The organism is Capnocytophaga sp. oral taxon 863 str. F0517, assembly GCF_000466425.1.
In the GTDB taxonomy this organism is placed as follows: Bacteria; Bacteroidota; Bacteroidia; order Flavobacteriales; family Flavobacteriaceae; genus Capnocytophaga.
The window spans coordinates 1-57,671 of sequence record NZ_KE992129.1; the positions used below are offsets into that span (position 1 = coordinate 1).

Annotated in this window: 50 protein-coding genes and 2 pseudogenes (1 of these 52 running past the window's edge); 11 read left to right on the top strand and 41 right to left on the bottom strand. The window is 43.6% G+C overall.

Translation table 11 applies throughout. The annotated features are described in order from the left end of the window. Positions 1–790 (bottom strand): annotated as a pseudogene (locus HMPREF1551_RS05585) (heat-shock protein Hsp70); the annotation flags it as partial. 321 nt (positions 791–1,111) lie between these two features. Between HMPREF1551_RS05585 and HMPREF1551_RS05590 the strand changes: the two are divergent. After that, positions 1,112–2,368: a toxin-antitoxin system YwqK family antitoxin gene (locus HMPREF1551_RS05590; protein WP_021628089.1), complete on the top strand. Its 1,257-nt coding sequence runs from the start codon at positions 1,112–1,114 to the stop codon at positions 2,366–2,368. Here HMPREF1551_RS05590 and HMPREF1551_RS05595 read toward each other — a convergent pair. After that, positions 2,365–2,829, bottom strand: a complete 465-nt coding sequence (locus HMPREF1551_RS05595; RefSeq protein WP_021628090.1) for a DinB family protein — start codon at positions 2,827–2,829, stop codon at positions 2,365–2,367. The genes HMPREF1551_RS05590 and HMPREF1551_RS05595 overlap by 4 nt on opposite strands. A gap of 211 nt (positions 2,830–3,040) precedes the next feature. Here HMPREF1551_RS05595 and HMPREF1551_RS05600 point away from each other — a divergent pair, with 211 nt between their 5' ends. The 3 genes from HMPREF1551_RS05600 to HMPREF1551_RS05610 all read left to right on the top strand — a co-directional run bounded on the left by HMPREF1551_RS05600 (position 3,041) and on the right by HMPREF1551_RS05610 (position 9,507). Continuing rightward, complete coding sequence (locus HMPREF1551_RS05600) at positions 3,041–4,576, top strand: hypothetical protein (protein WP_021628092.1); 1,536 nt, start codon at positions 3,041–3,043, stop codon at positions 4,574–4,576. A 315-nt stretch (positions 4,577–4,891) separates the two neighbouring features. Further along, complete coding sequence (locus HMPREF1551_RS05605) at positions 4,892–8,023, top strand: SusC/RagA family TonB-linked outer membrane protein (RefSeq protein ID WP_021628093.1); 3,132 nt, start codon at positions 4,892–4,894, stop codon at positions 8,021–8,023. An 11-nt stretch (positions 8,024–8,034) separates the two neighbouring features. Continuing rightward, positions 8,035–9,507: a RagB/SusD family nutrient uptake outer membrane protein gene (locus HMPREF1551_RS05610; RefSeq protein WP_021628094.1), complete on the top strand. Its 1,473-nt coding sequence runs from the start codon at positions 8,035–8,037 to the stop codon at positions 9,505–9,507. A gap of 178 nt (positions 9,508–9,685) precedes the next feature. Here the strand turns inward: HMPREF1551_RS05610 and HMPREF1551_RS05615 are convergent, their stop codons facing one another. The 14 genes from HMPREF1551_RS05615 to HMPREF1551_RS05680 all read right to left on the bottom strand — a co-directional run bounded on the left by HMPREF1551_RS05615 (position 9,686) and on the right by HMPREF1551_RS05680 (position 24,228). Continuing rightward, the gene (locus HMPREF1551_RS05615; RefSeq protein ID WP_021628096.1) at positions 9,686–10,183 is read right to left on the bottom strand and encodes a hypothetical protein; all 498 of its coding nucleotides are present in this window, start codon (positions 10,181–10,183) and stop codon (positions 9,686–9,688) included. 6 nt (positions 10,184–10,189) lie between these two features. Further along, positions 10,190–10,660 carry a hypothetical protein gene (locus HMPREF1551_RS05620; protein WP_021628097.1) on the bottom strand — a complete coding sequence of 157 codons (471 nt, stop codon included), beginning with the start codon at positions 10,658–10,660 and terminating at the stop codon, positions 10,190–10,192. Between the two features lie 67 nt (positions 10,661–10,727). Then, a complete protein-coding gene (locus tag HMPREF1551_RS05625; protein ID WP_021628098.1) occupies positions 10,728–10,937 on the bottom strand; it encodes a hypothetical protein in 210 nt (69 codons plus the stop codon). A gap of 34 nt (positions 10,938–10,971) precedes the next feature. Beyond that, positions 10,972–11,544, bottom strand: coding sequence for a methylated-DNA--[protein]-cysteine S-methyltransferase (locus HMPREF1551_RS05630; protein ID WP_021628099.1), 573 nt, complete (start codon positions 11,542–11,544; stop codon positions 10,972–10,974). A 12-nt stretch (positions 11,545–11,556) separates the two neighbouring features. Then, the gene (locus tag HMPREF1551_RS05635) at positions 11,557–12,966 is read right to left on the bottom strand and encodes an SMI1/KNR4 family protein (RefSeq protein ID WP_021628100.1); all 1,410 of its coding nucleotides are present in this window, start codon (positions 12,964–12,966) and stop codon (positions 11,557–11,559) included. A gap of 12 nt (positions 12,967–12,978) precedes the next feature. After that, entirely contained in the window at positions 12,979–13,500 is a 522-nt protein-coding gene (locus HMPREF1551_RS05640) for a hypothetical protein (protein WP_021628101.1), read from the bottom strand. Between the two features lie 2 nt (positions 13,501–13,502). Next, positions 13,503–14,687, bottom strand: a complete 1,185-nt coding sequence (locus HMPREF1551_RS05645; RefSeq protein ID WP_021628102.1) for an AAA family ATPase — start codon at positions 14,685–14,687, stop codon at positions 13,503–13,505. Positions 14,688–14,824: 137 nt separating this feature from the next. Beyond that, on the bottom strand, positions 14,825–15,001 hold the full coding sequence (locus tag HMPREF1551_RS13640; protein WP_231374961.1) for a hypothetical protein: 177 nt from the start codon (positions 14,999–15,001) through the stop codon (positions 14,825–14,827). Between the two features lie 43 nt (positions 15,002–15,044). Beyond that, the gene (locus HMPREF1551_RS05650) at positions 15,045–16,097 is read right to left on the bottom strand and encodes an ankyrin repeat domain-containing protein (RefSeq protein WP_021628104.1); all 1,053 of its coding nucleotides are present in this window, start codon (positions 16,095–16,097) and stop codon (positions 15,045–15,047) included. A 448-nt stretch (positions 16,098–16,545) separates the two neighbouring features. After that, positions 16,546–19,071, bottom strand: coding sequence for a S8 family peptidase (locus tag HMPREF1551_RS05660; protein WP_021628106.1), 2,526 nt, complete (start codon positions 19,069–19,071; stop codon positions 16,546–16,548). 6 nt (positions 19,072–19,077) lie between these two features. Continuing rightward, positions 19,078–20,031 (bottom strand): AAA family ATPase, encoded by a 954-nt coding sequence (locus HMPREF1551_RS05665; RefSeq protein ID WP_021628107.1) that lies wholly within the window; start codon positions 20,029–20,031, stop codon positions 19,078–19,080. Between the two features lie 162 nt (positions 20,032–20,193). Further along, on the bottom strand, positions 20,194–21,585 hold the full coding sequence (locus tag HMPREF1551_RS05670; protein WP_021628108.1) for an RtcB family protein: 1,392 nt from the start codon (positions 21,583–21,585) through the stop codon (positions 20,194–20,196). 48 nt (positions 21,586–21,633) lie between these two features. Then, complete coding sequence (gene prfH, locus HMPREF1551_RS05675) at positions 21,634–22,335, bottom strand: peptide chain release factor H (protein ID WP_021628109.1); 702 nt, start codon at positions 22,333–22,335, stop codon at positions 21,634–21,636. A gap of 420 nt (positions 22,336–22,755) precedes the next feature. Then, positions 22,756–24,228, bottom strand: coding sequence for a vWA domain-containing protein (locus HMPREF1551_RS05680; RefSeq protein WP_034544369.1), 1,473 nt, complete (start codon positions 24,226–24,228; stop codon positions 22,756–22,758). 207 nt (positions 24,229–24,435) lie between these two features. On the opposite strand from HMPREF1551_RS05680, the gene HMPREF1551_RS05685 reads away from it, so the two are divergent. Beyond that, a complete protein-coding gene (locus HMPREF1551_RS05685) occupies positions 24,436–25,743 on the top strand; it encodes a hypothetical protein (protein ID WP_021628113.1) in 1,308 nt (435 codons plus the stop codon). On the opposite strand, the pseudogene HMPREF1551_RS14425 reads toward HMPREF1551_RS05685, so the two are convergent. The 9 genes and pseudogenes from HMPREF1551_RS14425 to HMPREF1551_RS05725 all read right to left on the bottom strand — a co-directional run. After that, positions 25,718–25,849 (bottom strand): annotated as a pseudogene (locus HMPREF1551_RS14425) (Crp/Fnr family transcriptional regulator); the annotation flags it as partial. The gene HMPREF1551_RS05685 and the pseudogene HMPREF1551_RS14425 sit on opposite strands and share 26 nt — an antisense overlap. Positions 25,850–25,919: 70 nt before the next feature. Then, positions 25,920–26,822: a gliding motility protein GldN gene (gene gldN, locus HMPREF1551_RS05690; protein WP_021628114.1), complete on the bottom strand. Its 903-nt coding sequence runs from the start codon at positions 26,820–26,822 to the stop codon at positions 25,920–25,922. Positions 26,823–26,839: 17 nt separating this feature from the next. Beyond that, a complete protein-coding gene (gene gldM, locus HMPREF1551_RS05695; RefSeq protein WP_021628115.1) occupies positions 26,840–28,417 on the bottom strand; it encodes a gliding motility protein GldM in 1,578 nt (525 codons plus the stop codon). A 40-nt stretch (positions 28,418–28,457) separates the two neighbouring features. Then, complete coding sequence (gene gldL, locus HMPREF1551_RS05700) at positions 28,458–29,165, bottom strand: gliding motility protein GldL (protein WP_021628116.1); 708 nt, start codon at positions 29,163–29,165, stop codon at positions 28,458–28,460. Between the two features lie 57 nt (positions 29,166–29,222). After that, on the bottom strand, positions 29,223–30,608 hold the full coding sequence (gene gldK, locus HMPREF1551_RS05705) for a gliding motility lipoprotein GldK (RefSeq protein WP_021628117.1): 1,386 nt from the start codon (positions 30,606–30,608) through the stop codon (positions 29,223–29,225). Positions 30,609–30,920: 312 nt separating this feature from the next. Beyond that, positions 30,921–31,439: a PAS domain-containing protein gene (locus HMPREF1551_RS05710; protein WP_021628118.1), complete on the bottom strand. Its 519-nt coding sequence runs from the start codon at positions 31,437–31,439 to the stop codon at positions 30,921–30,923. A gap of 247 nt (positions 31,440–31,686) precedes the next feature. Beyond that, on the bottom strand, positions 31,687–32,643 hold the full coding sequence (locus HMPREF1551_RS05715; RefSeq protein WP_034544364.1) for an alpha/beta hydrolase: 957 nt from the start codon (positions 32,641–32,643) through the stop codon (positions 31,687–31,689). Position 32,644: 1 nt separating this feature from the next. Continuing rightward, positions 32,645–33,994, bottom strand: coding sequence for a DUF4374 domain-containing protein (locus HMPREF1551_RS05720; RefSeq protein ID WP_021628120.1), 1,350 nt, complete (start codon positions 33,992–33,994; stop codon positions 32,645–32,647). 107 nt (positions 33,995–34,101) lie between these two features. Beyond that, positions 34,102–36,453, bottom strand: coding sequence for a TonB-dependent receptor (locus tag HMPREF1551_RS05725; protein ID WP_021628121.1), 2,352 nt, complete (start codon positions 36,451–36,453; stop codon positions 34,102–34,104). 175 nt (positions 36,454–36,628) lie between these two features. On the opposite strand from HMPREF1551_RS05725, the gene HMPREF1551_RS05730 reads away from it, so the two are divergent. Together HMPREF1551_RS05730 and HMPREF1551_RS05735 are read left to right on the top strand one after the other, a co-directional pair. Then, positions 36,629–38,815, top strand: coding sequence for a glutamine synthetase III (locus HMPREF1551_RS05730; protein ID WP_021628122.1), 2,187 nt, complete (start codon positions 36,629–36,631; stop codon positions 38,813–38,815). Between the two features lie 60 nt (positions 38,816–38,875). Further along, positions 38,876–39,757, top strand: a complete 882-nt coding sequence (locus tag HMPREF1551_RS05735; protein WP_021628123.1) for an NAD kinase — start codon at positions 38,876–38,878, stop codon at positions 39,755–39,757. Between the two features lie 58 nt (positions 39,758–39,815). Here the strand turns inward: HMPREF1551_RS05735 and HMPREF1551_RS05740 are convergent, their stop codons facing one another. The 12 genes from HMPREF1551_RS05740 to HMPREF1551_RS05795 all read right to left on the bottom strand — a co-directional run bounded on the left by HMPREF1551_RS05740 (position 39,816) and on the right by HMPREF1551_RS05795 (position 50,323). Then, positions 39,816–40,514, bottom strand: a complete 699-nt coding sequence (locus HMPREF1551_RS05740; protein ID WP_021628124.1) for a 3'-5' exonuclease — start codon at positions 40,512–40,514, stop codon at positions 39,816–39,818. Between the two features lie 17 nt (positions 40,515–40,531). Continuing rightward, positions 40,532–40,825 (bottom strand): type II toxin-antitoxin system RelE/ParE family toxin, encoded by a 294-nt coding sequence (locus HMPREF1551_RS05745; protein WP_034544365.1) that lies wholly within the window; start codon positions 40,823–40,825, stop codon positions 40,532–40,534. Then, positions 40,803–41,069, bottom strand: a complete 267-nt coding sequence (locus HMPREF1551_RS05750) for a hypothetical protein (RefSeq protein WP_021628126.1) — start codon at positions 41,067–41,069, stop codon at positions 40,803–40,805. Before HMPREF1551_RS05750 ends, HMPREF1551_RS05745 begins: the two co-directional genes overlap by 23 nt. A 264-nt stretch (positions 41,070–41,333) precedes the next feature. Beyond that, positions 41,334–42,440 carry a DNA-processing protein DprA gene (gene dprA / locus HMPREF1551_RS05755; RefSeq protein WP_034544372.1) on the bottom strand — a complete coding sequence of 369 codons (1,107 nt, stop codon included), beginning with the start codon at positions 42,438–42,440 and terminating at the stop codon, positions 41,334–41,336. Beyond that, positions 42,440–43,792: an adenylosuccinate lyase gene (purB, locus tag HMPREF1551_RS05760; protein ID WP_034544366.1), complete on the bottom strand. Its 1,353-nt coding sequence runs from the start codon at positions 43,790–43,792 to the stop codon at positions 42,440–42,442. The genes dprA and purB overlap by 1 nt, the downstream gene beginning before the upstream one ends. Before the next feature lie 93 nt (positions 43,793–43,885). Continuing rightward, positions 43,886–44,704, bottom strand: a complete 819-nt coding sequence (locus tag HMPREF1551_RS05765) for a ZIP family metal transporter (RefSeq protein ID WP_021628129.1) — start codon at positions 44,702–44,704, stop codon at positions 43,886–43,888. A gap of 309 nt (positions 44,705–45,013) precedes the next feature. Beyond that, positions 45,014–45,760: a 23S rRNA (guanosine(2251)-2'-O)-methyltransferase RlmB gene (gene rlmB, locus HMPREF1551_RS05770; RefSeq protein ID WP_021628130.1), complete on the bottom strand. Its 747-nt coding sequence runs from the start codon at positions 45,758–45,760 to the stop codon at positions 45,014–45,016. 4 nt (positions 45,761–45,764) lie between these two features. Continuing rightward, positions 45,765–46,142, bottom strand: a complete 378-nt coding sequence (locus HMPREF1551_RS05775; RefSeq protein ID WP_021628131.1) for a hypothetical protein — start codon at positions 46,140–46,142, stop codon at positions 45,765–45,767. After that, the gene (locus tag HMPREF1551_RS05780) at positions 46,139–47,137 is read right to left on the bottom strand and encodes a pseudouridine synthase (RefSeq protein WP_021628132.1); all 999 of its coding nucleotides are present in this window, start codon (positions 47,135–47,137) and stop codon (positions 46,139–46,141) included. The genes HMPREF1551_RS05775 and HMPREF1551_RS05780 overlap by 4 nt, the downstream gene beginning before the upstream one ends. Before the next feature lie 39 nt (positions 47,138–47,176). Further along, positions 47,177–48,178, bottom strand: coding sequence for a UDP-N-acetylmuramate dehydrogenase (gene murB, locus HMPREF1551_RS05785; protein WP_021628133.1), 1,002 nt, complete (start codon positions 48,176–48,178; stop codon positions 47,177–47,179). A 30-nt stretch (positions 48,179–48,208) separates the two neighbouring features. Next, a complete protein-coding gene (mutL, locus tag HMPREF1551_RS05790) occupies positions 48,209–50,038 on the bottom strand; it encodes a DNA mismatch repair endonuclease MutL (RefSeq protein WP_021628134.1) in 1,830 nt (609 codons plus the stop codon). 12 nt (positions 50,039–50,050) lie between these two features. After that, entirely contained in the window at positions 50,051–50,323 is a 273-nt protein-coding gene (locus HMPREF1551_RS05795) for a hypothetical protein (RefSeq protein WP_021628135.1), read from the bottom strand. Positions 50,324–50,571: 248 nt separating this feature from the next. Here HMPREF1551_RS05795 and HMPREF1551_RS05800 point away from each other — a divergent pair, with 248 nt between their 5' ends. Both HMPREF1551_RS05800 and yidD read left to right on the top strand, forming a co-directional pair. Beyond that, entirely contained in the window at positions 50,572–51,312 is a 741-nt protein-coding gene (locus HMPREF1551_RS05800) for a hypothetical protein (protein ID WP_051317850.1), read from the top strand. Next, positions 51,305–51,526 carry a membrane protein insertion efficiency factor YidD gene (yidD, locus tag HMPREF1551_RS13405; RefSeq protein WP_021628138.1) on the top strand — a complete coding sequence of 74 codons (222 nt, stop codon included), beginning with the start codon at positions 51,305–51,307 and terminating at the stop codon, positions 51,524–51,526. Before HMPREF1551_RS05800 ends, yidD begins: the two co-directional genes overlap by 8 nt. Here yidD and HMPREF1551_RS05805 read toward each other — a convergent pair. From HMPREF1551_RS05805 to HMPREF1551_RS05815, 3 genes are all read right to left on the bottom strand, one after another. Next, complete coding sequence (locus HMPREF1551_RS05805) at positions 51,477–52,442, bottom strand: 2-hydroxyacid dehydrogenase (protein ID WP_021628139.1); 966 nt, start codon at positions 52,440–52,442, stop codon at positions 51,477–51,479. The genes yidD and HMPREF1551_RS05805 overlap by 50 nt on opposite strands. Before the next feature lie 34 nt (positions 52,443–52,476). After that, positions 52,477–53,301, bottom strand: a complete 825-nt coding sequence (locus HMPREF1551_RS05810; RefSeq protein WP_021628140.1) for a thymidylate synthase — start codon at positions 53,299–53,301, stop codon at positions 52,477–52,479. Positions 53,302–53,396: 95 nt separating this feature from the next. Further along, positions 53,397–54,530, bottom strand: a complete 1,134-nt coding sequence (locus tag HMPREF1551_RS05815) for a trans-sulfuration enzyme family protein (RefSeq protein WP_021628141.1) — start codon at positions 54,528–54,530, stop codon at positions 53,397–53,399. A 216-nt stretch (positions 54,531–54,746) separates the two neighbouring features. Here HMPREF1551_RS05815 and HMPREF1551_RS05820 point away from each other — a divergent pair, with 216 nt between their 5' ends. Together HMPREF1551_RS05820 and HMPREF1551_RS05825 are read left to right on the top strand one after the other, a co-directional pair. After that, positions 54,747–56,321 (top strand): phosphoethanolamine transferase, encoded by a 1,575-nt coding sequence (locus tag HMPREF1551_RS05820; protein WP_021628142.1) that lies wholly within the window; start codon positions 54,747–54,749, stop codon positions 56,319–56,321. Between the two features lie 135 nt (positions 56,322–56,456). Beyond that, a complete protein-coding gene (locus tag HMPREF1551_RS05825; RefSeq protein ID WP_021628143.1) occupies positions 56,457–57,236 on the top strand; it encodes a class I SAM-dependent methyltransferase in 780 nt (259 codons plus the stop codon). Positions 57,237–57,319: 83 nt separating this feature from the next. Here HMPREF1551_RS05825 and HMPREF1551_RS05830 read toward each other — a convergent pair whose 3' ends face one another. After that, on the bottom strand, positions 57,320–57,671 hold the 3' end of the coding sequence (locus HMPREF1551_RS05830) for a hypothetical protein (protein WP_021628144.1). 533 nt of this gene lie beyond the right edge of the window; only the last 352 of its 885 coding nucleotides appear in the window; its start codon lies off the right edge, out of view; the stop codon is at positions 57,320–57,322.

Consider the following 57,671-nt stretch of genomic DNA (forward strand, 5'->3'; position numbering starts at 1 on the left):
CATCCTTATAAAGGTCATCCATAATCAAGACATCTACCGGCTCTCCTGTCAAGGAGCCACCTACGCCGATGGTCTTAAAGCTACCTTGATAGCCGACGATCTCGCATTCGTCCACATTGCGGGCGTAGTTGCGGCTTTTGGAGGTTGTGGAATTAGAACTTGAGGAAATTTGCCCAGAGAGGAGCGTTTGTGGAAACAGTCTGTGATAGGTATCGTCGTCGATGATACGTTGGAGTTCGCGGTTGAACTTTCTTGCCTTAATGGCATTATAAGAAACAATTGCGATGCGCTTATCTGGTTGGTGGCCTAAGATAAAGGCAGGGAGACGACGGGTAGCTCCTTCACTTTTCCCATGTTGGGGCGGCATGGTGATCATGAGTTTTTTGATATGCCCATAGGCAAATTGGGTGAGTTGGTCGTAATAGACTTCGTGGAAGGGGGCTGGCGTAAAGGTGGGGAGCGTACTACGGGTGAAGGAGAGGAGTGTCTCCCTTTCCCTCGAAGGGGGAAAAACTGATAAACTATCTTGCGGAGGAGCTGTATTTTGCTTTTCACCGACATACCCAAGCTCTATGTATTCGCTTGGCTTTACTTTTCGTTCTTCACTTTTTTCGCTTCGCTTTTCACTCTTCCCTATTCTCTTTTCACTTTCCTTCTCCCATCCTTCCAAGCGGGAGAGGATACGGATAGCGGCAATACTATTATTGACGGTAGGGACGATGGTCTCTCCGTTGCTATCCAAGGGTTCGCGGCGTGCGTAGCTCCAAAGTATTTCTATAGCCTCTTCCATGATTAAAGTGAATAATGAATAGTGAAAAGTGAAAAATTAATGGTCAATTGTTAATGGTTAATGATTAATGATGACCCCTAAAAACTAACCACTAACAACTAACTCTGCAAAATTACAACATTCGAGGGGCTGAAGTCAAGGAAAAGAGGGGGGAGAAGTAAGAATTTGTACGAGAAAAAGATTTGTTAATTACTTTCTGCTATCGTAATAGTTGTTCATCACCTTGGCAGAAAACTTGCTATCGGGGGTTTTGACTACGATTTTTGGATGCTTTGCTGATTGTCAAATTATCCTTATCTTTGCGGCACTAACTAGAAGTTTATGAAAGCATTTGTTTTTTCTTTTGCTGTCTTATACTCCTTGGGGGGATATGGACAGAAATTGATTAGTGAGGGTGATATAGAGGAAAAGAAATTCGGTAAAGAGAGTGTCTTTTCCCTCTATGAGGATAAGTCGCCCCTATCAGGCGCTTACAAAATCGCTCAGGGCAATGGTGAATACTATGAGGCCTCTTTTGTCGATGGTAAGCTCCATGGGGTGGCCAAATACTACGATCGTGAAGGGCGCATCATGGGAGAGAAGACCTATAAGAGTGGGCAGCTTACAGGGGTGAGCAAGGAATACCACCCCAACGGCAAGGTGAAAAAGGAAGCCGAACTCACCCAAGGTGTTTTCAGTGGGTTCTATCGGGAGTATGGGCGCTCCGGTGCCCTCTATCGGGAATACCACTATAAGGATGGTGCCTTAGAGGGTAGGTTCCGTGAGTTCTCCGACGAGAAAGTAACCAAGGACTGCAACTATAAGGCAGGCAAGCCCGATGGCCTCTGCCGGGTATACGACGAGGGCAAGCTTATAGAAGAGGAGCATTACAAAATGGGCGAAAAGGACGGAAAGCAATGGTATGAAACCTACTATGACCGCCGTGGTGGCATTCGCCAATATACTACCGAGTACTATAAGAATGGCACCCCCACCGGAAAATGGGAGACCCGTCTGGACGACGGCACCTTGCGCGAACAGCAAGTCTATAAGGGTGATGGCTCCTGTGTCCGTGAGCGCTATTATGAGAATGGTAAGCTCCGAGAGATGGCTACCCTAAAGGGAGGCAAGCTCCATGGCCCCTACAAGTACTATAACGACTTGGGGCAATTACAAGAGGATAGTGTTTATGAGAGTGACTACCCTACCCATAAAAAAACCTTTTATGACAATGGACAGCTCAAAGAGGCTTTTTTCGCCAAGGGCAACAAGCGGGAAGGAGCGTATGTCTTCTATAACGAGCGCGGTCAGTTTCTACGCAAGGGAGCTTATAAAAAGGGCTATGAAGACGGCCTTTGGCAAGACTTCTCCCTAAAGGGAAACTTGGAAAAGGAAATCAACTACCAAGAAGGAAGCCGAGAGGGTACCTACAAAGAATACCACCTCTCAGGCACCCCCTATATAGAAGGGCAGTACCTCCACAACCAAAAGGAAGGCACTTGGAAGTACTACAACCCCAAAGGCGAAATCACCGAGGAAGTCATCTATAAAAATGGCTATCCAACGAAGACCACCCGCTATGAGCTAAAGAAAGATTAGACGAAATAGCGCAACGCCAAAATGGTTCCTATGTGCATCCCCTCGTGAGTATTGTTAAAAAGAATGGCTTCCTCTACATTGTGAAGCGTATAGCCAAAAGAGGTCTCATAGACAGGGTATTCTTTTGCCTTGAACAAGCCATTTTGGTAGTCCTCGATAATCTGCTGGTGAGTGGAGGTAAGCAGCTGGCGAAGGGTTGTGATTTCCTCTTGGCTTGGGATATGGCCATCGGGGTAGGTACCCTTTTTGTAAGTGGCAATCAGCTCTTCTGAGACATGGGGTTGCACTCCGGCAAGCTTATAGCACAGCAGCTGTTGGGTAACCACACAGTGGGCTATGTTCCATAGGATATTGTTATGAAAGCCCTCTGGTATGAGTGCTAATTGTTCAGGGGTCGCTTCGTCCAAGAAGCGCAACAGACGGGCACGGATGGCTTTGTGTAATTCGAATGCTTTTGTCATGATTTTTATAATTTAGTATATTAGCCAATTTGTTAATTAGCTAATTATGTATTTTTGATCTCTCTTTTATATCCTTCACTTTTGCAATGATAATACATCTTGCAAATATACATAAAATTCTCGAATTATACACAAACAGATAAAAATAAAATCGTACTTTTGGGGCGCGGTGTGGCTTATTACTCTTACCAATCCTAATAATTTCCTTTTTATGAGAAGAATACATCTGTTTTTATTTTTGCTTTGTTCTCTAAGTAGTCTTGCTAAGGTTCCCTTTGAGCAGGGACATGTGGTGTATATCTACGAGGATTATTCACTTAAAATAGAGGGGGATAAGGTTTTTATCATTCGGAAAACCTATAGTGATCGCGATAAAATCTGTTTGTCAAAATATAAAAAGCAACTCCTGCCTTTTAGTAGCCGTGGGGCACATATGATAGGAACTCACGATACCACTGGCAACCTTATTGCCAATGAGCAATATTATTACAAGGTTTATTGGGGTTGGGACGACAAGATTACAACCGTACCGCTCTTCCCTACGGCTATGGTTACAGATCACTTTGGCGAGAATTGTTTTAAGCTCCAAGGCAGGTGGTATCACGTAAGGGTTGAGGAACAGCAGGTAGTCAAAACCTTTCTACCAGGCTTCCCTGAGCACCCCAGTATCATAGAAGAAAGCCCCAAGGGCTGCTTGCTTAGAGATGAACAATTTGTCTATTGGTATGACCGAGAGACCCTCACTACAGAAAAACTCAAAGAACTGAATGTAAAGAACTTACGTTTCCACAAACTCGCCTCAGAATACAGTATGCTCTATGATGAGGACACCTTCTATGCGGTTCGCTATTGGAATGGACAACTCCTCGAATGGAAGGATATCACCCAAGATATCAGAGGCTTAGGGCTAAAGAAAAAATTCACCGAGGGTACCTTTATCATCTCCCAGAAGGAAAGTGGCTACCCTGAATACTTGATAGACTTCAAGGACGAGCGCCTATGGCTATGGGGTAACCATCAGGCTATGAGCGAAGAGAATCTGCTACTTGTCCCCCTTAGTAGCACTTATATCGAAAAACTGGATTGGGTTGAAAAATCAGGCGGGTATTACAAGCGTGTAAGCGATTATCTTGACGGAAGACCGCCCCTTGACCTCTCCCCTATCAAACGCCCTAAAGACTTATACCTTGTCAAATACAAGGATTTTTATGATATTCATCTGGACTTATACCATGATGGAGCGCAGTACTATGCCTATGCGAAGGGCTTTCACCCTATCCAGATAGAAAAGCGATTGGTAGAAGCCCTTACCGCCCCAGAGAAATACAGCAACTATCATCGCAATTTTGACAAGAGAAGCGTCGTACAAATGGCCTTGGTCAGGGACACCTTGGTAGTCTATGAGCTTACCGATTGGTGCGATGCTGCCTATCTGAAACGAGAGAAGCGGCTCCCTTTGCGAATCCTAAAAGAGATTCCCCTAACAGCTCCTCTGAAAGACCTCAGTGTGTGCTATGCTACCCCTAATGAGCTGCTTATAGGAGCAGAAGTAATCCCTCATCAGGCCGACTTTGATAGCCTTACCTTTATCGCTTGTATAGAGAAAACTGACAAGAAGACTAAAAAAACTATTTATCATTGCTATTTCAAGGATAAAAATAACACTTATGAGTATTCTACTGACCGGAAAAGCCTAATCCCCATAAAGCCATTTGACGAAGATGAGATACTATCCATCAAAAAGTAGAAACCATGATTTGTTTTACAGAGGTTAAAGTATAATATAAATTAAACTCATCAGAATAAACGAAACATTTCATTTTATTCTACAAAAACGCTATTTTTTTTAAATTTTCTTCAACACTCTTATTTACTTCCGATATAAATAACTTCCAAAGATCTGTTTTTAAGCAACTTAACAAAATAAGACTTTTATCAGAATTAACAATTTTTCATTCAACAAAGCAATACATTTCTATATATTGAAAAAATATTCGATTTATTTGCTGTATTTTCAAAAAATGATGTATATTTGCAGCTTTCTATTAAAAGACATTCTGATATGAAGCAAAACAAACATTGGAGGTTATTGTTTTTCCTCTTTACCCTTTGCCCCTTATGGCTTGTAGCCCAATCACTCACTGTAAAAGGAGTGGTGAAAGACACTGATGGAATGGAAATGCTCGGTGTTTCTATTATTGTCAAAGGCACCTCAAAAGGGGTCGCCACCGATGGCAATGGCCGTTATCAAATCAAAGTAGCCCCTCATGACGTTCTTGTTTTCTCCAGTATGGGGTATCTCTCCCAAGAGAAAACAATCGAAAAGAGTGGTGTTATTGACATCACCTTGGAGGCTGAAGTGGTGGCGCTCACAGGTACCGAAGTAGTTGCGGTTGCCTATGGTGCTACCGACAAAAAGTCCTTTACAGGTTCCATGACAACGGTCAAAGAGGAAACCATCAAAGGAGCACAGACCAACAATGTGGTAAAGGCCTTAGAAGGTGCCGTTGCTGGGGTACAGATTGCCTCCAGCTCAGGACAACCCGGCTCGAGTGCCTCTGTACGCATACGAGGTATTGGCTCCATCAATGCCTCCAGTAGTCCCTTGGTGATCTTGGATGGGGTACCCTATGAGGGAAGTCTCAATGCCATCAACAATAGTGATGTGGAGAGTATCAACATCCTCAAGGATGCATCCGCAGCAGCCCTCTATGGGGCACGAGGTGCCAATGGGGTGATTATCATCACCACTAAGAGTGGTGCACGAGGCCAGCTCTCCGTACAATATGACAGCCGCATAGGGTTCAACTATCGCGGGGTACCAGAGTATGACCTTATGAGTGATCCGTCCGAGTACTACGAGACCCTATGGCATGCCCTCTATAACCAAAGCCGATTTGGACAAAACCAACCCGATGCGATGGCGCGCTCTTGGGCAAGTCAGCAGCTAATCCCCAATGTAGGAGCGGATTACAACATATATAATGTACCTGACCAGGAGGTTGTCTTAGCCAATGGAAAGCTCAACCCTAATGCTCACATAAAATACTCCGATGCCGCCACTTTCAACCAATGGGAAAAGGCACTTTTCAAACCTGGTATGCGCCAGGAACACAATCTTAGCCTAATCAAAGGCTCAGAAATCAATAACTATTATTTCTCTTTGGGCTACCTAAGCGACGAGGGTTATAATCTCAACTCCTATTTCAACCGATATGCCACTCGTTTTTCCTACAAAGGAGAGATCACCCCATGGCTAAAAGTACACTCCAACTCCATGCTTACCTATACCGAAAAGCAAGGGTCTAATAAGGTTAGCTATTCCAATCCTTTCTCTTGGACACGTTATATAGCGCCCATCTACCCTATCTACGAACATGATGCTTCGGGTCAGGTGCTAAGCAGCTATGACTATGGAGCCACTCGCAAGTATAGTGACAACTCCAATCCCCTTAGCACTCAAAGAGAGAACATAGACCTGACAAGGGATTTTTACCTTAACCAATCCGTGTCCTTGGATGCTACCCTGCTAAAGAACGTACAATTCTCTACCACAGGGAATGTATATGGCAACTTTTACGAATCCAACAACTTTGTCACCCCCTTGGCTGGTGAGGGAAAGCTATATGGCGGAAATGCTAACAAATCGCGCTCGGATGTTGTGGTAATGACCTTCAACCAGTTGCTTCGATACCAAAACACTTGGAAGGACTACCACCTCGAAGCCCTTTTGGGGCATGAGTCCCACAAGGCACGTTCGGGAGCTATGACAGGCGCTAAGCGCAATTTTGTAGACCCTCGCAATAGTGAGTTCTCCAACGCTTCGGTTTTGGCCGCTTTGGACTCCTATACAACTCACTATTTCATAGAAGGATACTTTGGACAGATAAATGCCAACTACAAACAAAAATATTTCCTCTCCAGCAGCCTACGTCGTGATGCTTCTTCGGTATTTGCGCCCGAACATCGTTGGGGTACATTCTGGTCGGTAGGCGGCTCTTGGCTAATGAGTCAGGAAGACTTTATGAAAAAAGCTACTTTTATCAATAGCCTAAAACTAAAAGCCAGCTACGGAATCCAAGGGAATGACGAACTCTATTTGCCCGATGGAGGGCGTTCCTTAGTCCCTTATATGACCCTATATGAGGTAACCTCCAATGGTAACAGTGCGGGAATACAAGCACGCTACAAAGGCAATCGCAACATCACTTGGGAAGAGAGTGGCAACTTCAACACTGGAATAGAAGCCACCCTATGGAATCACCTCCTTACGGTAGAGGCCGATTACTTTGTCAAGAAGACCAAAAACTTGCTCTTCAATATGCCCCTGCCCTCCTCTACAGGCTTTGGCAGCGAACCGAGGAATGTGGCAGATATGGAAAACAAAGGGGTTGATTTTGTCATCCACCTAAATCCTATCAATCGCGAGCACTTCTCTTGGTCTTTGTCTTTCAACGGATTACATTATAAGAACACCATCACTAAGCTCCCTGAGGAACTCAGAGAAAAAGGCGTCTCCAGAGGAGGTTCGCAAATCCTAAAAGAAGGAGGTAGCATCTATGACTTCTATATGGTACGCTGGGCGGGAGTGAATCCAGAGAATGGAGATGCCCAATTCTATATCAAGAACCCAGCCACAGGTGCCTATGAGGTAAAAGGTAGTGCTGCCTACGAAATGGAAAACAGCCGCACCTTCGTGGGCTCCTCCATCCCTGACCTACAAGGAGGCTTCGGTAGCAATTTTAGACTGTACAACTTTGACCTCTCCCTACAGTTCGCCTATCAGCTTGGTGGTAAGTTCTACGACTATCAGTATGCAGGGCTTATGCACTCCGGACAGTTGGGTAGAGGATGGCATACCGACATGCGTGCACGCTGGAGCCCTGAAAACCCTCATACCGATGTGCCCCGCTTGGAGTTTGCCAACCAAAAGCTACTGAGCACCTCCGACCGCTTCTTAACAGATGCTTCCTACCTATCTCTAAGAAACTTCAGTGTAGGCTACAGCCTGCCCGAAGAGGTTTGCCAAAAACTGCACCTGAACAAGCTGCGCTATTATATCACCGCAGAGAATGTATACCTTTGGAGCAAACGCAAGGGGTTAGACCCTCGTTCGAACCTTTCAGGGGTAAATAGCTCCGCCGTATATAGTCCTATACGTACTGTTTCTATGGGGCTTACCCTTAACTTTTAATCCGATACATCATGAAGAAAAATAATCTATACCTCCCATTATTCCTTTTAGGACTGCTTATCAGTGCTTGTTCTAAAAGTGAATTTGACCCTAAAGTAGATGGCTTCCTTACTGAAGAGCGCAAAAAGGAACTCTTGGAAAATGTAGAGACGAAGCTCAGCCTCCTCCAAGTAGAGCTTAATGGTATCTATAACAATAACATACGCTCTCAATCCAATAGCGGAGAGACCTTCGGACTGAAGGCCATTCACTTGGCTACAGACCTCTCAGGCCTGGATATGGTACAACAATCCTATAGCTGGTTTGGCTTCGACTACAACTTTGACATGTGGCGCGCCGAATATGCTCGTACGGCTTTCTTATGGAATTTCCTCTACAAGCAAATCAGCTCTATCAACACTGTACTTACCGAATATTTCCCCGAAGTACCTTCCCAAGCGGCACTGTATCAGAAATATGCGGAACTGAAATCCCTAAGAGGCATCTATTATTACTACCTGATCAATCTCTACCAACACTCCTACAAGGGACATGAGAATGACTTAGGAGTCCCCTTGGTACTCCGCCCTACCGATGCCAAACTTCCTCGTGCTACGGTAGCAGCCGTATACGAGCAACTCTTAGCCGATTTTTCGGTAGTAGATGATGCCCGCTATGTAGTTACTGAAACTAAAACCGATGTAGATAAGGCTGTCGCTGCGACCTACTTGGCCAAGGTATATGCCCATCTTGAGCAGTGGGACAAGGTGATTACCTATACCCGTATGGTACTCAATAGCCCTTATTTCACCTTCACCTCCATGGCAGAGGTACAAGCAGCCAAGTGGGATATCTCCTCCCCCTCTTGGCTCTGGGGGTATGATATTACTCAGGAGACCTCCACCCAATGGAATTCCTTCTATTCCAATATAGACAATACCAACCCTATAAGCTATGCAGGAGGGGGCGCCTTCAAGAGTATCTATAGCCTACTCTATGCCCATATAGCCCCTACCGATGTACGTCGCAACCTCTATATCAACCGCACGGAAGCCCCTACAATAGCCCGTAGATACCCCCAGTTGCCCAATTATGCCAACTTAAAATATGTTACTGACCCCCGCTTCTTAGGAGATTATTGCTTTCTACGTTTGGAAGATCCGTTACTGCTCTATATAGAGGCCTTAGTAGAGAAAAGAGAGCTCTCCCGTGCTCAAAACACCTTGACCTATTTCATGCAGAACTTCCGCGATCTTTCCTATACCCCTACGGCTACAGACCAAGCCTCCATGCGTGAGGAAGTACGTTGGCAACGCCGTATAGAGCTTTGGGGAGAGGGCACCTCTTTCTTTGACTTCAAGCGTTGGGGATTAGGCGCTAACAGAACCCAAGCGGGCAGCAATCATGTCTATGCCATAGATGTTCCTGCAGGAGACAGACGTTGGGTGTATCAGATTCCTATTGGCGAGATAGAAGCCAATCCGAATATGGTACAGAATCAATGAGTTGATGAGTTGATAAGCTGATGGGTCAATGAGCCGATTTAAGGTTCCTTGACCCATCGGCTTATTTTATAATCTACTGCATTCGCCCTCTATACCGCTGTCCCTGACGTCTTCTTCTGCCTCTTTGCCCTTGTTGTAGCCCCCTACAACTGACCCCTGAAAAATTGTTTGACAAACATCAAATGATTTTACCTTGATAATCAATCAGGTAGCTTTCGTAATTGAAATCTATCAGTTCTATTCCTTTGGGGGTAAGGGTAAAAGAGGGGGTACGCTCTGTAGGCGAGACAAAAATATCCTTACCACTGAACTGCCAAAGGATTTCGCCCTGCCTATTAAGTCGTGATATCTCCACCTCTCCATGGGTAATATAATCATCTTGGTAGGGAACAATCTCAAAACAAGTAGCCATATCCACCTGCGTATGCCAAAGGAGTTCTAATGTAGGCAAGAGAATACAGAACACCTCATTACCACAAGCGACAAGGAGTCTATCGCCGTCTAACAGTGTGCTTTTCTCCCACAGACTGCTCACGCTCCCCTCTGCTGTGAGGACTATGCTTTTTATCTCCTCTTCTGCCTTGTAGAGATAGATAATTACTTGTGGTGGATGTGCTTTCTTTTCTCTTATCTCTATCTGATAAGAATCTTTGTAGAGCCAAAGGGTATTTTTCATGGTGTTTTAAGGTCGTGTAATTGTTTCCTCTACCTTTCCTTTGATCATATTCTCAATAGCAGTATAGAGGTCGCCCCCATAGAGATGGTAGTAGGTCTTTCTTGGTATCCAAGAGGTAAGGTCAAGCACTCCCCATACACTGCCTACACTATCGATGCAAAGGAGGATTTCATCGGCATTGATAGCACCAAAGGGAATAAGCTCGGTAATACCTGCATCCGATTCGTAGTATAGCATCTCTTGGCGAGTAGGAAGGTTTTGCGAATATATAAAAACCATATAGCCATCGCGGCGCTTGATATCCTTGTCGTCGAATATGGTAAGGAAAGTGACGAGTTCGTGAGGCAAATTGTCATAACCTGCCTCGCGATAGTGCGCTTTGATAGTTTCCGTACGAGCGCGTCGCTCTTCTTTAGAGAGGGTATTGAGTAAGGCAATACCTTGCTGGGCTAAAAGGTTTTCTAATGATTTTCTCATTTCTTAAACGAATTTGCCACCTAAAAAACGAGTACTAACAACATTTTTATATATTAGCTTATATAAGCTATTCTTGAAGCACCAATTTTTTGTTCTCAAAAGAAGCCCTATTAGTAGTAGGGAGCACAATAGGCTCTCTATTAGATTGTTGTAGACTCGACTTATCCTCTCCTGTCTCTTCTTCCACTTGCTTGAAACCACAAGAAAGTGCTAATTCATAAAGTTCATCGGGATCTACTTCTTTGAAATATTTTTCAATCTTTTCTTTTAATTCCATAGTATTTTTATAATCAAAAACAATTTCCTTTGCCCTATTGACTCGTTGCCTTTGTTTCTAATTCTAGCAAAAATTTTTTCCGCCACAAGCCTCCACCATAACCTGTAAGGGTACCATTGGAGCCAATGACCCGATGACAGGGAATAAGGATGGAGATGCGGTTCATCCCATTGGCATTGGCTACAGCGCGTACACTTTGGGGCGATCCCAAGGCTATGGCCTGCTGCTTATAACTCCATGTTTGTCCATAGTGAATGGTTCGTAAGACTTGCCAAACACGCTGTTGGAAGTCTGTTCCCATGGGGTGGAGCGGTATGGAAAATTCCTCACGTTTGCCCGCAAAATATTCGCTAAGTTCTTGTTCCAAAAGGGCAAAATAGGGGCTTTCACCTTGTTCAACCGTAGTTTTCTCCCGCTGGGCAATATCTTTTAGTTCAGTTTCCAATAGTTTTCTATCTAAAAACTCCAACATACAGATCCCCTTGTCCGTAGCACAGGCTACCATAGTGCCTATGGGCGTTTCTATATGCTTGAGGAGGATTCCCTCGATCCCCCGAAGGGGGACAAAAGGAAGGCTTTCTTCAGTTAGTCTGCTTACCTTTTCCATGCTTTTCGTTTTTCACTTTCTTGCTTCCTCTATAGTGAGACCAAAAGGCTCTAATGCCCATTTGAGATTGGAAAGAATATAATCCTCGTCTTTAGAAAAACGCTTGGCTATCTCTTTGTAATAGGGCAGCAAGCGCTTGTCTTTTACCTTAGATAGTGCTTGTATAACTGTGTGTAACACCTTGTTATCACTCTCTTGTAGCCCTTTGATAAAAGTGTCAAGATATTGCTCTCTTTTCTTGCTTTTGCCCAGTGTATAATAGGCTGTTCTACGGATTCGAGGATTTGCATTATCAGTAAAAGGAAGGATTACTTCCTCGAAATTGTCATCGCCTTCCCTAAGGAGGTAGGTAGCAAAATTAAAGGTTTCCTCATCGGTAATGGTAGGCAAGAGTTCCTTTACAGCAGGCACCCAGTCGGTACAATGGTCTTGAGCATACCACCATATATACTGAAATACTTCCTTGGGCTTCTCGGTTACTAAGGCTTCCAAATAAGGTTGGGCGCGCTCGTAGGAGGATAAGGTGAGTATTTCAATCAGAAAATCTCTATCTTCGTTGTTCAAGGCAATGAGTGCTTCTACTTTGTCCAATACGGCATCAGGCAAAGGCGGTCTTTTGTGATACACTCCGTCAAGACAGTCGGTTTGAGTTTTGCGGTCGGTGGTTTGCTGGTATTCCGTGAGAAGTAACTCAGCAGCTTCGCCCCGGTGGTAACCAAACCAAGTAGGTCGGTCGTCCAAGAGTTGGCCAGAGATCACCTCATCGAGGTAGCGTTCGTACCAATCCAGAAAGTTGGTTTCAAAAGCAAATGTAGGCTGTAGCAAATCCCAATTAACATTGACTACGCGCCCTGCATAAGGGCCTGTAAGCACCAAAGCGTGGTAGTAAGCACAGCCTTGACTTCCCAAGGGCAGCAGTCCGCCAAAGACCTTTCCACACTGTCGGGTATATTCCTCTTCTGTCTCCGTTGTCTCCACTTCTTCCTCATCTTCAAAATCCTCTTCATCTTCAAAATCTTCTTCCTCATCTTCTTCCTCATCCGTTAATAGCGGACTGGAGAGGGCTTCCCATTCCTCTTGGGTCATATCGGGAGAGAGGGCACAAGGGGCTTTGAGGTAGGTTTCTGTTTGGGCATAAACAAGGTCATTCACTTGAGTACCGAAAGCATACAAGCCATAATAAGGCCCTGCCATAGTGTCTAACTTTTGGGCATTGGCATCGCCTATGGTCTGTACAAAAGCACGGTAATCCTCAGGTAGGGATACGCCATATTTCTCTTCAAAGGCAAGGACTTTCGCCTCAGTTACAGGAGGGTTGAGGTGGTACTTGTGTGAGCTGGCACCGAATACTTCCAGGTCTTTATCAGCGGCTTTGGCTTGGGCTAATTTTTGTTGGATACGATGGAGTTGTTCTTGATACATAGGGGGGAGGTTTTAGGGGGTCATATAAGGGATTTTAATTCTGTTTTCTATTCGGAGGGTATAGCCTGTTTCTTGCTGAAATTCTTCCATCCTTGCTACATAACTACGATGTATTTTCTTTTTGTTTGCTATATAAGCTGCTTTAATATTATAATCAGCAATATTACAGCTCTTTTTAAAGTGATTTATTGTCGCTACAAGTTGCAAAGCCGCTTCTTTTAGAAAATCACTTGCATTTCTTAGCTTTCTATCTTTTAATTCTACAAAAATAAGGTTATTCCCATCATACTCAAGCATACCATCACAACGTTTTTCCATTTTTGTAGGGTCATCATCTCGCCTAATTTCAATACAATTATCAATAGCAATAAAGTAAACCTCTTTCTGTTCTTCATTTTCTATTTCTGCAATCCAATTGTCTTGATTATTTACATCAATATAAGCAGGTTTTTGTGTTTCCTCTTCATCACATAAACCAAAAATCTTTTCAGAAGAAACTTGCTGACATTGGTTATTAAAAAAATCTGTTGCCATTGTTATTTTAAATCTAAAAGGTCTGCAAAAAGGTTATTGGTTTCATCTATTTGAAGATTTAGCATATTCTCATCAGAAGGGATACCATTATAATCACCTAACAACTTCACAATACCTTCTTTTTCATCAAGTTCATAAATAGCTAAATCATTACTTTTTATAAGTGCTGAAAGTGGTATGATCTTTCTTATCTGTTCCTTGTTTACCTCGTTTCGTATGTTCCCTGCTTCCACAGCTACTGATATGTAATTGACCAAATATGGGCTATGGGTGGTAATTATCAATTTGTTAGCTGTTATTTCGTTATTGATTTTCAGCAAGCTATAGAGCATATCGCGTTGCGAGGTTGGGAAGAGGTTTTGCTCAGGCTCTTCAACAATATTGATAAAGGAAGTTTTATTGAATTTTTTAGAAAGCACTGAAATAGCAATGTTTTTTTGTTCTTCAGTAAGTTCTTTAGAACTATATATTTTTTCAACTTCCTTCCTGAACCTATCTTTCTCATTCCCACTCATTCCTACCTTTATCTCACTTTGTTTTTCTACTGACTTTGCTAAGTAACGAGATACCATATAAATAGGGGCAAAAGATTGAAAACCGCTCGAAGCTTCAGTCAGTTTTATTTTATAATCATCCCCTTTAAGATTAAGAGTATCATTTAGCTTATCATAATCTAATATAGCATTATTTATAGGCAACTCAAGATTTTTTACTATTCCTTTTGAATTATCAAACTCTGTAAGAAAATCTTTTAGGGCTTCTGATGATAGTTTCAACTCTTTAGGACTTTTTACATAAGCTATAAAATTTCTTTCTGAAGGCACATACATTATTTGGGGTAAAGAATAATTATTGCTTTTCTTTTCCTCAATTTTTAAAAACCCTTTCTCATAAGTAATCATATAAGCTTCCCCTTCATATTGAATAAAAGTATTTTCCTTCAGATAATTTTCAATACGATGATATGGTAAAAATGTATTTTTAAATTTATTTTTCCTTTCAATCCATTTTTTATCATAATCACCTCGTACTAAAGCCTTTTCTATCCACATAAAAGTAGCGATGAGCTTAGCCACGGTACTCTTCCCGCTCCCCTGATTCCCTATGAAGAAGGTTACTTTTTTAATCTCTATAGGAGCACTCTGTTCTTTGATAGCTCCAAAGTTTCGTATGGTAATATTGCTCATTTGATCAATGCTTTGTTCTAAAGAACAAAAATACAACTTTTCAATCCAAAAGTCAAGAGATAATTAGCCATTAACAATCATTTCATTTTAGGCCTAAACGAACGTTTTTTGTCAAAGCTACAAAAAAATCTATAGCTTTACTTTATAACGCTGTCTATCTCCCAGTGTTTTTCTTTCAAACAGCTAATAGCAAGGTAGGCTCCAACAGCATTCCATACTGAATAGTCAAAGATAGCTTTTAGCCCTACGGAGGTGAACATTGCCAAAACAAAACGATCAGCTACTGCTGAAAGCATAGCAATGCTTACTGCCAATCGCAAAAAAAGTTTGATATATTTTGTCGCTATTAAAAGGTTTTTAACACTTATAATTCACTTTCCCCAAAGCGATAGGCTGAGGATTCTGTACGACCCAAGCGGTAGCCAATTCGCATAAGCGTTGGGTGCCAGTGCCGTCGTCTTCCAAAATATGCTTTTGAATATTGGCTACTTCGGCAAGTTCATTTTCTGAAAGAGGATTGCCTTGTTGCAGGTAACCACTAATGGCAGTGAGCATCTTGCGGTATTCCTTATCCCAGTTGCCCATAGCATTGCGTAGGAGTTCATCGTTTACCCTGCCTGCTATACGCACTACCTCTCCCTGCATGGTAGTTGCGCTACCACTACTGGGCACCAAAAGTGTCCACGCCTGCTCATAGCGTTCTTCCCACGTATCCCCTGCCAGTATAATAGCCGATTTGCCATCGTGCTGGATACGGCGAGGTACAGGAGGCACATCAAAGAGTTTGTACAGTTCTTGGAGGGCAGCATCTGCTTCTTCTAACCATTCAGCATCCGTATCAGCACGGCGAAATTCAAAGTCTTCTCCTATGATAGTAAGCCGTTCTTTGGCATATTTGGTAGGCTTCAATCCTGCATTCAAATATATTTTGATAGCCTTCAGGGCTTTGGGCAAATAGCCTCCCCTTGCTGTTATGAGTGTACGCTCTATTACATTATGCCCCTTATCGTCTTTAGCATTGATGTTAGCACCTTTTTCAAGGAGTAACTCAGCTACTTCAGCGTGGTATTCAGCAAAGAGCAGAGGGGTTTTCTTGTATCTGTCCTGCGCCTCTATATCTGCCCCTTTTTCCAATAATAACGCTACTTTTTTTATATTATTTACTTGGGCGTGATAGTGTAATGGGGTGCATTCGTATTCATCTCTCGCATTGACATCTGCTCCTTGGGCAATAAGCCAGTCCATTAGCTCCAGCGGAATCTTATAAAAAGAAAGCGCAGGTGTCTTGAATGAACGACGTTCATAAGCGTTTAGCTCACATTCGTTGAAGACGGCTTTAAGTGCGTCTAAATCTTTGGCTTCTATCAATTCGTCGAAGTTTGCTGGTAGGGTTTTCTTTTTCTTGGCCACTTTCTTAATGGTTAATGGTTAATGTGTGGGGACAAAGATAAGGATTATTTGTTAATTAGCAAGTCAGTATAAAAATGAATAATTACTAAAAATGAACAGATTATCAATAAAACAAACCTCTCCTGCCAAAAATCTTTCTCACTACCCATCGTAACCCTATATAGGGCTGTAATGGGCGAGAATATCCAAGCGAGAATAGTGCGAAGATGTATTTTTTCGTCCATCCTATCAAAAAAGCGACTTAGTAATATAGCGATGAAAAGCAGCGGAAGCAACAAAACATATAGCATATCCTTTATGTGAGAGGAGAATTTCTTTTTCATACAGAAGTGAATATTTTGACTACAAAAATAAGAAGAGATTAGAAGATGAGTAAATTTGTTGTGAGAGGTTGTAGCACGAGCTATAAAAAAGCTACTAAGCAAACCGCTTAGCAGCCTTTTCTATATTAATTGTTTGTAGGAATTTTCACTTCAATAGGAGTTTTGATCATAGTCTCTATCTTTGTTTTTACGACATTATACAAATCTATATTTTCAGCAGGAGTGTCTAAAGAAACTATCAAAGAATATCGCAATTTTTCATTATACTTCTCCAAATTGGTACGTGTTTTCCACCATCCTCCAATAGGATAAACAGCAATCAAGTTGCAAGTAGCTAATTGAGCTGCAGTAAGGTTTAATTCATCAGAATGTATTGAACCTCTATTTCTATTATCAGCTCCTATTAGCCATCTTTTTGAATCATTTTTACTGCGTTCTTCATTTTCTTCAGCTTCAATTGCCCCATTAATTCTTAATTGAAATGCTCTCTGATCCTCAGCCTCTGTATTCACATCGAATCGCAAACCGCAAGATGCATATCTATATTTATCTTTCCAGCCAATTTCTCCAGGGGCTGGTTCAATAAAATATGATAAAGTTACCCGCATTGTAACATTTGTTTCTGCAAGTTGTTCTAAGATCTCACGGGGCCAAGGTAGCTCAAAGAAGTGCATTTTATTCATTTTAGGAGCATTTTTACCTTCCTTAATAAAGGGCTGTATTTCTTCCTGAGCGATATAGGTCAAACCATTTTCAGTACTATAAAAAGCTCTTTCTTCTGATGGTACGCCATAACCACAATGACGTAGTCTTTGTATCATATCAGCTCTATTTCCGTTTCTAACAGGGAACTGCTCTTCCATAGCCGACGTCCATTTTGCAGAATGAACAATTAATCCACGAATACTTTCTGCCCATAAATGAGGATACTTAGCTTGCAACCTACCTGCAAAGTTTGAAGCTAAAGCTGTTGCTGCACTTGTTGCATTGATGGTATCAAAAAAACTACTTATTTGGTAGTTTTTACTTGTTGTCATCAATTCTAAATCTTGATGAGTACTAAAGAGAAGTAAAGAGTCATTAGTTTTATATAAATTTCCTCCTTCAAACATCACTTCTGGTTTTATCAATGCAGTCTTACCCCATAGATATGAAGTTCGTGAAAAAGGGCTAATTCCTCCAACAGGAGCGACACGATCATAACCTGCTAACTCAGGACTATTAGGCGCCACTATATTTGTAAAAGCTCCAATGGTTAAAGCGTTCCATGCTTGTGCTGGATTCTGAATTTTTCGAAGACTATGGTTATTAGGATAAGCATTAATAATATCTTTATCCAAATGATTTATTTCAGCAATATTACCAGCAGAAATTATCAACAAACGACCTTTCTCATTATTGTTGTATGCGATAGAATCAACAGCACCTGACCAAGAGGTAGGTTTTCCTTTTTCACTTTCTTCAGCTGTTATTGCCATACAATAACAAATAGTTTTTTTTGGGAATATAATTTCAGATGTTGCAACTGCTTGTTCTATTAAAAATCCCCATATTTCTTTTGGATTAGAACGACTATGTGGTAACAATTTAACTGAACCTATCTGATTTTCGATTTGTATTTTTTGATTATTGGCAAGATAAGAAGACATATCTCCATAAATGACTGTTCCACACATTCTTGTACCATGACCATTTCCATCTGCAATACCCTCTCCAACGACAGATCCACAATTTTTTTCAGGAATAATAGGTTCTAAAAGAGGATGTCCGTTATTTACACCAGAATCTAAGACACATACAACAGAATCCGTATCATTATTAATTTCGAGTCTACTACGTAAATCATCTACCCATTCTCGTTGTTCATTTCTGTTTTCATTAAATAGAAATCCTGTTAGTGTACGCCCCATACGCAATTCTGCTAATTGGTCTGAACATCCCAATAATTTAGTCAGAGCATCTATATTTGCATATACTAAAAATACAGTCCTTTCTGGAAATGTTAGAATTGAATCCTCTTTGAAGCGAATGTTGAGACTCCGAAGAGAATCTATAAATCTTTTATGTTGATTTTCAATATTTTCTGTTACAGAAGTTCTTATCCAAACCTCATACCAATCATTGTGATCAGTTGGAAAATCTTCATGTCTGTCAGTCCATAATGCTTTCAGGAGAGCTACATTAATATTTTCGATACTTCGGAAAAGATTGTCATTTTTAGGTTTTCCATTACGTAACTCTTCCGTCGCATATTTATGTAGCTTTTCTAAAAGTCTATATTCCTCTCCATGAGGGATATAGATAGTTGCAAAAGTCTGTTCCTGGTCATCTTCTGTTTTTACTTGTCGAATATTTAACAATCGGATACCAGCTTTTTGATCTTCTAAACTTTTTGATGCTAAATCATAAGTGGGAGCACTTGCAAATTCGAGATAAATTCCACTTCTCGCAGGTAAAGAGATTGCTCCCATTTGTTGTTTGACATTTGTATCATCAACTCTGGCAGCATCAAATTTCCTTTGTAAATATTCTGCATGTTCTTGTCGGTTTCTTTCAGGTATAAAAGATCTCCCTCCTCCACTAACCATGGAAGAATAGTCAATATCTCTTTTTATCCCTTGAGGAATAATAATGTGTTCATATTTGCTCATAGTTTTCTACTTTAAGTTATAGGCTGATCTTCTTTCTCTAATGGTCTTTATTACTAAATCAGGAGAAATTTTAACTTCATTTATTACAGCTTCTTTTATAGCATCTAAACAAGCTTGATTAATTTCTGCATGACTTAAGGATGTTAATTCAGGTAAAATCAAATCAATATCCTTTTGTGAAATACTTCCATTAAGTCGGTTTTTAAGTAATTGTATTTTTTCCTGATCAGTTGGGAGTTGGTAGTGAATTACATCATCGAAACGCCTAAATAATGCTTGGTCTAATAATTCTAAATTGTTAGTTGCGGCAATAATTAAACTGTCAGAGTGATCTCTTTCAATAAATTGCAGAAATGAATTTAATACACGACGCATCTCACCTACTTCATTATCTTTCCCACGTTGTCCTCCAATAGCATCAAACTCATCAAAAAGATAGACAGCAGGCACATCTTCTATATAATCAAATATCTGTCGCAATTTGGCACTCGTTTCACCCATATATTTTGTTACTATTTTGTCCATTAGCACAACATATATTGGCAAGTGTAACTCATTAGCTATTACTGACGCTGTCATTGTTTTTCCTGTGCCAGGATGTCCAGAAAAAAGAATTTTCCTCCTATTTTCAAGATTATGTCTAAATAACTTATCTCTATAAGTAAATTCATTAATTATTCTTTCTATCCTTTTTCTAATTTGTGGATCGACAACTAAATCTACAAGATGCTCTTGTGGATGAATTTCTAAAAGTAAACCTTGTAAACTAGGGTCTATATTTCTAAACTTAGGCTTATTAAACTTCTCAGCATCAATAATTTTCCGTATATCATTAGCTAAAATTACATGCCCTAATTTCGCTTCATAAGCTGCAATTTGTAATGCAACAGTATTAAATTTTTCACTATTGTCCTCAAAGTGACTCTTTATAAGCGTTTTTAACTGATTTGCTGTTGCCATATTGTTAATTCGAATTTATGTTTGATTAAAAATAGTTAAGAGCTATTATGTTGAAGTTCTCCATTTATTACAAATACAACTCCAAAGCAAAAATATCAACTCAAAATACAAAAGTACGGACTTATTATCAATATTCAAAAATTATTTTAGTAAAAAATTCTTCTACCTGTCCATCCGTACAATTCTTGGTTGGAAAGTACCGATGATATCCACCAAATCGGTTTGGGAAGCCATGACGGTTTCTATGTTTTTATACGCCATAGGAGCTTCTTCGGCATTGCCCCCGATAAGGGTAATATCTTTGGCTTTGAGGGCTTTTTTGATATCGGAATTGGTAAAGCGGTTCTTGCTCTCATTGCGAGAGAAAGCGCGCCCTGCCCCATGCGAAGCTGAATCAAAGCTCTCGGCATTGCCCTTACCGCGTACTATGTAGCCCGCATCCGTCATCGAGGCAGGAATAATACCCAGTACGCCCTCCCCTGCTGGGGTCGCTCCTTTGCGGTGTACAATCACCTCCTTACCATCGTGAATTTCCTTCCAAGCAAAATTGTGGTGGTTCTCGATGCGTGCTCTCAATCGACCACCTACCGCACGAATGAGTCGGCGGTGGATGTCCTCATGACAAGCCGAAGCGTAATCGCCCGCGAGGTTCATCGCTGTCCAATACTCTAAGCCTAAGTGGGTCGAGAGGTCTAACCAAGCAAACTGTTGGGCTTCTTTGGGTAGCGGACACTGTTCGGCAGCCACGCGTACGTAATACTGCGCTATCTCTGCCCCAAAGCCACGCGAACCGCTATGGGAAAGAATACCGAGATATTTTCCTTTGGGCAAACCTATCTGCGGATCGTCTGCCAAGAGTTCTACCTCTCCAAACTCCACAAAGTGATTCCCACTACCCGAAGTACCCATCTGCTTGATGGCCTTATCCTTCAATCGCTTGAGAATAGGAATCAGCGAAAAAGTATCACGATCAAATAGCTCGTGTTCTACATGCGACTTGTGATGCTCATACATACCAAACTTGGTGTGTTCCATAAGGGCTTTCTCGTACTTATCGCGTGCCCCCGAAAGGTAGGACACAGGGATATCCAAGATACTAAGGCACATACGGCAACCGATGTCCAAGCCTACCCCATAAGGAATGACCGCATTCTCCACCGCCAGCACGCCCCCTATGGGCAGCCCATAGCCACTATGGGCATCGGGCATGAGTGCCCCACCTACCGAAATAGGAAGTTTTAAAGCCGTATAGAGCTGCGTTCTAGCCTCTTCGGTGATGTCCTCGCCAAAGATATGATAAGGGGCGCGTGTAGCGTTGAGCTGTCGCTTTTCGGTTTTGGTAGATGAAAGCAGCGCTTCGGCTATCTGACCAAAAGTAAGATGACCTTCGTACTGCGCAGGATTTTTTAAAATATCCTCAAGTACCGACTTTACATAAGCGGTATTCTTAGTAGCGTAATTGCGCTTCATTACTTCTAACGCTACATTGATAGATTGATTATTCGGGAAACCTAACTTGAGCAGGTCTTTCCCTTTGAGTTTTAAATTTGCCATTTTTTTAGGTGTTAGGGGTTAGGGGTTAGCTAAGCGAATTGCCATTCGTTAATGGGCGAATTGCCATTCGCCCCTACAAAAACGCTTAGCTACGGCGCGTTCTTTCTTATAGCTCTTATCTACATAAGTGCTTTTGAAATCGGTGCCTTTGAAAGTGCGCACAGGGTTGCCACGTTGCACTTGGGTGTGATTGTTCCAATGGTGCTGCGCTTGCTCGGCAAGTTGCTGAAGCTCTATTTCGGTGAGTTTTTCCCTCAGACGGTTGAGGGCGAGTTTCTTATTGTCCAGTTGCGAACGCGAATCTTGTGCCAATACGCTGATACCTGTAGGCAGGTGGGTGGCGCGCACTGCGGAATTTACCTTGTTCACATTCTGTCCGCCATTGCCTTGTGAGCGAGTGGTTTGGAACTGCACATCGCGCTCTGAGAAAGGCTGACGTTGCAGTTGGTCAAGCTCAAAAACGCCTATATACCAGTTACTTCGCTGGTGGAATTTGCGAAAAGTGCTCTTGCCTACCCAGCACACGGTGCCGAGCCAACTTTTCAAAAATGATGCTAACTCCTTGCCTTTGAGTTGCAGGGTAACCGATTTGACAGTGAGATTGGCATCGCCTTCCTCACGGTTGAGAATGATATAGCTGATGCCTGCTTGGGTGGCCTCTTGCAGGAAAGTCTTGAGTACTTTCGCCACTACCCATTGGCATTCTAAAGGACCGCGTCCTGCGGTGATTTGTATGATTTTTTCTTCCATTTTTTCTTTTTATTTATAGTTGCACATATGGCTTGCACTCTAAAAGCATCTCCCCAATTTCCATTGCTGAGGAGTGATACTTAAGGGCTGTGATTTCTTTCAGCGGGGTACGCTTGCGAGAAAGATAATTGATATTTGCTTGGGATTTTTGAGAGAAGGACAAACAAAAAGCCCGAAGCAGTCGCTTCGGGCTTTTGTTGTATGATATGATAATGCTACATCAAGTGGATACGCCACGAAGCGTTACCTTGCTGGCAAGGTAATTCTACGGTAATATGTAACTTGATATAGGTCATTTCTTTGTAAGTTTTATTAAAGGTTAAACAATAGCTGTTTGAAATCGGGGGCAAAAGTAATGATTAATGTTCAATGATTAATGATTAATAACAAATAATTAACGATTTAATCATTCGTCCTTGATTACTTATTTTGGCTCATTAACTTTGCACTTTCTACTAAGCGGACAAACTCTTTTCGGTAGCCCTCTTCATCTCGGCCAAAAGCATTCTTCGCCAATTCTATTACTTGGTCATAGGAGGCTTGGGCTTTGTACTGGGAGTCTCTTAGCAATAGGCCAAACTCCGCTACCGCAGCGGCAAAGCGGAAATCTTCGGAAGCCTGCGGGAGTTGCTTGAGATTAAAGGTGAGTGGCTCTACGACTTCCTTACTGGCAGCGTTGGCTTCTTTAGGGTCTTTGTAGCGGATTTTTAGGAAGGCTACTTCGTTGCCCTTTCCTATTTCATTGAGCTTACTATCTTGATAACGGAGGGAAGAGGTTATTTTCCCATCGGAAGGAACGATCTCATAGATAGCCGTAACGGTATGCCCTGCCCCTACTTCGCCTGCATCCTTCTTGTCATTGGTAAAATCCTCATTGGCCAACATGCGATTTTCGTAACCTAAAAGCTTATATTGCTTGACATACTTAGGGTTGAACTCTATCTGTAATTTCACGTCCTTGGCTACGGTAAAGAGGGTACCACCAAATTCATTGACTAAGACCTTCTTCGCTTCGGTAAGGTTATCTATATAAGCATAGTTCCCATTGCCACTATCGGCTAAGGTCTCGGCCATATCATCTCGGTAATTGCCCATCCCAAAGCCCAACACGGAGAGATATACGCCCCCTTCACGTTGCTTTTCTATAAAAGTTTTCAGATCATTGGCATTGCTAATCCCTATGTTAAAATCACCATCAGTAGCTAGAATAATACGGTTGTTTCCTCCCCTGATAAAGGCCTTATGAGCGAGCTCGTAAGCCAACTGGATTCCCTTTTCGCCAGAGGTTCCCCCTGCTGCTTCAAGGCCGTCCAATACCCTTTCTATCTTTGCCCGTTCCTTTACAGAAGTAGGCTCTAAGGCTACCTTGGTACCGCTGGCATAGGTTACGATACTTACCTTGTCCTGCTGCTTGAGGTTATGAAGCAAGAGCTTTAGGGAGGACTTGAGTAAGGGGAGCTTATTGTAATCAATCATAGAGCCAGAGACATCAATCAAGAATACCAAGTGAGAGGGAGGCGCTTGGGAGAGATCCAAAGGCTTTGTCTTGAGGCCAATACGCAAAAGCTGATGCTCGGTGTTCCAGGGTGCGGGCGCCTGCTCGTAGCTCATACGCAAGGGAGCGGATGTTTGTGCATCGGGGGTAGGATAGTCATAATCAAAGTAGTTGATCATCTCCTCAATACGTACGGCATCCTTAGGAGGAAGACTGCCCTGCTGTATCATACGGCGGATATTACTATAAGCCGCCCTATCCACATCCACCGAAAAGGTAGAAACCGGTTGGGAAGCCACCTCTACAAAGGGGTTTTCCTTGATTTCCTTAAAAGTCTCCCCATTCTCAGCCGTAGGCACTTGCTTAGGATAGGAGGGGGAATATTCTGGATTATACATCATGTCATGATTATTGCCACAACCCCATAGTAGCAAGCTGGCAAAAGCTGTAAAAACAATCCTTTTTTTCATAATTGTCATATCATTATGGTTAATGGGGCAAATATACAACTTTTTCTCGGTTTAACAAAGGATTTAGCCAATATACTAAGTCGATTTTCTAATTATTTACTATCTTTGCCTCTGTAATTGGAATCCTTATCTAAGATGAAAAAAGTTATTCTCTTTGGTTACTTATTTTGGGCTGTTTTGGTCGCCCTCTTTATCATCACTCTTCCTGGCATCAATAGTCTAGGTTGGGCAATCTATGGAGGTGGCTTTCTATTGGGATTTTTCCTTCTGATTACCACCATTACCCTCATCTACTATAGCACTAAGTATAAAACGGTCAAGATCATCAGCCTTATACTCGGCTTTGTCTTTTGTTCTGCTGTCTTTTGGTTCTATATAGGAGAAGATACTATTGAGAACTACAAAAATGGTATTTATGCTACTAAAATGCCTGATAAATATATGTACTGGTATGATTATCTCTGGCATATCAATAATGATTATTTCTACTCAGACCTATCTCCTAAAAAAGAGTTGGAGTTTGACGAGCAAAAGGAATATATGATTAATGGTTCCTCTAATATTTTCTTTTGCTCGAAGAACGAATTATTCACTTATTATTATAATTCCTTAGATAACCTCCTCTTTTTTGTAAAAATAAGCCCCAAAGGGACATCAGAAGAAAGGTTGACACACACCAAAACTAAGAAAACGGAACAGAAAGGAGTTTTCTTAGGAAATTACTATATTGATTTTGATGAAAACTATTACCATACGTGGTTAGTAGATAATGACACCTTAAAAAAGCCTTTGGAGGAGATCCCTCATACTGAAAAATGGAACACTGAACAAAGGAGCGCTTTCCTCTCTAAAGTACAAAAAGAAGCTACTTACTATTTCCTAAAGCATACCGACCGAAAGGATTATTACGACCTGAAAGAGTTTCCAGAGGAAGGCAACTATAAGGTCGTATTTCTATTAGATGGGAAGTGGCAATTGGCACAGCTGTATTGCCAGAGGGAAGATTTCGCTACTCTTGAGCCAGCACGGGGCACTCACCCTCCCTTTAAGCAAGCGCTTATGAAGCGCTTTACTGCCCCTCCTATATATGCTCCTGCCAAAAATCTTCGTCCTGTATATATCCACAAAAACAGCACCTATTCACCCGATGAGGACGATCGGAAGAATACAGATCCTCAGTTTGACAACAATCATATAGTAGAGGTCTATTTCGACATTAGCCAAGGGGATCGTATGGCTTACCTAAAGACCACTTATCTAATGCCTAAGGACTATCAGAAATTCCTCCATGCCCCCAGTACCTTCCTGAAAAATGGAGATGAAGAAATGGAAATCTTCCATCGTGAAGCCCTCTACCGGCAAAAACAATGGGAGTATGCTATCTACTTCAATGGTGATGAGGTTTATCTTCTAATTGAAAGATACGTACAATACCTTCGCTAAGGTAATACAAGTAGTTTTCTACCTCAGCTTCACGAGTGAGAAGTTCTCCCTTGGCAAAGCGTACTTCGGTAAAATATTAGCTAAGAAAATCGAGATTCAAGATCAGGCAATAGATTATATAAGACATTCATAAAGAAACAAAAGACCACCAAAAAGGTAGTCTTTTGTATATTGTTTTAATAAACCCACATATCTTGTTCGCGGTCGCGGATACGTTGTTTGATACGTTCTGCTTCTAAGAGCTGGTATAGGGCGTTGTCAGGGAGGTATTTTTTGATTTCCCTATCTCCATACACGTTGTCTTCTTTGTAAATGACCCCTACAAAACGTCGGGCGTTCAGCAAGTGGTCGAAAGAGACCCGGTTGGCGGAGTTCAACTGATTGAATACCCTTGCTTTGTGCAAGATATTTCTTGCGGCAGGATACCATACCCAAAAGAGTTCTACCAAGCTTGATTGTGCATCATCGGTACCCAAGACACTCACATCGGGTGCTACAGGAGCAATACCGAGTAAGCGATACTTAAGCTCTCCTTGTCTCTTATCGAAGTACCAAAGTCCTTTGATACGATATTGAACAATATCTCTTGAGGTAAGGTCGGTACGTACGATATATTCAGGAGGCAAAGGAAGTCCTTGGTTGAGGATTTCATATCCAGCATCGAGGGTATCGGCTTTGGACAAGCTAAATTTGAGATCGTCATAGCTCTTCTTTTCTGTGAAATAGGAGTCTGTATACGTCTCGGTGAGTTTTTTCTCCTTCATCGCTCTTAGGAGAACATCGTACAAGGAGCGACGATCGGCACCAATCTCCATAGTATCAATAGGGAATAGTAGGGGGAAGTTAGCTCTTTCTTCCAAGTCTACAAGTTCCCAAGTAGTAGTTGACCACATAATATCACGGTCATCCACATAGCCATAAGGAAGCGGTACGTCATTGTCAGATTCCTGTTGAGCTGCAGTCTTCTCACCTATCTCAGAGGGTACTCTTGCGTTGAGGATATTGGTCTGCGCAAAAGTAGTTGAGGATACTATCCACAAGAAAGATAGCGTCAGGATATTTTTTAGTGCTTGTTTCATTATCTTATAATTATTAATTACAATACTTCGATAGATATAGGTGTAGCAGGCTTAGGCGTACCGCTATATCCTGATACTGAATAACGTATCTCTGATATCTGAATCACATCTCCTTTTTTAGCACGGTTCACAGCTGCTGCTGCTGGAGCACTAGCGCTTACACGGCTACCCTGTACTACCACACTTGGCTGTCCTGGCACTAAGATACGGAAAGAGTTTACTTTGGTAGAAAGGTCAAAATCAAAGTCGTTGAAAGCTACGGAAAGTTCTCCGGCTAAGATATTTGCCTTAGCCAATTTCACAGCACCTGTTGTTTTTAAGATGGCACCTTCTGGCTTTGGAATATCCTTTACACGGAACTTCTTAGAGGAAGAGAACTTCTGTCCGTCGAAGGTACCTGTTACCACAATCGTTACTTCAGAAGAACCTGCTCCTGGCTTCATGATATAGTTAGGCCCACTTTTACGAGAAAGTCCTGGTGCGGAAGCGTTCACCTGATTGTCAGGCACCCCTGGCATAGAGATGGTCATAGGGTTCACTACCCCACGATATACTACGTTCATCTTATCAGCAGAGATTACCGCTTCGTTCGGACGAGGGATGGTGGTGAAGGACTGTACAACATCTACAGGAGTTTCCTCACCATTTTGTTCGTAGATAAGTGTACCTTCGATCTTGTGATCCCCAACGTTACCAGTATTCACTTTTAGTTTGATCTTACCTTCTACTACTTCTACTTGAGATTCAGGGATAGGACGACCATCCAATTTCAAATCTACCTTTTTAGGTTTGGTAGAGTTGTCCTTACGACCTAATACGATGGCACCATCGAACTCTTGGTTTGCATAGTAAGCCCCTCTGGATTGTTCAAGTAAGGTAGTATAGTGCTTCATAGAAAGCTCTTCTTTCATTTTCTCACCGAGCATCGCCTTGTAGAAGTCTTGTTCTGTTTGGCGTACATCGGATTGTAATTGGGAGAACTTGGTCACCGCTGCTATATAAGGGAATCCTTCGTAGTTGTACTGTACCCAACCTACACTATTTCCTTCACGGTCTTTTACCTTGTCATTCTCACCGGTACTAAATCTTTCTTGGATTACTGCAATAAGGGCTGCATCTTTTTTCTCATCGAGTAAAGAGACCAACTTATCACGATAGTTCTTAATGTTATCCAAGAATTTTTGTCCATCAGGCTTAAGCCCATCTGTCTTGAAGAATCTTTCGTCCAACTTATCGGACTTATCCATCACCTGATAATCCTTTCTTTCTTTTTCGGTAGTACCAGCCTGTTTCATAATATCCTCTTTGAGTTCGCCCAAGTAAGCATAATACTCATTAGAGGCATCTCTTACTTCGCGTGCTTTTTTCAAAGATTCAGCGTATTCTTCAGGTTTTTCTTGTTCTTTTTTCTCTAATTCTGCGAAGACGGCCTCATTGGTAGATTGGTAACGCTCATTGGCTGCTTGTAACTTTTCGTTCATCAGACCAAATGCGCTCAAGACTTCCTTCCCCATATTGAGAGCCATCATGGAGATGAAAACCAGATACATCAGGTTAATCATCCTCTGTCGTGGTGAATTTGCTGCTCCTGCCATTTCTAATTAATTAATTTTAAGTTAGTTAATATGATTTAGATTATCGAGCTCCGCCCATTGCAGAGAGCATGCCACCATATACTGTGTTAAGAGATCTCAAATGTTCTTTGAATGAATTAACTTGTGCGTTCAATGAATTAAGGTTGTCCACCATACCTTCTTGAGCATTTACTTGAAGCTCAGTTCTTTCGAGCTGGATACGGTAGAGGGAGTTAAGCGCTTCGAGGTGTACGGCTGCGGTAGTAAGCTCTTCTCCATACTTTTGAGTAGAAGCAACTGCATCGGCAGCAGGGCCTATGTTACGAGCTGCCCCTTCGAAGTTACGGATACTAGTAGCCAAGGAGGTCATCAGTTCTGCATCGATATGAGCCTCACGTAGGATATTATCCAGTTTTTCAGAAAGAGATTCTCTGATGATTTGTCCTTCTGCATCATCGTAAGCTAACTGAGGAGCGGCTCCACCACCAGCAAAGTTAAGCTGTCTTGGTTCTCCACCTTCCAATTCAGGGAATACACGTTCCCACTCGTATTTTTTTGCTTCCTCTGCTACAGGTTCGAAAGCTGCGATGGCGAAGATAAGCGCCTCTGTGATAAGACCAGTTGCCAAGAGGGCACCCCCTCCTAACTTAATAGATCCTAAGGAAACTTCCCAGTGAAGTAGTTTGAAGAGTGCCCCGATAATTACGACTGAGGCTCCCAAACCATAAACCATATTCATGATTTTCTTTTGTGTCTTTGACTGTGCCATTTTTTTTCTTTTTAATTATACTTCTTTTATTTATTAATTTTTAATTTTTTAGATTGATTATCTCAAGTTAGAGAGATTTCCTTTTTTAGAGTTAACTCTTTGTACCCCCATATAACTTTGTACGGTACGGAACCCGATGTAGCTACGGGCGGAGTCTTGGTATTCGTAGTCGCGGGTAGCCACCTGAGTGTAGAAAGCAACGTCTTTCCAAGAACCACCACGGATTACTTTACGTTTGTTTTGTTGGTCATTTACGTTAGGGTTCATAGAGGACATGTATTCGTATGAGTTAGAATCATAAGAAGTATTTGTCCATTCCGATACATTCCCTGCCATATTGTAGAGGTTGTAGCCATTGGGGTGATATGATTTGGCTTCTACGGTATAGAGCGCGTTATCAGCTGCATAGTCCCCACGAGAAGGCTTGAAGTTGGCCATGAAGCAGGCTTTGCTATCCACGGTGTAAGGGCCACCCCAAGGATAAGTAGCAGCTTCCAAACCACCACGAGCGGCGAATTCCCATTCAGCCTCGGTAGGCAAGCGGAAGGCGTTCACGTCTTTTCTCTTTTTGGCTTTTTGGAAAGAGTTCTTATAGAGGGTACGCCATTCACAGAAAGCCTTAGCTTGTCTCCAAGTTACTCCTACTACAGGATACTCACTATAGGCATAGTGCCAAAAATAGTCATTGTGCATAGGCTCATTGTAGGAATAATTGAAGTCCTTAATCCATACTGTAGTATCAGGATATATCTTCACTATTTCCTCTTTGATAAAGTCCTTACGACCTTTTTTATGAGAACGAGCAGCAGCTTCTATGTCCATCCATTGGTACTTGAAGACGAGTTTTTCTACATTCAAGGGGCGACGACCATTGTAAGTCTCTTCGATAGAAACATACATAGAGTCCATCACTTCCACATAGTGCTCATCAGGATACTTTTGTTTGTCCCAAATAAGATTAACTTTTCTATTAATCTTACGTTTTTCAGGGTTATCCTTATCGCCGTAGTTCTCGTACATATACTTATCATAGGCACTGAGTTTTTCCTGGTCAGTGTCTATAAAAGCGTATTTACCGATTCCTTCGCCACCGGTAGCCTGTCCGCTTTCCTCGGCCATCACGGCGAGTTTACGACGAACGATAGAGTCGCGTACCCAGTTGACGAATTGGCGATACTCACCGTTGGTAATTTCGGTGTCATCCATGTAGAAAGGGCTTACGGTTACCGTTTTGGTAGTAGCGTCCTCGGAATGCGCTTTGTCATAATCGGAACTACCCATCACGAAAGCACCACCTGGGACAAGTGTCATCCCATAAGGCTTAGGCTGAGTCCATTGCCCACCCTTTACGCCAGTAAGTTCCCCTTGGTCACCACCAGCTCCACAGGAAACCATCAGATAACCCATTACAACAAGTGCTACTTTTTTTAGTTTCAATATCATAATCTACAATATTATTTCAGGGAGGCAAATGTAGTTATTTTATTCGTCTTACACTACTTTTTTTCTCAAAATGCCTCTATTTTTAAAAATTCTTTTACAATAAGTATTTAAAAAAACAAATATTATGCACTGATTCTCAATCTTTTACAAGAAAAATTAAGACCCATTTTAAATCAAAAAGTTATTAACAATTTCTTATTCTCAATACACTTCTTGTCAGTTGTTGAGAGAAAAATCATCACCTTCTTTCGAAAATCATTACATAAGGTCTCCCTTCGTTGTTTAATTCTTCACGATTGGTTGTACAGTGTTTTAGGATTTGAATTCCAAGATTACATCCTCTATATAAGTAAGGTAATCTTTTCCTTGATCTTTGAGGAATTGTTGAAAGAATTGCTCACCGGCTTCTATACCTCCTGCTTGCTCTGCTTGTAGTATTTTTTGATACAAGGGAGCGATGTGTTTTTCGATAGTTTCTGTAGGCACAGAAGTTCTTCTACCCATATAATTAATAATCTGTCCACTTGGGTCACGGATGATATCAAAGTCGGTAATTACCCAATAATATTCTCCTGATTTGGCAAGATTCTTCACGATCGCATGGAAGTTAATCCCTTTTTGGATGTTATCCCATAGAATTTTGAAGATGGTTTTAGGCATATCAGGATGGCGAATTACATTGTGAGGCTTACCTATTAGTTCGCCCTCTGTGTATCCTGCCACATCCATAAATACCTGATTTACATACTCAATCACGCCTTTAGCGTCGGTTTTACTCATAATGGTCTTGGTCTTATCCCAAGCTACTTCCTTATTTACTGGTGTACTCATAAGTCTAATTATTTATTCGGCGCAAAGATATAAAAATATTTTTAGAAACAAATGAAAAATGTTCTTTTTTTATCTTTTTTTCATAAAAACTTATCAACCACTTTTATATCCATATCATATTATTCTATACTACCTGCTTAAAAACGAATTAATACACTAAATATCAATGCGTTATATTTCTATTTTGTTTTTATTTCTCCCCTCTCAAAAATTATTAACAATGGAAAGCGGCCTATTTGTTTTTCTCTTAGGGAGTTAGCATCGCTTCCACTTGGTCGGCTTGGTCTTGCTTTCCATTTCGTCGCAGCCACTTAGCGGTATTTCTCAAGTAGGCCTGTGAAGGTGTGAATGGGTAGTGAAGCCTTTGGGAGAGTGCCTGGTAGCGTGCTAGGATCACCTGAGGGTTCTGCTCTATATCATTGCGATCGATAAACATCTCGGCAAAGAGGGCTCGGAAGAGTTCCATATTGCCAATGAGCTGAATGGTTCCATGGTTTTCATTGGGATAAGTGTTTAGCTTCCATTGCAAATTCTTAAAGGCGCCTTGTTGGAGCCATTGTTGGAGCTTCTCGAAGGTAGCCACATGGCCACTACGGCCATTGTGTCGTATCTTATACCCCGTATGGGCTATATATAGGTGTCGGTAGCCGAAGTCCTTTCCTTTGTTCTGTTCGAAGCGCTTGATACCCGCCCCATCGCCCCACCATAGGCTGGGATCATGAACGATATAGGCGTTAAAAAGCTCGGTATAGCTTAGCAAGGCATTGGTCACGGCCAAGCCACTGAGGGAGTGTCCTACAGCGATACGAAAGTCCTTGCAGCGGTATTGTCGTTCCACCATGGGCTTTAGCTCATCGCGAACAAACTGCCAGAAGCGGTCGTTCTCGGTCGTAAAATCGCTGTCCCGATCAGGGCTTTCTACACCCACCACAATCATTTCGGGGAGGTTAGGGATGCCCTGAGTGAGCTTTTCCATCAGCGTAGTAAAGTAGTTGAAATTGACCTGCGCATCGAGCAGGTATACCACTGGATAATCCACCGCCCTGAGCGAGGAATCTTTATAGGAAGGCGGCAGGTAGATGTCCACCGTACGCTCCTGCCCCATAATGGTAGAAGGGAGCGTAATACGCTCCCCTATACAAATAGTTGTCTGTGCCCATGTGCTATACACGGATATAAAGAATAGACAGATGATGTGCTTCATATTATTCAAAACGTCCTATAGCATTGATAACATTAGCTCCTTTTACAACCAAGCCCTTAGTAGCGGCATTAGTAGCGGGATCTATCACATAGATAGCAGGATCTGTATTTTTTTCATTTACAGGAAGATATACCTTTCCTTGGTAAATAGCAGGGGTAATAGGATTGGAAGTAATACCATTGATATTAGCAGGTTCTGGAAGTCCTATTACCCAGCTAAGTGTTTTAGCTTCTACATCCACAATGGCATAGCGATGTGCATCTAACGAACGTAGTCCTGCGCTAGCTGCATCATTGAAAAATTCTAAGAAGAATTTGTTACCAGAGATATGCCATACCCGACGGAAGATACCATTGTTCGATACAGAAGCTATATCAAAGAAGTAGTCAGGGTCAAAGCCAGTTGCTCCTGGCTTGATCAACAAGGCTCCTGCTTTTCTGGTAGACCCTTCTTTTTGGTTGATCCCTCCTGAGAAGACATATACATTCCCATTCTCTGTTTTCCCTAACTCCAAGAGGTATTGACTTTTAAAGCGACCTGCTGCATAACCAAGCTTATCACTTTTATAGTAACGCTTAAAGTTCAAATCTTTGTCAAAGACTCCTACATACACCACATCTGGATTATGGATAACCCCTGTGCTAGAACCTTGTCCTGGTTGTACATCTTTATAATCAGATACGATCATGTTTGTCAAGAACTCTCCATTACCATTATCCAAGATACCTGCAAAAGATACTACTTCATCATTATTCATTCCAGGCAATAGGTTTTTGGTACGAATTGTTTTGTTAAGTGCCTCTGAAAAATCAGTAGTTTTACGAAGAGTAAACGTAGCTCCGTCTTTTGCTCCCGCTTCTCCTACAATAGTCTGACCACTTACAGCTGTTACATAATAGTCACCAAAGAAGCCAAAGGTAGTGGCGCGTTCTGCTACACCAAATTGAGCTATTTCACTCACTTCTCCAGCTTTGTTACGCCCATAGGCTACCCCTATTCCAGCTCCTCTGAACTCATAGGAAAGTCCTGCGGCTATGTTTTTGTTGAACAACCAGAAATAGCCATTGGCAGGCTTTAGTTGTCCTTTGTTTTCCCCTATAGGCACTTCTCCTGAGGCTACTTCATTGGCATAAAGAATATAGCGGGCATTCCCGTCTGTTCCTTTGGCATCAATAAAGAATTTATTGATATCTACCTGTGGAGTGGTATCTTCCTGACTGCTTGGGTTACCACCACTTGGATTTGTACCTTTATCCTCTCCTTCATCATTTTTAGAACAGGAGACTAAGGTTGCTGCTCCTACTGCTGTGAGGAACAACATTTTTCTAATTGATTGAAAATTAATATACATAATATAAACAGTTTTGAATTTTTAATTTTGAATTTTTAGTGGTCAATGGTTAATAGTCGATGATTAATGGTTGATAAGGCTAATTGCCATTAGCCCCTACAACATACCTAAAATCTATACCCAAATTTGACATAGAAGGCTCGGCCTGCTTTTTGCAAACTATAGTTGTCATAGAGCAGGGCATCGGTGAAGTTCTTTACTTCGGCCGATAGGGTATACTTCCGTTTGGGAGCTGTATAAGTAAGGCTCAGGTCGTGGGAGAGCTGGGTGGGTATGGTGATTTTTGCCCCTTCGCTCTGCCAAGAGAGGAAGAACTCATGGGTATAGGCTAGTCCATAAGCTAAGGAAAGGCCATCGTCCTGAGTAAGTAGGGAGGCAAAGGTATAGTCCGCATCCACACTTCCGAAGAGGTAAGGCATATTGGGCACCCTATCCCCATAGATCACTGAGTCTGCTCCATTAGGGTTCTTCCGCTCACGGTTGCGCATATCCATATAGGAGAGATTTCCACCAACAGAGAAGGCTTTCTCATAGAAATAGCGCAGAGAAAGATCCACCCCCGTGGTGAGTACCTTTCCATGATTTTTACTAACCGCTGAGCCAGTACTTGCGACATTACGGATGATATAATCTTGTATATAGCGCAGGGCAAAGCCCCCTTCTACCAAAAAAGCATGTTGCTGCATAGCAGGTTGCCAAGAGAGGTTCACATTCAGGTTGTTGCTATGTTCGGGGCGCAGCTTATTATCTCCTATCTCCAAGTCTCCATCCCCGAAAAGCTCTCTATCGTTGGGCAAGCGGTAACTTTTTTCAAAGGAGAGCTTGGCCTGTAGTGCCTTAGCCAACTCATAACTGGAGGCCACTCCCCCACCCAAGGCATCGGTATGCTCTATATGTTCTTTATATACGGCTCCATAACCATGACCGCTAACTACCACTGGACCTGTCACCTCAGCTACATAATATTTGCCAAAGGCTAAGACATTCCACTTATCATTAGGTACATATTTGTAGGAAAGACCCAAGATCTGCTTTTGGTTGATGCGATCCATGAGATCCGCATCGGAGGTAAATGGGGTTACAATTTGGCGCTTGGTAACCCTATTGAATCGACCGAAGGTATGGGTAAGCTGGAAAAGGTGCTTGTCCTGTAACCAATAGTCCAGGTGAGAGGCTATGTGAGCAGTTCGCCCTTCAAAAACAGTATTCTGATACATAGCTTCCCCCAAGGTAGCCTTGGTTTTGTAGGTGCCATCCCAAGTATATAGGCGGTTTTCCTCATCTACCACATTGGTTGTGGTGAGATCATAACGCCCTGTAACTGAAAGGCTCAGCCCCTCCAGGAGGTTTTTCTTTTCATATTCTATTCCTGTGCTATAGGTGTAGGAGGTTTGGTACTTACCTCCGAAAACAATCTGCATGAGGTTGGCATTCTGTATCTGCTTATACTCCTGGTTATAGTTCATAGAGAAGGAAAGCTTATCCGCCCAAGGCTCTTTGAATATATTCACCTTTCCTATAATCACCTCATTGTGATAGTGGTCATGAAAACGCCTAAACCAACGTTTGTTTTTAGAGTAAATACCTTTTTTTAAATCCAAATATTGGGTCAGTACCCTATAACTATTATCGGAATAGTTTTGATAGGCATTGATCTCTATTCCTATATTGTCCGTCAAGGGTGCCCCTATATTAAAGGTACTCTTATGGGTATTAAAGGAGCCAAATGTATAACTTAGGTTGGCATACTGGGCGTTGCTTCTGCGGGTTACGATATTCACTGCCCCTCCGAGAGCATCGGATCCGAAGGTAACAGGCACCACCCCCTTATAGATTTCGATACGGTCAATGAGTTCCGCAGGGATATTGCCTATTTGGAAAGAAGAAGCCCTACTGATAGGCACCCCATCGATAAAGGTACGTACATGCTTTCCTGTAAAGCCATTGAGATTGATTTGGCTCTCGGCTCCCACTCCTCCCGTCTCTCTTATTTTGACCCCAGAGGCCTTGGAGAGCATATCAGAGGCATTGCTGTTGAGGTGCTGTAGCTTGGATGCATCAATGGCTACCGCATTGTAGGCACTCTTCTGTACTTGCTTGATAGGAGTTATCGCCTCTACGGTAATTCCGGTAAGGGTGGTTACTTCTTCCTCCATTTGTATAGAAAGGGTAACTACCGCTTGAGCTACCATAAGGCTTTTCTCTTGGGACTTATACCCCATGGATTCTATCGTAAAGTTATAAGCTTTATTTCTATAAGGTACCGAAAGAGAAAAATCTCCATTTGCATCGGCTACGGCATATTTCTTAAGTTCTTTGAGCTGTACTACTGCCCCTACCACTGGCTCTTTACCGTCGGTTATACGCCCCTTTACCAATGCCATTTGTTGGGCATATAGGAATCCGCTGGTTAGATATAACACAAAGAAACAAACACTCCTCATAGAAAAATACTTCATATAATCTTCTCTCTATTTAAATGGGCGCAAAGATACAAATTTATTTGGAATAAAACCAAATAATTTTTTAACGCTATATTTATTTTTAGTAGCAAAATACGATTTATCCTTCTTCTCCCTTATGAGTCATTATTTTTTTGTACTTTTGTGCGCAGAAACATTAACCTATTATATTATGTTACGCTTTACTGCCTTAGCAGAAGTGCAAAAGAAGCAACCCCTTACGGTAGCTGAAAAAGGACGTCCCTCAGAACTTTTTGCCTGCAATGTCTTCCATGAGGAGGCCATGCGCCAGCGCATGACCCGCGAGGCGTTCGAGAGTGTGATGTCATCCATCAAAAAAGGCTGCAAAATAGACCGTCAAGTGGCCGACCAAGTGGCGGTGGCTATGCGTGACTGGGCGATCAGCCGTGGTGCTACCCACTATACCCATTGGTTCCAACCCCTTACCGGAGGTACGGCCGAAAAGCACGATGCCTTTTTCGAACCGGTAGGCTGTGACCGTGCTATCGAGCAATTCTCAGGAAGCCAACTCGTACAGCAGGAATCCGATGCATCGAGCTTCCCCAATGGGGGAATCCGCAATACTTTCGAGGCAAGAGGTTACACCGCTTGGGATCCCTCTTCCCCTCCCTTTGTCTATGGGTCAGTACTGTGTATCCCTACGATCTTTATCGCTTATACGGGAGAGGCTTTAGACAACAAAACGCCTCTGCTGAAAGCCCTCACCGCTATAGATAAGGCTGCCACCGAGGTGGCGCGCTACTTCGATGAAAGGGTGGAGCGTGTATCCAATACTTTAGGCTGCGAGCAGGAGTATTTCCTTATCGACAAGACCTTGGTGGCTACCCGTCCCGACTTACTCATTACCGGCCGCACCCTCTTGGGGCACGAGGCTGCTAAGGGGCAACAGCTGGAAGACCACTACTTAGGAGCTATCCCCTCCCGTGTGTTGGCCTATATGCGGGAGCTGGAACAGGAATGCCTCATGGTAGGGATCCCAGTTAAGACCCGCCACAATGAAGTGGCACCCAGCCAGTTCGAGGTGGCTCCTATCTTCACCGAAGCCAACCTCGCGGTAGATCAAAATGCCCTACTGATGCACCTGATGCGCAAGGTGGCCGAGCGACATGGCTTTGCCGTCCTCTTCCATGAGAAACCTTTTGCAGGGGTCAATGGCTCAGGAAAGCATAACAACTGGTCACTGGTGACCAACACAGGGGTGAACCTGCTCTCCCCTGGAAAAAATCCAGCCAATAACCTACAGTTCCTTACCTTCTTTCTCTGTACCATCAAGGCTGTACATCGCTACGAAGCCTTGCTAAGGGCATCCATCGCCTCGGCTACCAATGACTATCGCCTCGGTGCCAACGAAGCCCCTCCGGCTATCGTCTCCGTATTCATAGGCTCCCTACTTACGCAAGTGCTTGATTCCCTACAAAAAGCACAGGGGAAGGACTTTATCCAAAAAGACAAGGACGAACGCACGCTCAATGTGGTACATAAGATACCTGACCTATTCCTAGATACTACCGACCGCAATCGTACCTCGCCCTTTGCCTTTACGGGCAACAAGTTCGAATTCCGTGCCGTGGGCTCTCATGCCAACTGTGGCAAGCCTATGATGGTGCTCAACACTATGGTAGCCAAACAGCTTACGGACTTCAAAAAAGAAGTGGATGCGCTGCTGAAATCAGGTAGTAAGAAAGGCCTCAAGAAGGAAGAGGCCATTCTGAAGGTACTCCAAGGCTATGCCCAAAGCATCAAGCCTATCCTCTTCGAAGGAGATGGCTACAGCAAGGCTTGGGAAGAGGAAGCTCAAAAGCGTGGGCTAAGCAACCACAAGAACACTCCTGATGCCCTCAAGGAAAATATTGGCCAACAGGCTATAGACCTCTTTACTGAAATGCAAGTACTCTCTGAGGTCGAACTCCATGCGCGCTATGATATCGCCTTAGAGGAATATATCAAAACCGTACAAATAGAAGCCCGCGTATTGGGAGACATCGCTCGGAACCATATCGTGCCGACTGCTGTGAAATACCAAAATGTGCTGATAGAGAACGTGCGAGGCCTCAAAGATATCTTTGGTGAACACTTCCAAGAGGTGGCCTTCGAACAGCTTGACCTTATCGAACATATCTCCGAGCATATCAAGGGTATCCATAACAAGGTGTCCCAAATGGTAGAGGCACGCAAGCGTATCAACAAATTAGAAGATTTGGAGGAAAAAGCCCAGGCCTATTGCCAGCAAATCAAACCCTACTTCGAACAGATACGCCGCCACTGCGACAAGCTCGAACTGATGGTCGATGACCAGCTATGGACTATGACTAAATATAGAGAACTGCTTTTTAATTAGTCAATTCACCAATGAGTCAATTAGCTAATTGGCAAATTGACTCATTGTCTCATTATTATTATGAAGTTTGCATTATACTCACAGAAATACAAGGCTGCCTATCAGCCGATATTGGCTGCTATCTTTCAGGAGCTATTGGCTCATGGAGACCAAATTGTAGTGGAGGCCGACCTATGGCGCTGCTACAAGGGACAACTTACGGAAGAGATGGCCGTACAGACCTTTCGCTCAGTGGCGGACTTGCCAAGCGATACCGACCTTATGCTTACCATAGGAGGGGATGGCACTATCCTATGGGCGATGACCTATATACAGCACTTACAGATTCCTATCTTGGGGATCAACGCAGGTCGTTTGGGCTTTTTGGCGACCATCTCGGAGGGGGAAATTGCGGATATGTTTGCCAAAGTTCGCAATGGGCAATATACAGTAGAGAGGCGCAGCGTGCTTCAGATCACCGATAGCGATGGCACCCCTATCTCTCCGCTGAACTTTGCCCTGAATGAGATTACCGTCATCCGGCAGAACTCTACGGCTATGATCACGGTAGAGGCCTACTTAGGCGGCCATTACCTGACTTCCTATTGGGCAGATGGGCTGATCGTCTCCACCCCTACTGGCTCCACAGGCTATTCCCTGAGCTGTGGAGGGCCGGTGATCATGCCCCACTCCAAGACCTTGGTACTGACCCCTATCGCCCCTCACAACCTCAATGCCCGCCCGCTGATCATTCCTGATACTACAGAGATTACCCTACAAGTATACAACCGTGAGGGCTGCTATCTGGCTACCTACGATGCACGCTCCACTACCCTCCCCTGCAAGACTGCGGTGAAAATCAGTCTGGCATCTTTTAGCCTCGGCACGGTCTGCCTTGAGAATAATGAATTTTTTAAAACCTTGAGGCATAAACTGTTGTGGGGAGAAGACATGAGGAATTAGTGACTAATGACTAATGATTAATGCCATTAATGATTAATTTGCTCATTGACAAATGAGCTTATTGGCTCATCGAAAAAATCTCTTCTGAAGTGAGTAGGGGTTCGCCCTTCATTCTTAGGAGGATTTGGGCTACGGTAAGGGTATCACGCTGGCAGTAGCGGCTGATGCGTTCTATATCCTGCTGCTGATAATAGACCTGCATGACTTCGCTGCCATCAATATCTTCCTTAGGGGAGGGAATGCCAAGGGTATAGGCTAAGAGCTTGAGAGAGGTGTAGTGCTTGTAGTCGCCGAATTTCCATAATTCCAAGGTATCCAAGTGGGGAATCTCCCAGGGCTTTTTGCCGAAGAACTGTAACTTTTGGGGAATGGGCAGGCCGTGTACCAAGAGACGACGGGCGATGAAAGGGAAGTCGAACTCCTTGCCATTGTGGGCTGCCAGTAGGTGATGGCGCCCGCTGAAGTATTGCTCCAAGAGGGCTGAGAAGGCCTGAAGAATCTCCCTTTCGTCTCCGGTAAAGGAGCGCAGGCGGAACTGCCTGCGACCGTCAAAGTATCGGATATAACCCACCGATATACATATGATCTTCCCGAACTCTGCCCATATCCCTGCCCGAGGATAGTAGTCCTCAGCCGAGGTCTCTGCTCGGATATAGCGTGTCTTCTCCTCCCACAGCTCTTGTGCTTCTTGAGGCAACTGGCTGTAGTGAGGGTATAGAGGAACAGTTTCTATGTCTAAGAATAAAATGTTGGTCATAATTTGCAATTAACTCATCAGACAATAGGTCTTTGTTTCGAGCTTTTAAAGTGTAATATATGAATCACTTCCTCCTCCTCCAACACTTCATAATAGATAAAAAAACGCCCTTTTAGTATAGACCTCCTATATAGTTTCTCTTTTTCATAATACTTCGCTAAAGAATAAGGATTTTCAGAAAGTTCTTCCTCTAACTGTTTCACCTCTTTATCGATTTTATCTGAATAACTAAAAGATCCATTATGTTTGTACCAATAGACTAAGGTATCTAAGTAATCCTGCTCAGCATTAGGCATCCAAATAAGCTGCATATTTCAGTTCTTTTACTTTTCTATGTACTTCTTCACTGCTAATACCTAATCCTTGTTTTGCTTGTTGTCGCGCAGCATTTATCTTTCTAAGATCCTCTGTGGTAAGGTCTTTCTGATCCTGTTGATAATATTGGGCTATATCTACTAGGTGATTGTACTCTTCTATTGGCAAAACCGCATAGAGTGCATTTCCTTGTTCATCTGTGAGAAAACGAGGCGTAGCTGATGGTAATACTGAAGGCATAATAATAAGGTTAATTGTTCCTGCAAAGATACAACATTTAATAACAAATAGCAAATTAGTATCCTGAGATTATAAAAAAATAAAAGAGAGCTTGCGCTCTCTTTTACCAATTCTAACCACAAAATCTAATATATGAAAAACAATTTATTTCCCCTTTGTTTTCGGCTGCAAAGGTACCACTTTTTGATTTCATAAATATAGATTTTCATTGTTTTTTTCTATTGACTTATAGAATTTATCAATGAGAGAATATAAAGAATTTCATTAGCACATCACAAACTGTTTACCGGGCAGGGGCCTGACTACTCCCTTCATCTCCAGCTGAAAGAGCAGATGGGAGAGCTTATATACAGGCAGGGCACAGCCTTTGGCAATATCATCCAAGGTTTGCTTGCCTTGTGCCTCGAGGTAATGGGTGACGACTTCCTCTTCGGGAGTAAGTTCGATAAAGAGCTGTGGGGTGATGGTCTTAGCTTGGGAAGGCTGCTCATCCCAATTCATATAGTAAATCAGGTCTGAAGCGGAGGTGATCAAGCGTGCCTTGTCTGTCTTTATTAGTCGGTTACAACCTTGGCTATAGGTATCATCCACACGACCGGGTAGGGCGAAGACTTCCCGACTATAAGAGAAGGCCATATCGGCAGTGACTAAGCTTCCCCCTTTGTGAGCCGATTCCACAACGATAGTCGCATCCGCCAGGCCTGCGATAATACGGTTGCGACCAAGAAAGTTTTTTCGGTCGAACTTACTTTGGTGCCAGAACTCAGTGACAAAGCCTCCCTTGGCCTCTACTTCAGAGGCATAGCGCTTATGAGAGGCCGGGTAGAGGGTATCCAAGCCATGTGCCAAGCAAGCTACCGTCTGTAGGCCATGGTGTATAGCCGACCTATGGGCTGTGATATCGATGCCATAGGCATAGCCGCTGACAATTACCAAATCGTGCAAGTGAGCGAGTTCCTCTACCAATTTCTCACAGAAACCGATCCCATAGGAGGTAGCCTGCCGGGTGCCTACGATACTTATAATTTTCTTATTAGCCAAGTCTATATTCCCCCGAGAGAAAAAGAGGATAGGCGCATCGATAATCTGCTTGAGATTGGCAGGATAATCTGCATCAAAAAAAGTATGATAGCGGATCTGCTGGTCTTGGATATAGCGCCATTCTTTTTCGGCTTCCCTGAGGTGCACAGGGTCAAAGAGGTGCTGGAGGATTACACTCCCAATGCGCTCAATATGGGCAATCTTATGCTTCTTCTGCTGATAGATAGCCGCAGGACTTCCACAATGGGCGATGAGCTTCTTGGCGGTAACATCTCCCACATTGGGGGTATGTTGCAAAGCCAAAAGAGCGATGAGGTCTTCTTCTTTCATCATTCATCTTTATAGTCCTCACCGATATAGTTGGCCGGAGTGATGGTCTTGAGCATCGCTTTGAGCTTATCACTCACCTGGAGGGTATCGACAAAGGCATGGATCGCCTGCTGGTCGATATGGGCATTGGTACGAGTAAGTCCCTTAAGGGCTTCATAGGGATTGGGATAGCCTTCACGGCGTAGGATGGTCTGTATAGCCTCGGCCACTACCGCCCAGTTGTCCTCTAAGTCGGCCTGTAGCTTCGCCTGGTTGAGGATGAGCTTATCCAATCCCTTGAGGGTGGAGGCTATGGCAATCAGCGTATGGGCAAAAGGTACCCCTACGTTGCGCAATACAGTGCTATCGGTCAGGTCTCGCTGAAGTCGGGAGATAGGCAGCTTGGCAGAGAGGTGTTCCAAAAGGGCGTTGGCAATACCGAGGTTCCCTTCGGAGTTCTCAAAATCAATCGGGTTAACCTTATGAGGCATCGCTGAAGAGCCTACCTCACCTTCCTTGATACGTTGCTTGAAGTAGTCCATGGAGATATATGTCCATATATCTCGGTCGAGGTCTATTAGTATGGTATTGATACGCTTGATCAGATCGAAGAGCGCAGCCATATGGTCGTAATGCTCTATTTGGGTAGTAGGAAAGGAATGATAGAGACCTAATACTTCCTCTACAAAGAACTTCCCAAATCCACGCCAATAGATATCGGGATAGGCGACCTTATGGGCATTGTAGTTACCGGTAGCACCGCCAAACTTAGCCGCATACTTGATCGCAGAGAAGCCCTGAAGCTGCTCTCTGAGACGCACGGCAAAGACCTTCAGCTCCTTACCTAAGCGGGTAGGAGAGGCAGGCTGGCCATGGGTACGCGCCAGCATAGGAATATCCTTCCACTCGATGGCAAAGGCCTCTATCTTCTGTACTAATTTTTCAAGCTCAGGAAGATATACCGCTTCTACCGCTTCCTTGATAGAAAGGGGAATAGCCGTATTGTTAATATCTTGTGAGGTAAGGCCAAAGTGAATAAACTCCTTATAAGCGGCAAGTCCTAAGTGGTCGAACTGCTGCTTGAGGAAATACTCCACTGCCTTGACATCGTGGTTGGTCGTACGTTCTATTTCCTTAACCGCGAGGGCATCGTCCTGGGTAAAATCGGCATAAATAGCCCTGAGAGAGGGGAAGAGGTTATGATCCACCCCTTCGAGCTGTGGCAGGGAAGGAGCCGTGCATAGAGCGATAAAGTATTCTATTTCCACCCTTAGGCGGTATTGTATCAGGGCTTTTTCGGAGAAATAAGCCTGAAGGGCGCTGGTCTTGGAGGCATAGCGCCCATCAATGGGAGAAATTGCAGTCAAAGACATATTTGCATTCTTTAGAAAAGGCAAATATACCATTTTTCTTACTTATATACAAGGAATATAAGGAGAAAGTTTCCACAAAAAGCAAGCCCTTTCCTATCCCAAGGCAACATCCATAACCATCATCACCACAAAACCAACCAGAAAGCCTATGGTAGAGACATCGGTATTGCGGCTTTGCTGGGATTCGGGAATGGTCTCTTCCACTACTACATAGATCATTGCACCCGCTGCAAAGGCCAAGGCATAGGGCAATACAGGGGTGAAAAAGACCACCGCAAAGGCACCCAAGACCCCTGCGATAGGCTCTACTATGGCCGAAAGCTGCCCATAGAAGAAGCTCTTCCAGCGGCTAAGCCCCATACGCCTTAGCGGCATAGAAACGGCAACCCCTTCGGGGAAGTTCTGCAAACCAATTCCTATGGCTAATGTGACGGCTCCAGCGATAGAGGCCTCCGGAATACCCGCGGCTACCCCTCCGAAGAGTACCCCTACGGCTAAGCCTTCAGGGATATTGTGTAAGGTAATGGCCAAGACCAAAAGAGTGGTGCGTTGCCAAGAGGATTTGACCCCTTCGGTTTGCTTGAAATTGGGGTGAAAGTGCGGTAATACTCTGTCCAGTGTATAGATAAAGAGGGAGCCCCCAAGGAAGCCCACCACAGCAGGAAGCACCTTGACAAAGCGCTCGCCCTCACTCATTTCTATAGCAGGGATCAGCAAGCTCCATACACTGGCGGCCACCATCACCCCTCCGGTGAAGCCCAGCATACCATCCATCAACAGCTTGTTACTGCTCTTGAAAAAAAAGACTAAGGCTGCCCCTAAGGCTGTAACCCCCCAAGTAAATAGGGTCGCATATAGGGCTGCTAATACCGGATTGATACTACTTAGGTAGTTAATAATGCTAGAAATCATGTTTAGTTTTAAGTTAGTGAGCAATGACCAATAACTAGTGACTAATCACGCTTCATTAATTCTGGGGCAAAATTACATATTTTTTTTGAATTAAAAAATATTTTTTTAGACAAATCTAAAACCGTATATTCCCAATCACCTTAATACAAAAAAATAAAAGAGAGCGCAGGCTCTCTTTTACCAATTCTAACCACAAAATCTAATATATGAAAAACAATTTATTTCCCCTTTGTTTTCGGGTGCAAAGGTACAACATTTTTTGCTCATAACAATAGATTTCTATTATTTTTTTCTATTGCAATATAGAATTTAATTATCACTTGTCACTATCCGTTGTCTTACCACTTCATAGAGAAAAGCTCCACAGGCTACCGACACGTTGAGCGATGCAGTCTCTCCTTGTAGAGGGAGCTTGGCTCGCTCATCTAAGACCCTTAGTACGCCCTTGCTGATACCCACATCCTCGGCTCCCATCACTATGGCTAAGGGTTCGGTAAGGCTTAGGTCATAGAGCAGGGTGGGGGCTTTCTCGGTGGCTCCTACGACCTTGATCCCACTTCCTTGTAGGTAGTAGATGGCATCGATGAGGTTATCCACCTTGCAAAGAGGTATATTGAAGATAGCTCCCGCAGAGGTCTTGACCATATCCTCTCCTATGGCTGCACTCCCTTGCTTAGGCAAGATGATTCCACTCACCCCGGTACACTCAGCCGTACGGATGATGGCACCCACATTGCGCACATCGCTCAGGTGATCAAGAATAAGCAGTAGGGGCACTTTACCACTTTCTATGGTGGAGCGTACCAACTCTTCCAAGGGAACAAACTCCACTGGAGAGAGCTGCGCTACCACTCCCTGATGATTCCCATGGGTAAGCCGATTGAGCTTTTCTACTGGCACAAAGGAGTGCGAGAGCTGATGGCGCTCCACTAATTTCAGAAGGGTAGCAAAGAGTGTCCCCGATAAGCCCTTCTGTATAAAGAGCTTATCTATCGTACGACCGGCCTCTATGGCTTCTATCACCGGACGTAGTCCGAATATTTGGCTGTTCTTCATTGTTTTATTTTTCTCGCATATTCACTATGCTATCTACTATATATACGGTATTGCCTCTCCAGGGTACCGCATTATGGTATTCCTTATAGTGAAGGTCAAAGTACTTACCACTATTGACCTCCAGCTGTTGAAATACTTTCTTATCTTCTATCGAAAACTCGAACTCATTGCTCTGCATTCCATTTCCGGTACGGGTTTTAGCAAAGCCTTCTTGGATGAGCTTACCTTCGTAGGTCTTGAAAACATCCCCTTTGTAGACGGCATAGTTCAGGTAACCGGACTTCACCCCTTCGCCAAAGACAAAGAAGTAACGCATATAGAACCAGCCGCTTAGGCCAAGGATAACAAACAAGGGGAGAAGGATAAAAAGTAGCTTTTTCATCGACTTAAGTTTTTTAGGTTAATCACTTCTTGTTGGGTAAGGACACGCCAGTGACCTCTTGGGAGGTCTTTTTTGGTAAGGCCTGCAAAGACAACCCTATCGAGCTTCTCTACCACATAGCCCAAGGACTCGAAGATACGGCGTACGATGCGGTTGCGCCCACTGTGTATCTTCACGCCCAATTCGTTATGAGAGGCACCTTCTACAAAGCTAATATCATCGACTTGGATAAAGCCATCCTCTAAGGTGAGCCCTTCTTGTATCTTATGGAAGTCGGGCAAGGCGAGCTTTTTGTCCAATACCACATGGTAGATCTTGCGAACCCCATGGGAAGGGTGGGTGAGCTTCTTGATCAGATCACCATCGTTGGTCAGCAGCAGCAGACCGGTGGTCATCCTATCGAGCCTACCCACAGGCTTGATATTGCCTTGAGCCGCTCCGGCGACCAAGTCCATCACCGTCTTGCGCCCTTTCTCATCATCTGTAGTGGTGATAAAGCCCTTAGGCTTGTTGAGCAAGATATATTCCTTCTTCTCAGCGGAGATATTCTTTCCGTCGAACTTGACCACATCGGTAGGTTGTACGCGGTAGCCGAGCTCCGTCATGGGCTTACCATTGACCTCTACATTGCCTGCAATGATATAGCGATCGGCTTGGCGGCGTGCACAGATACCCGCATTGGCAATATATTTATTTAGCCGGATGCCCTTCTCTTGATCATGAGAGAGCGGCTTAGGGCTTGCTTTCTTATAGAAAGGACGAGGTCGCTCCCCTTCGTAGGTCTTTTCCTTGTCAGAGAAACTTTTTTCTCTTCGTGGAGCGGCTTTTTTTCTATTATCGAAGGATTTCTCTGAATAATCCTGTCTGTTTTCTTTTTTATAAGGGCGTTTGTCTCCCGATTGAGGACGTCTGTCTGCTTTGGAAGTAGGTTTTTCCTCTCTTGGGGAGCGTTTCCCTCTGGCTGCCTTTGGGGCGGCGGTGCGTTGATCTCTCATCAGCTGAAATTTTGTGCAAAGGTAAGAAATATTTGGTACTTACCAAATATTTACCTCCATTTCCATAGTGATACCAAAGCGTTGGGCAACTTGCTTTTGTACATAGTGGGCAAGGGCTAAAATGGCTGCTCCTGTAGCGCCTCCATAATTGACCAAGACCAGAGGCTGTCCCTGATGAACTCCTACCGCATCTATACGATAGCCCTTCAGATCACAACTTTCTATGAGGTAGGCCGCCGGAACTTTCACCTGCTCCTCCCCCACTTCATAGTGTGGTATATGGGGGTAGCTCTTCTGTAGTTCTAAAAATTGGCTTCGTGGGATCACTGGATTTTTGAAGAAGCTCCCACTGTTACCCAGCTTGTTAGGGTTAGGCAGCTTGCTCTGGCGGATTTCCTTGACCACTTGGGCTATATGCTGGGGGGTCTCCTCCCATCCATGAGCGGCTAAGCGGGCGCGAATATCTCCGTAATGGGTCTTGAACTGATGGTTTTGCTTGGTAAGGCAGAAAGTAACCGAGGTGATGATATAGGTATCTTTTCTCTGTTTGAAGATCGAGTCCCGATAACCAAAGGCACACCCTGCCCTTTCTATGTTGATTTTGATCCTATTCTCCCTATAGATAGCCTCACAGCTTTTAAAAACGTCCTTCAGTTCTACTCCATAGGCACCGATGTTCTGCACAGGAGCAGCCCCTACTGTTCCGTAAATCAGGGCGAGGTTCTCCACCCCTGCGTAACCTTGTGCGACACAGTAATCGACAAAGTCACTCCAGCATTCACCGGCGGCAGCCCGTACCCAGACCGTTTCTTGATCTTCATATAGCACCGTGATACCCTTTTGAGTGAGGTGCAACAGCGGCACCTCTGGGGCTTGAGTTAAGAGGATATTGCTCCCTCCTGCTAAGACTTTTAGGTTGGGATATAGCCTGAGAGCTTCCAAGACATCTGCCTCGTTCTCAGCCTCTATCAGCAAAGGTGCCTTTTGGTCTATACCAAAGGTATTATAGGATTTTAAAGAAATATTTTCGTGTATTTTCATAAGTTATTTGTCACTCGTCATTAGTCATTATCAAAGTCTACTTTCCAACTCATTGACTGTCAGTTCGGTATATATCTTCTTGCCAAAGGGGCTTAGTTGGGGTTCCTCGCAAGAGAATAGGTCATAGACCAATTGTTCTTGTTCTTCTCCAGAGAGGGGTTGGCCTGCTTTTATAGCCAAGCTCTTGGCCAAGATTTTGGCGAGCATCTCCTCTTGGGAGAATACCTCCTGAGGGATATCCTCCGAGGCGCGCTCTAAGAGTTCGTATAGGAAGGCCTGCACCTGGCTTTCCTTAATCATAGGGGGCAGCCCGGTGAAGCGTACCGTATTCCCTTCTATCTCTATCATGAAACCTGCATTCCTAAGTTCTGGAAGTAAGGGCGTTATCTCTAAAACCTCTGAAGGGCTGTATTCGAACTCCAAAGGAAAAAGCAAGGACTGACTTAGACTATGCCCCTGAAGGATACTCTTGCGAAAACGCTCATAGAGTACGCGCTGATGGGCACGGGCTACATGTACAAAGAGTACCTTATCCCGAAGGAAAGTAATGAGGTATTTCTTCTGAAAATACAGGTTGGTCTGCATCTTACTTTCTTGGGGAAAAAGCTCAAAGGGAGCCGAGGTAGGCTCCTGCTCACTGGGGGCATTGGCCTTGGAGGGAATCCCCGTATAGAGTTGTTCCCAGGCAGGAGCTGGCGACTCTCTGTGGGAAAAAGAAACTTGCGACTTAGGAGCCTCTGGGATAGGTGTTTCCATCTTGAAAGGGTTAAAATTTCTATCTACATGATACACAGGGGTCTGTGCTTCTTTATCCTTATAGCTATAGGGTACTTCGTTCTGTTCGTCCAAAGAAAAATCAATAGAGGGGAGTACGTGGAACTGACCCAAACTATGCTTGATTGCAGAGCGCAATAAGGCATAGATGGCCTGATCGTTATCGAACTTGATCTCGGTTTTGGTCGGGTGTATGTTGATATCAATATGCTTAGGGTCTATCTCCAAGTAGAGGAAGTATTCGGGTTGCTCCCCTTCCTTGAGCAGACCTTCGAAAGCACTCACCACGGCATGATGTAGGTAGCGATTCTTGATAAAACGCTGATTGACCATGAAGAACTGTAGCACCTTGTTCTTTCTATAAGCGTTTTTACTGATAAAGCCTCGTATGCTTAGCAGCTCAGTCTGTTCCTCCACCGGGACAAGCTGTTCTTCGAGGCGCTGTCCGAAGAGCTGTACGATACGCTTGCGAAGGGTAGTGGCTGGTAGAGCGAACTGTTCTACATCATTGTGAAAGAGTGAGAATTGCAAGTCGGGATGTGCTAAGGCTACTCGGTGAAACTCGTCCAAGATATGGCGCATCTCCACCGTATCGGACTTAAGGAAGTTGCGCCGAGCTGGCACATTGAAGAACAGATGCTTCATAGCTATAGAGGTACCCTTTTGGGTGACTACCGGCTGCTGCTCGGTGATCTTATTTCCCTCTATCCGGAGCATCGTACCTACTTCCTGTCCCTGCTGGCAGGTGAGCAATTCTACCTGAGCTACTGAGGCAATGGAAGCCAAAGCCTCCCCACGAAAGCCCTTGGTATGAAGTGTAAAAAGATCGTCGGCCGAACGTATTTTTGAGGTCGCATGGCGCTCAAAGGCCAAGCGTGCATCGGTGGGTGACATCCCTATTCCATTATCTACCACCTGTACCAAGGTACGACCCGCATCCTTGAGATAGAGCTTTATTTGAGTAGCTCCGGCATCTATGGCATTCTCCAAGAGTTCTTTCACTGCTGAGGCTGGCCGCTGTATCACCTCCCCAGCGGCAATCTGGTTGGCTACATGGTCAGGTAACAATCTTATAATATCAGACATGGTTATGAGGGATTATTTTTTGAATAAAAAAGATAAATCAAAGTCAAAAAGATAATAGGTACCCAGCAACAACAATACCAAAATAAGCCATAGTAGTCGCGAGGAGGAGCGCTTCTGCACTTCCTGCTTGGTTTTGCGTAGCTGTGCCCAACGCTTGCGCATGGCATGCCCCCGAAGCTGATGCTTGGGAATACTAAAGCCCCTACGCTCCTGGGTATCCGAATAATAACGAGGACGATACTCAAACTGTCGTAGGGAGGGACTCTTGAAAAAATTTACCTTCATGGCTTGGTTTTTACGCCGCGAAGATACAACTTTTTTAGGGAATAGTAAAAAGTGAAGGGCGAAAAGTGATCAACACTATTGATTTTTCTCTCTTGATTATTCACTAAAAAAATTTGTTGGTTTCCAAAAAATATGTTATATTTGCGTGCTGAACAAACAAGCCCTCTTTTTGTTTGTTTCTACTGCACAAAAACAAACAAAAAGACTGATAATCAATTAACAAGCTAAACAATTTAATTTTTTTCCCCATGAAAAATTTACTCTTAGTAACCTTCGCTTGGATGATGATGATCTCCATCATAGGTAGTATTGTGTACACTATGCTCTACGTGGTAGACAATTTTAGCATGGATCACAATGAGACGATACAGTACCTATGGTGCTGTTTTACAGGGATTTTACTCATCCCTGCTTACAAAGGAGTTTTCCTCATTCATGCCCTTTGGCTCAAAATGCTCAAACAATTCCGCTATGGTGATTCCGACAAAGATGAGGATACCAAGGAAATCCCTTTCTTTAAGGAACCTACCGCTAAGGTGGATGTTAAAATCACAGAATATTCCCCTAAGGATAGAAGGAATATCCCCTCTCCTTCGCTAGAGGAAGTGAATGAAAAAATCAAAAAAATAAGATCTTCTGCTGATGAAAAACTTAGCCAAATAAGAAAAGAAGATATCGCAAACCCTACCAAGGAGAGCAGTTATTTTGCTAACAAATATACCGGAGAGAAATCTATCCTTGTGGATACTATCTTTGCTAAAGAAAAAGCAACAGCTACTTCTGATAAGGCAACAGCAGCTGCTGAAAAAGATATCGCTCCTAAGATAGAAGAAAGCCTTAAGACTGTAGCACCCAAGCAAGAAGCCCCTGCAGAGCAAAAGCAGCAAAATGACCCTCAAGAGGAGAAAAAACGTCCTCGAAATAAAAAACACAACAACAAAAAATACCACAACAAATCCAAAAAAGGACAAAACAACAATCATGCTTAGGCTACTGACTTATCCTTTTGTTCTTTTGGTACGTTTTTACCAAATAGCCATCTCTCCCTTGAAGCCTCCTACTTGTCGCTATAACCCCACTTGTTCCTCCTATGCCTTGGAGGCGCTTAAGCGATACGGCCTATTCAAGGGAGGGATGCTCGCTATAAGGCGTATTATGCGTTGCCATCCGTGGGGTGGGCATGGCTACGATCCAGTGCCTTGATCTTGTCTACAATCACCTGTGCCAGTAGGGTCTTGCTCTCTATCGTCCAGCCGGCTATATGGGGCGTAAGAATTACGTTTTCGGCTTCCAACAAATAAGTAAAGTCCGCCGGTAATGCTCCCTTGAAGAAATTCTCGAAAGATGACTGCTCATACTCCAGCACATCCAATCCTGCCCCCAGCACCTTTCCCTCCTGCAAGGCCTTGACTAAGTCAGCCGTACAAACACTCTTTCCTCTGGCGGTATTGATCAGCCAAAAAGGTTTGGCAAAGCCCTCTATAAAAGCAGCATCCACCATCTTGAGAGTCAGCGGAGTCTCCGGAGTATGGAGGCTCACCACATCCACCTCTTTCTGAAACACTTCTAAAGGTACTTGGGTCGCATTGCTATCCCCTACCCCTTCCTTGATATCATAGCAAAGTACCCGACAATCGAAGCCTCGTAGCTTCTTAGCGAAAGCCTTGCCCATATTGCCATAGCCTATAATACCCACCGTAAGGGAATCAAGCTCCACACCTCGGTTTTCCTCCCTAAGCCAAAGCCCATGGGCGATTTCTCTGTCTGCCTTCTTGAGGCGATTGAGCAGCGCCAAAAGCAACGCCAAAGTATGGTTGCCCACCGCATTGCGGTTGCCTTCAGGAGAGGAGATCAGCGCAATACCTCGCTGCTGTGCATAGTCGGTATCTATATTCTCCATACCTGCCCCCACACGAGCGATAAACTTCAGCCGTGATGCCTTGTCGATAAAGGCTCGGTCAATACGGAAGCGGCTACGAATCACGATGCCATCATAGGCAGCGATCTTCGCCTCTACTTCTGCCTTACTGCTGCTGTAGTCTATATCATTTTCAAAGCCCGCCTCAGTAAGCTGCTGAAGCATAAGGGGATGATTGCTGTCTATATGTAGTATTTTCATAGGTTATTTGTCATTTGTCGTTAGTCACTCGTCACTATACAGAGACCTCTCCTTTTATAGTTGGATAGGGATCATAGCCCTCAAGAGTGAAATCAGGGTAGTCAAAGGCGAAAAGATCTTTGACAGCTTCGTTGAGCTTCATGGTAGGCAGCGGGCGTGGTTCTCGGCTGAGCTGCAATTCCACCTGCTTCAAATGGTTTTTATAGATGTGTAGGTCTCCAAAGGAATGTATAAAATCCCCCACTTGTAGCCCCGTAACATGTGCCATCATCTGGGTAAGCAAGGCGTAGGAAGCAATATTGAAGGGTACCCCTAAGAAGGCATCGGCACTGCGCTGGTAGAGCTGACAGGAGAGGCGGCCATCCATGACATAGAACTGGAAGAGGGCATGACAAGGAGGTAGTGCGGCCTTGTTATGGGCTACATTCTCGGCAAAGGATACTGAGGTATCGGGCATCACCGACGGATTCCATGCCGAAACCACCATGCGGCGGCTATCGGGATTGGTCTTGAGTGTATGGAGCACTTCGGTAATCTGGTCTATTCCCTCTCCGTTCCAGTTGCGCCACTGCGCTCCATATACAGGGCCTAGGTCACCCTGAGCATCAGCCCATTCGTTCCAGATACGCACCCCATGCTCGGTGAGGTAATGGATATTGGTATCACCCCGAAGGAACCACAACAGCTCATAGATCACCGACTTGAGGTGTATCTTCTTGGTAGTGAGCAAAGGGAACCCCTCTTGGAGGTTGTGCCGAAGCTGATAGCCAAACACACTGATGGTACCTGTTCCAGTACGGTCGTCCTTGCTATGTCCGTGGGTAAGTATGTGATTGAGAAGGTCTTTGTAGGATTGCATTACTAAATTGTTTGGGAGGGCAAAAATACAAAATAATGTTTAATGATTAATGATTAATGTCTATTAGTGGCATTAATCATTGTTGGCATTAATCATTAATCCAGCGCCTGCTTGAAGTCAGCAATCAAGTCTTCTATGTTCTCCAAGCCTACTGCTACACGTACAAGCGTCTGAGTCACTCCCCGAGCTACTTTCTCCTCTTCTGGAAACTCGGTATGGGTATGGGTGCTGGGGTGGGTCACAAGAGTCTCTACCCCGCCTAAGCTCACCGCGAAAAGCGCTACCCTGAGTGCCTCAAAGAAGGTTTTGACTTTCTTCTCGTCCTTCATCACAAAGGAAAATACGGCACCTGCTCCAGAGGCTTGGCTCTCCTGGATCGCCTTGCCCTTATTGCTTGGCAAGGTGGGGTAATATACCTTTTCCACAGCAGGATGCCCCTGTAGGAACTCAATGAGCTTGAGGGTATTGGCCTGAGCATAGTCCATACGTACCTTAAGGGTCTTGATACTACGGATAAGCAGCCAACTATCAAAGGGGGAGATCAGCGCTCCTATGGCCACCTGAGCAAAGCTAATCTTTTCGGCCAAGGTATCATCATTGACAACGATGGCTCCCGCAAGAATATCATTGTGACCGCTAAGGTACTTAGTGGCACTGTGTAGCACTATATCAGCCCCAAGTTCTAATGGACGTTGTAAGTAGGGAGAAAGGAAGGTGTTATCCACTATAGTCAGTAGTCCATGCTCCTTGGCAATGGCCACTGTACCACGAATGTCAGTGACATCCAATAGCGGATTGGAGGGGGTTTCTATAAAAATCCCCTTGGTATTGGGACGTATCGCCTTGCGGATATTTTCCAAATCCGTCGTATCTACATAGGTTGCCTCTAATCCGAATTTGGCGAAGACATCCTTCATGATACGGAAAGTACCTCCGTAGATGTCCAATCCGAAAACAAAATGGTCACCTGCCTCGAAAATGGTAAAAAGTGAAGTAGTGGCCGCCATCCCAGAAGAAAAGCCGAAGCCATGCTTACCGCTTTCGAGCTTAGCGATAAGTGTTTCGAACTCCTTACGGGTAGGATTGGAGACACGGCTGTACTCAAACTCTTGAGTAGCTCCAAATTCATTCAGGGGGAAGGTAGAGGCCATATTGATACAGCTGCTCCACTTCTCATTAGGGGCTCCTATATTGCGAATCCCATGTATAGCAGTGGTTTCAAATTTCATACAATAGCAATTTAAAATAAATGTTTTTTATAAAATACCGGTGCAAAAGTACAATTTTTTTAGGAAACCACAAAATGAAAATATATTTTTATTTTAATTCGTCAAAAAATAGAAAGAATTAGTGATTTAGGATTGGAAGTATTTTCGTATCTTTGCACCAAAAAAAGAAGCACATAGCTAAAAATTACAAATCTTAAAACCTATATTCCTAATCAAATGACCAAACTCTTTTCTTTCTTTAAGCAATATGCCTTCGAATGGCTATTGATGATTTTTTCTGTAGGGATTCCCTTTGCCTTGGACATGGGGCCTGCCTTTTATGGTATTTTAGGCTCCTTTTTTATTTTCCTTACCCTAAGAAGGCTCTCTTATTGGGTGTTTTTTATCGTTTTCCTTTTTGTACTGATTACTTGTGTACTCTTTCTCCCCCAAACTATTTGGTTTGGTCACCCTCCTGCTACGATGATTGGAGCTTTCTTCGAGACAGACTTACAGGAATCCAAGGAGTTTGTCCAGTCCCTCCCCCTCTATTCTTACCTCCTTTCACTGCTTAGCCTGCTTTTGGGGTGCTACATTCTGTATTTGGGTAAGAAAAAGAGCTATCCTCGCAATAGAAAACAACATCTTATTACCGCTGGCTTAGGTATTTTGGCCATTGGGCTTACTGTTTATCGTCCTTTAGCCAAAATGAAGGATGACCAGGCTTTCCATTGGTCGTTTTCCCGTACGGCTATCGTCTCTTTCTACGCCTCTATCTACGACAATATCCAAGAATACCGCGCCCTGAAGCAAGAACTAAACAAAGGGATAGAGGGCTCCCCTTCCTGGCAAATCACCAGTACCCAACCCCATTATCAAAATTATGTCTTGGTCATAGGGGAGAGTGTTCGCAAGGACTATATGCACCTCTATGGCTTTTCGGAGAACAATACCCCCTTTTTAGACAAAGCCCCTGGTACGGCAATCGACGGCTATACCGCTACTGCACCCAATACTACCACCTCCCTTTTGCGTTCTTTCACTCAGATTAAAAATGAAAAAGACTTTATCTATGCCAACAATATCATCACCTTGGCCAAGGCTGCTGGTATAGAAACTTATTGGCTTTCCAACCAAGGAATGGCCGGAACATGGGACACTCCTATTGCCAAAATCGCCCTTTTAGCTGATCATAATGACTTTACTCGAAAAGGAGGAAGTGGGACTATGAACTATCCCGATAGTATCCTTCTACCTCTCTTTAACAAATATATAAGTCAAAAAAGCCCAAAAGTACGCCTTTTTATTGTTCATACCATAGGTTCACATAGCCTTTTCGAAGCCCGCTTGGAGCACTCCATCCATTTTGACTATTACAATCGTAAGATCTCCGCCTATGTACAAACTATTGAACAGACCGACACGCTCCTAAAAGGAATCTACCAGGCACTACAGCAACAAGGCGCCCCCTTCAGTATGATCTACTTTTCCGATCATGGCCTGATGACCCAGGACAGAGGCTCCATCTTTGCCTCCCTTACCCATGGGGATACCAATCCCAACAAGGCCTGTTACCGAGTCCCCTTCGTATTGCTTTCCAGCGACGACACGGAGCACAAAGTCCTCAAGGTCAACAAATCTGCCTTCCGCTTCTTAGATGGCTTTGCCCATTGGCTGGGTATTCAGGAGGCTTCCCTACGCCCCGACTACAGCTTCCTATCCCCTCAAAACGATACTCTGAAGGTCTTTAACCAATTTGAGAATGTACCCTTCGAGGGATTGGAGGAAGACGAGGTAATGACTAATAACTAACCTCAAATTGTTGATTTACAATAGCTTCAGTTATTTTTTGATAGCTACTTATCATTATTTTTGTTTTTACTGAAAATAAATAAAGATTTTCTCATCTTATTTTCGTACCTTTGTAGCCACAAAAAATCATATCTGATGAACACCGAAAATAAACTCAACGAGCACCAGGGGCACTGGATGCTCGCCAAGCTCGGTAAGCGTGTCTTACGTCCTGGAGGAAGAGAACTCACCGAGCAATTGGTAGCAGGACTTGGGATTACCCCCGAAGATGATATCGTAGAATTTGCGCCAGGATTAGGCTTTACGGCTAATATTGCCTGCGGCTATCGCCCTAAGAGCTATACCGGAGTTGACCTCAATGAGGAGGCAGCTTCCATTGCTCGCAAGCGTATCCATTACGATAAGGCCAAAATTATCAATGCCAATGCTGCCCAAAGCACCCTCCCCGATAGCTATGCCAACAAGGTCTATGGTGAAGCTATGCTCACTATGCAGCCGCTTGAGCAAAAAAAGGCCATCATTGCCGAGGCCTTCCGTATCCTTAAAAGTGGGGGCTACTATGGTATCCATGAACTGGGTATCAAGCCTGATGATGTCTCTGAAGAAGTCAAAGAAGACCTCTTCAAGGAGCTAAGTGAGACCATCCGCGTACATGCCCGCCCGATGACTACAGCCGAGTGGACTGCTCTTTTAGAAGAACAAGGCTTCAAGGTAATTAAGGTAGCGCATAACCCCATGCTCCTTCTCGAACACAGCCGTATGGTACAAGACGAAGGCTGGCTACGTGTGCTATTAGTAACCTTCAATCTCCTCCGCTTCCCCGAAATCAGAAAACGTGTACAGAAAATGAAAGCCTGCTTCCGCAAACATCAGGATAACCTCGATGCGGTGGCTATTATCGCACAAAAACCCTAACCCAATGTGTCAATAAGCAATTTGCCAATGAGTCAATAATACATTGACACATTGGCAAATTTGCTATTTAACTAACTGACAGATTAGAACTGTATTTCAGTTGCTATAGTGGTATCCACTTTTTCATCATTCTTAGGCTGTACTACATTTCCTTGGGCATCTTTGAGGGTATAGGCCAAGATATAGGCACCTGCTTTAGGATAAGTAACTTTTCCTCTGTAGAACTTGTCCTTATAGCTGAGTGTAGTGGTAGAGAGTTCCTTTCCGGTAGCATCTCTTACAGCCACTTCCACCGTAAGTCCTTCTACTTCAGGGAAGCTTTCCATGCTTTGCATCTTCCAAATACCCAATACCAAGTCGTTTTCTCCTACCTTAGGCTGCTCTGGTGCTATCACCGCATAGATATGTTTCTGCCCCTTAGGATTTCCTCCTTCA

Coding starts and splice junctions, on each gene's coding strand:
- HMPREF1551_RS05590 (WP_021628089.1), top strand. CDS start 1,112: ATGAAAGCATTTGTTTTTTCTTTTGCTGTCTTATACTCCTTGGGGGGA.
- HMPREF1551_RS05595 (WP_021628090.1), bottom strand. CDS start 2,829: ATGACAAAAGCATTCGAATTACACAAAGCCATCCGTGCCCGTCTGTTG.
- HMPREF1551_RS05600 (WP_021628092.1), top strand. CDS start 3,041: ATGAGAAGAATACATCTGTTTTTATTTTTGCTTTGTTCTCTAAGTAGT.
- HMPREF1551_RS05605 (WP_021628093.1), top strand. CDS start 4,892: ATGAAGCAAAACAAACATTGGAGGTTATTGTTTTTCCTCTTTACCCTT.
- HMPREF1551_RS05610 (WP_021628094.1), top strand. CDS start 8,035: ATGAAGAAAAATAATCTATACCTCCCATTATTCCTTTTAGGACTGCTT.
- HMPREF1551_RS05615 (WP_021628096.1), bottom strand. CDS start 10,183: ATGAAAAATACCCTTTGGCTCTACAAAGATTCTTATCAGATAGAGATA.
- HMPREF1551_RS05620 (WP_021628097.1), bottom strand. CDS start 10,660: ATGAGAAAATCATTAGAAAACCTTTTAGCCCAGCAAGGTATTGCCTTA.
- HMPREF1551_RS05625 (WP_021628098.1), bottom strand. CDS start 10,937: ATGGAATTAAAAGAAAAGATTGAAAAATATTTCAAAGAAGTAGATCCC.
- HMPREF1551_RS05630 (WP_021628099.1), bottom strand. CDS start 11,544: ATGGAAAAGGTAAGCAGACTAACTGAAGAAAGCCTTCCTTTTGTCCCC.
- HMPREF1551_RS05635 (WP_021628100.1), bottom strand. CDS start 12,966: ATGTATCAAGAACAACTCCATCGTATCCAACAAAAATTAGCCCAAGCC.
- HMPREF1551_RS05640 (WP_021628101.1), bottom strand. CDS start 13,500: ATGGCAACAGATTTTTTTAATAACCAATGTCAGCAAGTTTCTTCTGAA.
- HMPREF1551_RS05645 (WP_021628102.1), bottom strand. CDS start 14,687: ATGAGCAATATTACCATACGAAACTTTGGAGCTATCAAAGAACAGAGT.
- HMPREF1551_RS05660 (WP_021628106.1), bottom strand. CDS start 19,071: ATGAGCAAATATGAACACATTATTATTCCTCAAGGGATAAAAAGAGAT.
- HMPREF1551_RS05665 (WP_021628107.1), bottom strand. CDS start 20,031: ATGGCAACAGCAAATCAGTTAAAAACGCTTATAAAGAGTCACTTTGAG.
- HMPREF1551_RS05670 (WP_021628108.1), bottom strand. CDS start 21,585: ATGGCAAATTTAAAACTCAAAGGGAAAGACCTGCTCAAGTTAGGTTTC.
- prfH (WP_021628109.1), bottom strand. CDS start 22,335: ATGGAAGAAAAAATCATACAAATCACCGCAGGACGCGGTCCTTTAGAA.
- HMPREF1551_RS05680 (WP_034544369.1), bottom strand. CDS start 24,228: ATGTATAATCCAGAATATTCCCCCTCCTATCCTAAGCAAGTGCCTACG.
- HMPREF1551_RS05685 (WP_021628113.1), top strand. CDS start 24,436: ATGAAAAAAGTTATTCTCTTTGGTTACTTATTTTGGGCTGTTTTGGTC.
- gldN (WP_021628114.1), bottom strand. CDS start 26,822: ATGAAACAAGCACTAAAAAATATCCTGACGCTATCTTTCTTGTGGATA.
- gldM (WP_021628115.1), bottom strand. CDS start 28,417: ATGGCAGGAGCAGCAAATTCACCACGACAGAGGATGATTAACCTGATG.
- gldL (WP_021628116.1), bottom strand. CDS start 29,165: ATGGCACAGTCAAAGACACAAAAGAAAATCATGAATATGGTTTATGGT.
- gldK (WP_021628117.1), bottom strand. CDS start 30,608: ATGATATTGAAACTAAAAAAAGTAGCACTTGTTGTAATGGGTTATCTG.
- HMPREF1551_RS05710 (WP_021628118.1), bottom strand. CDS start 31,439: ATGAGTACACCAGTAAATAAGGAAGTAGCTTGGGATAAGACCAAGACC.
- HMPREF1551_RS05715 (WP_034544364.1), bottom strand. CDS start 32,643: ATGAAGCACATCATCTGTCTATTCTTTATATCCGTGTATAGCACATGG.
- HMPREF1551_RS05720 (WP_021628120.1), bottom strand. CDS start 33,994: ATGTATATTAATTTTCAATCAATTAGAAAAATGTTGTTCCTCACAGCA.
- HMPREF1551_RS05725 (WP_021628121.1), bottom strand. CDS start 36,453: ATGAAGTATTTTTCTATGAGGAGTGTTTGTTTCTTTGTGTTATATCTA.
- HMPREF1551_RS05730 (WP_021628122.1), top strand. CDS start 36,629: ATGTTACGCTTTACTGCCTTAGCAGAAGTGCAAAAGAAGCAACCCCTT.
- HMPREF1551_RS05735 (WP_021628123.1), top strand. CDS start 38,876: ATGAAGTTTGCATTATACTCACAGAAATACAAGGCTGCCTATCAGCCG.
- HMPREF1551_RS05740 (WP_021628124.1), bottom strand. CDS start 40,514: ATGACCAACATTTTATTCTTAGACATAGAAACTGTTCCTCTATACCCT.
- HMPREF1551_RS05745 (WP_034544365.1), bottom strand. CDS start 40,825: ATGCAGCTTATTTGGATGCCTAATGCTGAGCAGGATTACTTAGATACC.
- HMPREF1551_RS05750 (WP_021628126.1), bottom strand. CDS start 41,069: ATGCCTTCAGTATTACCATCAGCTACGCCTCGTTTTCTCACAGATGAA.
- dprA (WP_034544372.1), bottom strand. CDS start 42,440: ATGAAAGAAGAAGACCTCATCGCTCTTTTGGCTTTGCAACATACCCCC.
- purB (WP_034544366.1), bottom strand. CDS start 43,792: ATGTCTTTGACTGCAATTTCTCCCATTGATGGGCGCTATGCCTCCAAG.
- HMPREF1551_RS05765 (WP_021628129.1), bottom strand. CDS start 44,704: ATGATTTCTAGCATTATTAACTACCTAAGTAGTATCAATCCGGTATTA.
- rlmB (WP_021628130.1), bottom strand. CDS start 45,760: ATGAAGAACAGCCAAATATTCGGACTACGTCCGGTGATAGAAGCCATA.
- HMPREF1551_RS05775 (WP_021628131.1), bottom strand. CDS start 46,142: ATGAAAAAGCTACTTTTTATCCTTCTCCCCTTGTTTGTTATCCTTGGC.
- HMPREF1551_RS05780 (WP_021628132.1), bottom strand. CDS start 47,137: ATGAGAGATCAACGCACCGCCGCCCCAAAGGCAGCCAGAGGGAAACGC.
- murB (WP_021628133.1), bottom strand. CDS start 48,178: ATGAAAATACACGAAAATATTTCTTTAAAATCCTATAATACCTTTGGT.
- mutL (WP_021628134.1), bottom strand. CDS start 50,038: ATGTCTGATATTATAAGATTGTTACCTGACCATGTAGCCAACCAGATT.
- HMPREF1551_RS05795 (WP_021628135.1), bottom strand. CDS start 50,323: ATGAAGGTAAATTTTTTCAAGAGTCCCTCCCTACGACAGTTTGAGTAT.
- HMPREF1551_RS05800 (WP_051317850.1), top strand. CDS start 50,572: ATGAAAAATTTACTCTTAGTAACCTTCGCTTGGATGATGATGATCTCC.
- yidD (WP_021628138.1), top strand. CDS start 51,305: ATGCTTAGGCTACTGACTTATCCTTTTGTTCTTTTGGTACGTTTTTAC.
- HMPREF1551_RS05805 (WP_021628139.1), bottom strand. CDS start 52,442: ATGAAAATACTACATATAGACAGCAATCATCCCCTTATGCTTCAGCAG.
- HMPREF1551_RS05810 (WP_021628140.1), bottom strand. CDS start 53,301: ATGCAATCCTACAAAGACCTTCTCAATCACATACTTACCCACGGACAT.
- HMPREF1551_RS05815 (WP_021628141.1), bottom strand. CDS start 54,530: ATGAAATTTGAAACCACTGCTATACATGGGATTCGCAATATAGGAGCC.
- HMPREF1551_RS05820 (WP_021628142.1), top strand. CDS start 54,747: ATGACCAAACTCTTTTCTTTCTTTAAGCAATATGCCTTCGAATGGCTA.
- HMPREF1551_RS05825 (WP_021628143.1), top strand. CDS start 56,457: ATGAACACCGAAAATAAACTCAACGAGCACCAGGGGCACTGGATGCTC.